The sequence below is a fragment of the Burkholderiales bacterium genome (genome assembly GCA_035543335.1).
Classification (GTDB): Bacteria; Pseudomonadota; Gammaproteobacteria; order Burkholderiales; family JAHFRG01; genus JAHFRG01.
In genome coordinates, this window is record DASZZH010000036.1 from 1 (window position 1) to 56,384 (window position 56,384).

A 56,384-nucleotide genomic window follows, 5' to 3' on the forward strand; every position below is an offset into this window, starting at 1 on the left:
CAAACCCGGATGGGGCGTGGCTTTCCGGGCGGTCTGCTTTGTCGCTCGCCTTGCGAATATGCAACGGCTATTCGACGCGGCTCGCTTCGCGCATCCCATCCCGGAAAGCCGACGCCGCAGCCCCGTGGAGTTCTTCAACACTCTGTTAATTAATATATGGAATATATGGACTAGAAATGCGTTTTGACAAATTTACCACCAAGTTCCAGCAGGCACTGTCCGACGCGCAGAGCAACGCCGTCGGGCATGATAACCCGTCTATCGAGCCGCAGCATCTGCTGCTGGCGCTGCTCGACCAGGAGGACGGCGGGACCGGTTCGCTCCTCGGGCGGGCCGGAGTCAATGTGCCGCCGCTGCGGACCGCGCTCAAGAAAAGCATAGAAAGCCTGACCAAGGTCGAAGGCAATGCCGGCGAAATCAGCGTCTCGCGTGATCTGGCGAATCTCCTTAACCTTACCGACAAGGAAGCGCAGAAGCACGGCGACCAGTTCATCGCCTCCGAGCTATTTCTGCTGGCGCTGCTCTCGGACAAGGGCGAAACCGGCCGGCTGTTCAAGCAGCATGGCGCGGACCGCAAGCATCTGGAACAGGCGATTAGTGCAGTGCGCGGCGGGGAGAACGTGGCCAGTTCCGAAGCGGAAGGGAGCCGCGAAGCGCTCAAAAAGTACACGCTCGATCTTACCGAGCGGGCGCGCATGGGCAAGCTCGATCCCGTCATCGGGCGCGACGACGAAATCCGCCGCACCATCCAGGTCTTGCAGCGGCGCACCAAGAACAATCCGGTATTAATCGGCGAGCCGGGAGTGGGCAAGACCGCGATTGTCGAAGGCCTGGCGCAGCGCATCGTCAACGGCGAAGTGCCGGAGACGCTCAAGAACAAGCGCGTGCTCTTGCTCGACATGGCGGCGCTGCTTGCCGGCGCGAAATACCGCGGCGAATTCGAAGAGCGGCTGAAAACTGTGCTGAAGGAACTCGCCAAAGACGAGGGCCAGACCATTGTATTTATCGACGAGTTGCACACCATGGTCGGCGCGGGCAAGGCGGAAGGCGCGATAGACGCCGGCAACATGCTGAAACCGGCGCTAGCGCGCGGCGAGCTGCATTGCGTGGGCGCGACCACGCTCGACGAATACCGCAAGCACATAGAAAAGGACGCGGCGCTGGAGCGGCGCTTCCAGAAAGTGCTGGTGGATGAGCCGACGGTGGAAGACACCATTGCTATCCTGCGCGGCCTGCAGGAAAAATACGAATTGCATCACGGCGTGGAAATCACCGACCCGGCCATCGTCGCCGCGGCGGAGCTTTCGCACCGCTACATCACCGACCGTTTTCTTCCCGACAAGGCGATTGATCTGATGGACGAAGCGGCGGCGCGCATCAAGATGGAGATCGACTCCAAGCCGGAGGCGTTGGACAAGCTAGAGCGGCGCTTGATTCAACTGAAAATCGAGCGCGAGGCGATGAAGAAGGAAAAAGACGAAGCCTCGCGGAAGCGCCTTGCGCTGTTGGAAGGCGAAATCAAGAAGCTCGAACGCGAATACGCCGACCTTGAAGATGTCTGGAAAGCGGAAAAAGCGCAGGTTCAGGGCGCACAGCACATCAAGGAAGAACTCGACAAGGTCAAAATCGAAATGGAAGCCGCCAAGCGCAAGGGCGACTGGCAGAAAGTTTCAGAATTGCAATATGGGCGCATGCCTCAGCTCGAAGCGCAGTCGAAGCAGGCCGACAAGGTGGGCACGCAGCAAGTGAAGCACAAACTGCTGCGCACCCAGGTCGGCGCGGAGGAAATCGCCGAAGTGGTCTCGCGCGCAACCGGAATTCCTGTCTCGAAAATGATGCAGGGCGAGCGCGAAAAACTGCTGCACATGGAGCAAAAGCTGCATAGCCGCGTGGTGGGGCAGGATGAAGCGGTGCGCCTGGTGTCGGACGCGATACGCCGCTCGCGCGCCGGGCTGGCCGATCCGAAGCGGCCTTACGGTTCATTCCTGTTCCTGGGCCCGACCGGCGTGGGCAAGACCGAGCTTTGCAAGGCGCTCGCCGAATTCCTGTTTGATTCGGAAGACCATCTGATTCGCATCGATATGTCTGAATTCATGGAGAAGCATTCGGTGGCGCGGCTGATCGGCGCGCCGCCCGGCTATGTCGGCTATGAAGAGGGCGGCTATCTCACCGAGGCGGTGCGGCGCAAGCCTTATTCGGTGATTCTGCTCGACGAAGTGGAAAAAGCGCATCAGGATGTGTTCAATGTGCTGCTGCAGGTGCTCGACGACGGGCGTATGACCGACGGCCAGGGGCGCACCGTGGATTTCAAGAATACGGTCATCGTCATGACCTCCAACCTCGGCTCGCAGATGATTCAGCAGATGGCGGGCGACGACTACCAGGTCATCAAGCTCGCGGTGCTGGGCGAGGTGAAGGCCTATTTCCGTCCGGAATTCATCAACCGCATTGATGAAATGGTGGTGTTCCACGCACTGGATGAAAAGAACATTAGGGCGATTGCGAAGATTCAGTTAGGCTATCTGGAGAAGCGGCTGGCGCAAGTGGATATCCGGCTCCAGGTCGGCGATGCGGCGCTGGATGAGCTCGCCAAAGCCGGATTTGATCCGGTGTACGGCGCGCGCCCCTTGAAGCGCGCGATCCAGGCGCAAATCGAAAACCCGCTGGCATCGGCGCTCCTCGAAGGCCGGTTTGCCGCCAAGGACACCGTCAAAGTGGATTGCAAGGGTGGCAAGTTCGTCTTCAGCAAAGGCTGAACGGCAACCCGCGACCTATAATAAAGTAACTCTAGCGGGGACGACATGCTGTTTCGCGAACTTAATCAAGGCAAATGCAAAACCTATTTGCTGGCCTGTGAAAAAACCCGCAAAGCACTGTTGATTGATCCCATCCGGGAGAAGACCGACCGCTACCTGGCGGCGCTGGCGTATTACGGCTGTTCCCTTGAGCTGGTGGTAGATACGCACACGCATGCCGACCACCGTACCGCGGTGTTTGAGCTGAAAGAACTCACCGGCGCAAAAGTCGTCATGCACCGCAACGCACCTGCACCGCATGTCGATATGCATGTCAAAGATGGCCAGGCCATTTCTGTGGGAGAAATCAGGCTGCAAGTATTGGCAACGCCGGGCCATACTCCCGATGGCATGAGTCTTTATCTGGACCTGGACGGCAAGGTTTTTACCGGCGATACGCTGCTGATTCGCGGTACTGGGCGCGCTGATTTCACCGGCGGCGATGCCGGGACGCAGTACGATAGCATTACCCAAAAGCTGTTTACTTTGCCGGAGGACACCCTGGTGTTTCCCGCGCATGACTACCGCGGCAACACTCGATCCACCATCGGCGAAGAGAAGCGCTTGAATCCCCGCATTGCCAACCGCTCCAGAACCGAGTATGTGGAACTAATGGCAAAACTCGGGCTGCCTTTGCCAACCAAAATCCAGGAAGTGCTGCAGCCCAACCAAACCGCGCTCGATGACGATCGCGTTGCCTTTCCCAGCATGGCAGAACTCAATCAGGTGCGGCAGCTTGCGCCAGCAGAAGTGCAGGCGCTGGTTAACAGCGATTCACCGCCGCTGGTTCTCGATGTGCGCGAGCCGAATGAATACTCCGGCGAGTTGGGGCACATCCCGGGGAGCATGCTGCTACCGCTGAAAGACCTTGCGAATCGCTCAACGGAGTTGGACGCCTACAAAAACAAACATATCATCGCCATTTGCCGCGCCGGGGTGCGCAGTAGCACCGCGGCGGCGATACTCACCAGCCTGGGTTTTGAGCAGGTTTCCAACATGCGAGGCGGGATGCTGGCCTGGAATGATCAGAAATTGCCGATCGAGCACTAATCACATTTCGCAATCGCATCCAGAACATCTTCGAGCATCGCGGCGAGCAGGCGCTCACCTTTTTCGCGCGTGGCGAGCATTGGGTCGCCATAGACGCCGTCCGGCGAATAATTAGGGTGGGATGGATCGTTTTTAACCAGTTTGCCGGGCTGCATTTCCCGTTTGGCCCAAGGCGCGGCTTTGCTCATGTCGACTTTCTCCGGCGCGATGGCGAGCATAACGGAGGTTTCCAGCTCGTCGGCATGACTGCCATGAGGCTGCTGCTTGATTTTTTTTTCCGCTTTCAGGTAGCGCGGGCCTTGATAGGCGTTGGCGAGTTTTGCGCGTTTTTGTTTCATCACCGTGCGCTCGATCGGCTTAATGGTGCTGATCCCGGTATTGAGAATTAACACCTGCTTCGCGCCGGCATTGAGGATGCAAACCAAAGTTTCTTCCACAAGTTTTGCAAACGTTTGCGCGGACAGGCTACAGCTGCCGGGATAATCGGTGAAGGCTGGATAATGGCCGTAAGTCAGTGTCGGCCACACCAGCACGTTGGCCTTTTCGATGAGGCGCGTAGCCAGCCATTCCGCTTGCAGTTGATCGGTGTTGAGCGGCAAATGCCTGCCGTGCTCTTTCGCCGCTGCGCCCACCGGCAGAATCGCGATTGCGCCGGATTGAATCCGCGCCTCGACTTCCGGCCAGGCAAGGTCGGCCACCCATGCGCCAGGAAGTTTGCTTGTGGTATCTTTCATCATCTGAATTTTGGTGAAGAGTGAAGCCCAATGCAAGCGCAGCATGAATTGACAGCTCCGTCCGAATGGGTGTCCCGTTTTGCTTCGCTGATTCCGGCAGGCGGCAAGGTGCTGGATGTCGCGTGCGGCTCGGGCCGGCACGCGCGCCATCTTGCCGGCCTGGGTTTCCAGGTCGAGGCGGTGGATAACGATGCCGAGGCGATTGCAAGCCTCGCCGGAATTCAAGGCGTGCACGTGAAGCAAGCCGATTTGGAAAGCGGGCCTTGGCCTTACCACGATGTGAAGTTCGAGGGCATTATCGCCGCCAATTTCCTGCACCGACCGCTGTTTCCGCATTTGCTGCAAGCATTGAAAGAGGGCGGCGTATTGATTTATGAAACTTTCGCCGTGGGCAACGAGCGCTTTGGCAAGCCGAGCAATCCGGATTTTTTGTTAAAACCCGGGGAATTGCTGGAAGTGGTGCGCGGCCGATTACGCGTGATTGCCTATGAAGATGTTTATGTTGATCATCCCAAGCCAGCGATGGTGCAGCGCATCTGCGCCAAGCGTGGAAACGCCTGATGTGCCCGCTGTGATTTAAGGTAAAATACCGGTTTTATTTGGACAGAATAATGCTCAAAGGCAGTCTGGTGGCGATTGTCACCCCGATGCTGGAGGACGGTAAACTCGATTTTCCGCGGCTGCGCGCGCTGGTGGACTGGCAGGTGCGCGAAGGCACCGATGGCATCGTGGTGGTGGGCACCACCGGCGAATCACCGACGGTGGATGTCGAGGAGCATTGTGAGCTTATCCGTGTGGTGGTCGAGCAGGCCAAAAAACGCGTCCCGGTGATTGCCGGCACCGGCGCCAATTCCACTTCCGAAGCGATTGAACTCACTCAATACGCGAAAAAAGTCGGCGCGGATTACAGCCTGTCGGTGGTGCCGTATTACAACAAGCCGGCCCAGGAAGGGTTGTACCGGCATTTCAAGACCATCGCGGAAAGCGTGGACATTCCGCAAATCCTCTACAACGTCCCCGGCAGAACATCTTGTGATTTGCTCAATCCAACCGTATTGAGGTTGGCGCAGGTGCCGAATATCGTCGGTATCAAGGACGCGACGGGCAACATGGAGCGCGGCACGGACTTGCTGCGCGGCGTACCTTCGGATTTCGCCGTTTACAGCGGCGATGACGCGAGCGCCTTGCCGCTCATACTGCTTGGCGCGCACGGCACGATTTCGGTCACCGCCAATGTCGCGCCGAAATTCATGCATGAGATGTGCGTGGCGGCGTTCAAGGGCGATCTGGCGACGGCGCGCAGCATCAACAACAAGCTATTCGATTTGCACAAGAATTTATTTGTCGAGGCGAACCCCATTCCGGTGAAATGGGCGGTGGCGCAAATGGGCCTCATTGCGCCGGGCATCCGCCTGCCGCTCACCCCGTTAGCGGGCGTCTATCACGAGACGGTAAGAAACGCCATGCGCCAGGCCGGTATCAGGGTTTAGCAAGCAATGCAAAAAAGGAAAATGTGATGCGCATTTTGAGGCTGGTAGGCTTGCTGGTGGCGGTTGCGTTTGTCTTGAGCGGCTGCCAGATGCTGTTTGGCGGCAAGGACCGCTATAAATCCGCACAGGAAGTGAAGCCGCTGGAGATGCCGCCGGATCTCACCTCACCCGGCAAAGACGAGCGCAACGTTGCAACCAGTGCGCAGGGCAGTGCTACTTTTTCCGATTTCAGCAAGGGCAAGGCTACGCAGGTTGCTCCAGGTTCGGCGAACGTCCTGCCCACGTTTGAAGAGGTGCGCATCGAGCGCGCGGGCGGGCAGCGCTGGCTGGTGGTGCCCGCCAAACCGGAAACGATTTGGCCCGTGGTCAGGCAGTTCTGGCTGGACAACGGCTATGTGCTCAAAACGGAAATGCCTGAAGCCGGCGTAATGGAAACCGATTGGGCTGAGCACCGCGAGAGAGTGCCGGAAGGGGGGATACGCGGTTTGCTCAATAAGGTAATCAATACTATTAGATCAACATCGCTGCGCGACAAATTCCGCACCCGCCTTGAGCGCGGTGCCGAGCTCGACACCACCGAAATTTATATCAGCCATCGCGGCATGGTTGAAGTGTTCGACACCGAAGGCAAGGACCATACGGTATGGCAGCCCAAGGATGATCCTGAATTCGAAACGGAGATGCTCTCCAGGCTGATGGTGCGCTTCGGCAGCCAGGAAGCCCAAGCCAAAACTCAAATAGCGGAATCGGCGCCCGACCTTATTCGTGCGACGTTCACCAAAAAACCCGACGGCAGCGGCGCGCTTTCGCTCAACGACAGCTTTGACCGTGCTTGGCGGCGCATCGGCCTGGCGCTGGATCGCGTCGGTTTTACCGTGGAAGACCGCGACCGCTCGCAAGGGCTTTATTTCGTGCGCTACGCCGACCCGGAGGTCACCGACAAGCAGAAAAAGGGGTGGCTTGATAAACTGGTGTTCTGGAAGTCGGATGAGAAAAAAATTCCCAAGAACGAGCGCTACCGCATCGTGGTGCAGGAGGCCGGCGAGCAAAGCCAGGTCAATGTGCTGAACAAGGACGGTCAGCCGGAAAGGTCCGAAACCGCCACGCGGATTTTGACCTTACTGTATGAACAACTGAAGTAATTCGTGAGGGGTGAGGAGTAAGGGGTGAGGAGTGTAAATCCAATGCCGCTGGTGGCTAGAGTGAGGTTTTATACCCCTCACTCCTCACGCTTCACTCCTTACTAATAATGCGCTTCGCCTCCCTCGGCAGCGGCAGCCAGGGGAACGCCCTGGTGGTCGAAGTCAAGCGCACCAGGGTGATGCTGGATTGCGGTTTCGGCGTTAACGAAACCATCGTCCGGCTTTCCCGGTTGGGGCTCGCCCCCGAGCAGCTTGACGGTATCGTGGTTACCCATGAGCACGCGGATCATTGCGGCGGGGTGGCCAAATTCGCGCGCAAGTTCAATTTGCCGGTGTGGCTGACTTTCGGCACCGCCAGCGAGTTTCAGAGCGAATTTGCCGCCCTGGAGGCCAACTACATCGACAGCCACCAGTTCTTCAGCATCGGCGACGTTACGCTTCAGCCCTATCCGGTGCCGCATGACGCGCGCGAGCCGGCGCAGTTTGTGTTCGGCGACGGCGCCAGGCGGCTCGGCGTGCTCACCGACAGCGGCTCTTCCACCCCCCATATCGAAGCGGTATTAAGCGGCTGTGACGCTCTGGTGCTGGAATGCAATCACGACCTTGAGATGCTCATGAACGGAAGCTACCCGCCGCCGCTGAAGCAGCGGATTGCCGGGCGCTTTGGCCATTTATCCAACGACGCTTCGGCCAGACTCCTGGCGAGCCTTGATGGCAGTCGCCTGCAGCACCTCATTGCCGCGCATTTGAGTCGGAACAACAACACTCCCGAGCTGGCGCGAGCCGCGCTTTCGGGCGTGATGAACTGCAAGCCGGACTGGATTGGCGTGGCGGACCAGCAGGAGGGGTTCGCTTGGCGCGAGATTGTGTAAGGAACCTCTGATTAAATCCATCGCGTGCGCGACGGTGTGCAATCCGGACACAGGGTGAGGCGTGAGGAGTGCCATTGGTGGAGGCCAAACCAGCGACGAACAACAAAGCCATGGGGCCGGGCGCCCCGGACTCGGACTCGCGCAGCATGGAGCGGGAAGGGGCGCATGCTGCCGCAAGAGACCACGTTAAACGGGGCGCTCATGCTGCCGCTCCCGCACCCCAAGCTTCGCTCACCGTGTCGCGGCAGCCCCCGTCCCTTCGGGTTGCGGCGACTGGGCGGCCATCTGCGGCAAACCCTCACCCCATCCCTCTCCCGCAAGCGGGAGAGGGGGCGTTCGTTCCTTCTCCCCCCAACCCTCTCTCCATCTCTCCCCCAGAGGGGGAGAGGGCTTTTGTCTCCTCTCCCTCTGGGAGAGGATAGAGGTGAGGGTCGAGAAGGATAGGATGAAGGCGGCTCGGGCTTGTGTTATGGCCTGATAGCGCTGCGCCCTTGCGCCTAGCATCTGGCCGCCCCTCGCCTGCAACGCGCTACGCGCGGGACTTAATCAGAGGTTCCTAAGACTTGAGGCCAAAAAAAGCCGGCGCGAACGCCGGTTTTTTCATTGCCGTGAAAGAACTACTTCTTTTCTTCGTCTTTCTTCTTATCGGCTTTGGCTGCTTCGGCGGGTTTGGCCGCATCAGCAGCGGGAGCGGGCGCTGGAGCCGCAGCCGGGGCGGGAGCCGGAGCGGGTTTGGCGGCTTCTTCTTTCTTGCCGCAAGCGGTCAGGCCCAGTACCAGAAGGGCAACAACAAGGAGCGAATGTTTCATTTATAACTTTCCTTAAGCAAATGTTTAGGATCTAAAAGCAATTCAGCAATCGGCCGCCCAACAAACGTTGCAACGCCCGAGTCGTAATTTTAACAAATTTTCAACGTGCATGCGACGGTTTAGGGGAATCAGCGCAGACCCAAGGTGGTGGCGGAAACGGCCAGGAAAGACGCCTCCCAGATTTCGTCGAAACGGTCATTGAACTCATGCGCCCCGGCGGAATCGTTGAACGCCATCAAGCCACGCACATTTTCATGATGAAAGCGGTGCGCGTAATGGCTGTCGTCAATGACCGTAAACGGGTCGTAAACATGCTTGGCGTGCTGCTGGGTTTCATGGATGGCGATGCCGTGGCTGAAATGCCTGAGCAGCAGCAGCATTCGCGGGCAGTTCGCAGTCAGAAATCCCGCGTCGTGCAGCACGATGTACAAGCGGTTGTCGCGGCTTGCCAGCAGGAAATTTCGCAGCAACTCATAGCGTTTGACCGAATTGAAAGCAGGACTCGCCTGCTTGTCGAAAATGCGGATGCGCTTCTTCGCTTTGGCGATGACCGCGTCTACCGCGTCTTCGTAGCCCGCTTGGCTGTCGAATTTTTCCTGTTGCGGCGCAGCGGTGTTTTCCATGGCTCAAGTCCAGCAAATTCAAGGAGTACAGCCAATTTTAATATAGCCTGCGGCATACCATTGGTAAAGCAGGTTCCGCACTTTACCGTCGAGAACGGCACGCGTTGCAAGCTCACGCGCGTCGGCAAGCGCGGCAAGGCTACGGAAGCCGTTGCCTTTAAATTCATAAGTTTCCCCGTTCATAAAAACCCTGTTGCGGTGAACCAGCATCCGGCTTTTCAGATCAAGATGCGCCCCCCTGGATGTGATATGACGCACGAAATCCCCGAAAGCCAGCGGCCGTTTGGGAGGTTCGAAAATGACGTGCGGCTTGGGCTCGGTGAGGTATTGCCCAAAAAAAAGCTCGACTTCGCGCCCGCTCCATTTTATTTGCTTCAGCAGGTACGCTGCCTTGCGCAGCATAGCTTCGCTGATTTGCGCCGGCCGAAGCTGCGGCCGCAGGCCGGGATCGCAGTACATGCCGTCGAAATGCAGATGATCCTGCAGGTAAAGCAGAAACTGGACGGCAAGCTCCTGTGCGGAAGGCGCGCGAAAGCCGATGGAATAAGTCATGCAATCATCCAGCGCCGCGCCGTTGTGCGCGTATTGCGGCGGCAGATACAACATGTCGCCCGCTTCCACCAGCCATTCCTGTTCAGCGTTGAATTTTTTCAGGATTTTCAGCGGGGCGTTTTCTATCAGCTGCAGATCTTTTTGCGCGCTGATTTGCCAAAGCCTGCGGCCTCCGCCTTGCAGCAGAAACACATCGTAGGAATCGAAATGCGGGCCCACGCCGCCGCCCGGCGGCGCATAGCTCACCATCAAATCGTCCAACCGTGCGTAGGGAATAAAATTGAATTGCAGCAAGAGGCGTTGCGCTTGTGGCAGAAAATGATTGACTCCTTGCACCAGCAGGGTCCAGTTGCATTTGGGCAGCTTGCGGAAATCCTTTGCGGCAAACGGGCCGTGAAATACTTCCCAGGTGTTGCGTTTTTGCATCACCTGCCGCGCTTGCACGTCATCGCGGCAAGCCAATTCAAACAGCTGTTCCCGCGTGAGCAGATCCTTGAAACCCGGGAACGCATTTTTGATCAGCAGCGGTTGCTTTTGCCAATGCCGGCGCAGGAATTGTTGCGGCGACAGGCCGCCGAGAAAAGTTTTTTTCATGGTTACAGATTACCGTTCTGTCAAAACCATTTCAAGTTTCGTGAAATGCGCTAAGGTGGTGGTGGATGCTAACCACCCGCTTGCCGGGCAAACCCTCAATTTTTCCTGCACCGTCACCGAGGTGCGCGTCGTCACCCAGGAAGAAATCACTCACGGCCACGTGCACGGCGAGGGCGGGCATTATCATTAAGATATTACTCGTCCAGTTTCTTTCTGATCTTATAAACGAGTTCCAGCGCTTGTTTCGGACTGAGTTGATCGGGGTCAATTTCTCGCAGCAGCTGCCAGGCGGGATGTTCTGGCGCATGGGTTTCCGCTTGCGGTCGAGACGCGAATAAATCGCCTTGCGCATCTTTGCCCACACCTTGTTGTTCAAGCTGCAACAAGTATTTTTTCGCTGATTTGATTACAGTATTCGGCACGCCGGCAAGTTGCGCCACTTGCAGGCCGTAACTTTGGCTGGCCGGACCTTCCTCGACCGCGTGCAGAAAAACGATGTGGTCGCGGTGCTCGATGGCATCGAGATGCACATTGGCGACTTGCGGGTAATGCTGGGCAAGGCGAGTGAGCTCGAAATAGTGCGTGGCGAAAAGAGTAAAAGAGCGGTTTTTTTCCAGCAGATGCGCGGCAATGGCCCACGCCAGTGCAAGTCCATCAAAAGTCGAAGTGCCGCGGCCGATTTCATCCACCAGCACCAGGCTGTGCTCGGACGCATGATGCAGAATATTCGCCGCTTCGGTCATTTCCACCATGAAGGTGGAGCGCCCGCCGGCAAGATCGTCAGAGCTGCCTATGCGCGTGAAGATTTGATCGATCGGGGTGATGACCGCGCTTTTCGCCGGCACGAACGAGCCGCAGTGGGCGAGCAATACAATCAACGCGGCCTGGCGCATGTAAGTGGATTTGCCGCCCATGTTGGGGCCGGTAATCAGGAGCATTTGCCGGTTGCGCGAAAGCCCGGTGCTGTTGGCGATGAAGTGCTCGACCTGCTTTTCCACCACCGGATGGCGGCCGTCCTCGATGAGAATTCCGGGCTCTTCGCTGAATTCAGGCAGGGTGTAGTTGAGGCTTGCCGCGCGTTCGGCAAAGGCGGCCAGTACATCTAATTCAGCGACCGCGGCGGCCACGCTTTGCAAAGTGGAAATGGAGGGAGCCAGCGCGTCCAGCAATGCGTCGTAAAGCTGCTTTTCCCGCGCCAATGCCCGCTCGGCGGCGGAAAGCGCCTTGTCCTCGAAGCTCTTCAGTTCCGGAGTGATAAAGCGCTCGGCGTTTTTCATGGTCTGGCGGCGGCGGTAATCGTCGGGCACGCGCTCCGCCTGCACGCGCGAAACCTCGATGTAAAAGCCGTGCACCTTGTTGTATTCCACTTTCAGCGTGCTCAAGCCGGTGCGGCTCCGCTCGCGCGCTTCGAGCTGCATCAGGAACTCGCCGCAGTTGTTTGAAATGGCGCGCAGCTCATCGAGCTCTGTGTCATAGCCGTCGGCAATTACGCCGCCGTCCCGCAGCATTGCCGAGGGTTCGGCTTGCAGCGCGCGCTGCAAAAGACTCGCCAGCGCTTCAGGCACGTTAAGCGCCATCGAAAGCTCCGCAAGGCGCGGGCTGGAGAGAGAAGCAATACGCTCTTGCAGTTTCGGCAGCTGCTTCAGGCTGTCGCGCAGGCCGGAAAGGTCGCGCGGACGGGCGCTTTTGAGCGCGATGCGCGAAGTAATGCGCTCGATGTCGGCGCAATTCCTCAATATTTTGTGAGCGTTGCGGTAGATGGCGTCACCGAGTAGTGAGGACACGGCCTGCAAACGCAATTTGATGGTTTCAGGATTGCGCAGCGGATGGTGCAGCCAGTGGCGCAGCAGGCGGCTGCCCATCCCCGTGGCGCAGGTGTCAAGCAGCGAAAGCAGCGTCGGCGCAGATTCGCCGCGAATGGTCTCGGAAATTTCCAGATTGCGGCGGGTCGAGGCATCCATGCGCACGAAATCATCGCGGTGTTCGACTTGGATGGCGTTGACATGCGTAATGGCCGTGCCTTGGGCGGTTCTCGCGTATTCAAGCAGCGCGCCGGCGGAGGCAACGCTTGCGTGCAGTCCGTCGCAGCCGAAACCGCTCAAATCGCGAGTGCCGAATTGCTTGCAAAGATTGCGTGTAGCCGTGTCGAAATCGAATTGCCACGGCGCGAGTCGCTTTACAGCGAGGCCGCAGTTTTCAAGCAGCGGATGCGAAAAACCATCGGGCAGCAGAATCTCGGAAGGCTGCAGGCGTTCCAGTTCGGAGGCGAGCTGGCTCTCGGGAATTTCCAGTACGCGCAAGCGGCCCGCGGCGAGATTAAGCCACGCCAGTCCCAACATCTTTGGTTGTGGAGCAATGGCCAGCAAAAGATTGTCGCGCTTTTCGTCGAGCAGGCCCGAATCGGTGAGCGTTCCCGGTGTGATGATGCGCATGACTTTGCGTTCGACCGGTCCCTTGGCTTGCGCCGGGTCGCCGATCTGCTCGCAGATGGCCACCGATTCGCCCAGCTTGATGAGCCTGGCGAGATATTGCTCCAGCGAATGATAAGGGACGCCGGCCATCTTCACCGGGCTCCCCGCCGATTCGCCGCGGCTGGTGAGCGTGATGTCGAGAAGCCGCGCCGCTTTTTCCGCGTCGTCGTAAAACAATTCATAAAAATCCCCCATGCGGTAGAACACCAGCATGTGCGGATAGTCCGCCTTGATGCGCAGGTACTGCTGCATCATCGGCGTGTGCCCAGTGTGTTTTGCGTTCCGGGTTTCGAGTTCTGGTTTGTTCATTTCCGAACGGAGGTTCAAGCCAAAGGCAAATGCGGTGCGAGGATTTTGATGAGCTGCCCGAAGATTTTCGGATTGCCGGCGACCACGTTGCCGCTTTCGAGATAACCGTCGTTGCCCTCGAAATCGCCGATCAGCCCGCCGGATTCCTGAATGAGCAGGCTCCCCGCCGCGATGTCCCACGGGCTCAAGCCGATCTCCCAGAAGCCGTCCAATCGTCCCGCCGCGACATAGGCGAGATCCAGCGAGGCCGCGCCGGGGCGGCGCACGCCGGCGGTATTTTTCATCAGGTCGCGGAACATCGCGAGATAAGTCTCGAGATGTCTTAACTCGCGGAATGGAAAGCCGGTGCCGATCAGCGAATCGGCAAGCTTGATGCGCTTGCTCACGCGCAGCCGCCGGTCGTTGAGATACGCGCCGCGCCCGCGGCTGGCGGTGAACAGCTCGTTGCGCCCGGGGTCGTACACCACGGCTTGAGTCAGCACCTTTTTGTGCATGAAGGCGATGGACACCGCGTATTGTGGATAGCCGTGCAGGAAATTGGTGGTGCCGTCGAGCGGATCGATAATCCACAGGTTGTCGGAGTCGCCCTGAGGACCGCTTTCTTCTGCTAGAATCGCGTGCTCCGGATAAGAGTCTTTCAACACACCGATAATCGCCTGTTCCGCCGCGCGGTCCACTTCGCTCACGAGATCGTTGAAGGTTTTGTGCTTGACGGTCAGCAGGTCAAGGTTGAGCGATGCGCGATTGATGAGGTGGCCTGCGCGGCGCGCGGCCCTCACCGCGATAGTGAGCATGGGGTGCATGGCTAAACTTTAGGATTCAGGAATCAGGACTTGGGATTTTAGAGTTCAGGAAAGTGTGATTTTAATATGAACGGGTCAAACCCGCTTGATAACGTTCGCATAGTATTAAGCCACACCCGTCACCCCGGCAACATCGGCGCCGCCGCGCGTGCCATGAAGACCATGGGCCTGGGTTCGCTTTACCTCGTTAATCCCGGGCGCTTCCCCGACCGTGAAGCGGACGCCCTGGCTTCGGGCGCGCTGGATCTGCTGGGCGCAGCGCGCGTTTGCGCGTCTCTCGACGAGGCGCTTTCCGGCACAGTGCTTGCGGCCGCGCTTACCGCGCGGCCAAGAGAGCTTTCACACGCGGCACATAACCCAAGAGAAGCCGCGGGGATCCTGCTTGGAGAGGCCAGGCGCTCGCCGGTCGCAATGGTGTTCGGCAGCGAAATGTCGGGCTTGAGCAACGAGGAGATCATCAAATGCCGGATGGTAGTGCAGATTTCGGCGAATCCTCAATATTCGTCGCTCAATCTCGCCGCAGCGGTGCAGGTGATGTGTTATGAATTGCGCCTCGCGGCCGTGGAAAAAGAGCGTCCGCAGCAAACGGAATTCGAACCGGCAAGCTTTGAGGAAATCGAGATGTTTTATCATCATCTCGAGGAGGTCATGATAGCCACAGGATTCATGAATCCCGAACAGCCGAAGCGGCTGATGGAAAGGCTGCGCCGCCTGTTTGGCCGGGCGCACCTGGAAAAAGAAGAAGTCAACCTCCTCAGGGGGATTTTGAAGTCGTTGCAAAAATAGTTGACTGTTTTAGTAGGATATAGTAAACTGATGCTTCTTAAGGTAAATTGGGCTGAGTAAAATGTTCGAACAAATCAAGGAAGACCTCGCCTGCGTATTCGAGCGCGACCCCGCGGCGCGCACCACCTGGGAAGTCATCACCTGCTATCCCGGCTTTCATGCCCTGCTGTTTCACAAATTCGCGCACGGGTTGTGGAACGCCGATCTCAAATGGCTGGGGCGGCTGGTTTCGCATTTTTCGCGCTGGGTGACTGGCATCGAAATTCATCCGGGAGCGAAAATCGGCCGCCGAGTGTTCATCGACCACGGCATGGGCGTGGTGATCGGCGAGACTTCGGAAATCGGCGACGACTGCACGCTCTACCACGGCGTGACTCTGGGCGGCACCTCGTGGAACAAGGGCAAGCGCCATCCCACTCTTGGCAAGGGAGTGGTGGCGGGCGCGGGCGCGAAAATCCTCGGGCCGATTTTGATTGGAGACGGCGCGAGAATCGGCTCGAACGCGGTGGTGGTGAAAGAAGTTCCGCCCGGTGCGACCGTGGTCGGCATTCCCGGGCGCATTGTCGACGGCGAGCAGGAAAAGGCGCGTGCCGAGGTGGCGGAAAAAATGGGTTTCTCCGCTTATGGTTTAAGCCGGGACGAAAACGATCCGGTGGCGAAAGCCATCCATGGTTTGCTGGACCACACGGTCACCATCGACCAGCGCATCGAGTGCATCGTCAAGGAATTGGAAAAACTCGGCGCAAAAGTCGAGGACGAGCGCGCTACTGCCGACAAATTCGATCCGAATTACCTGAACAAAATAGTGGACTGAAACGTTCGGGTATTGTATAGTTGACAAATTTAATCAGGTATTTGGCATGCCACGGAAGGTGAGCCTATGCGATTGACAACCAAGGGACGTTTTGCGGTCACGGCGATGATCGATCTGGCGATGCGCCACGGCGGCGGGCCGGTGACGCTCTCCGAAATCAGCGAGCGCCAGAAAATTTCTCTCTCGTATCTTGAGCAGCTGTTCGGAAAACTACGCCGTCATGCGCTGGTGGACAGCGTGCGCGGCCCCGGCGGCGGCTATTGCCTCGCCAAAAAAATCGACGAAGTGTCGATCGCGGACATCATTCTGGCGGTGGATGAGCCGATCGACGCCACCCGATGCGGCGGCAAGGAAAACTGCCACGACGAGCACAAGTGCCTCACCCACGATTTATGGGCTTCGCTCAACGACCGCATCTTCGATTACCTGCAATCAGTGAAGCTCTCGCAGCTGGTGGTGAGCCAGAAAACTGGCAATGTTGCGGTGATGCGCGACCAGCACAAGCACAAGAAAAGCGAGCCTGTGGTCTCCGCGTAAAACGGCATGAATCTCCCGGTTTATTTTGATCACAACGCCACTACGCCGGTGGATACCCGCGTGCTGGAAGCGATGCGGCCGTACTTCACTACGTATTACGGCAACGCCTCCAGCCGCCATGAATACGGCACGCAGGCGCGTAAAGCCATCAATCGCGCCCGCGAGCAAGTGGCGGCTGCCGTCAAGGTGGAGCCTTCGCAAGTTTTTTTTGTAAGCGGCGGGACGGAAGCAAACAACACCTTCATCAAGGGTGCGGCGGCGCAGTTAAAGCCGACGCAAATTGCGGTGAGCAGCATCGAACATCCCTGTGTAGCCAAGCCGGCGCAGGAACTTGCCCGTCAAGGCTGGAAGCTGCACAAATTCGCCGTGGATGGCGAGGGAAGGGTTGATCTTGCCGATGTGGAAGCCGCGCTCGCGCAGCCGACCGGCATCGTGTCGGTGATGCTCGCCAACAACGAAACCGGCGTGATTCAGGAGGTGGCGGTGGTGGCGGAAAAGGCGAGAAAACAGAAAACCTGGATGCATACCGACGCGGTGCAGGCTTTCGGCAAGATCGCGGTGGATTTCAGCGCGCTTAACGTGCAGGCGATGACGATTTCGGCGCACAAGATTTACGGCCCCAAGGGCGCGGCGGCGCTGATTCTGGATAAACGCATTGAATTGAAACCGCTGCTGACGGGCGGCGGGCATGAAAAGGGTTTGCGCTCTGGCACCGAGAACGTGCCGGCGATAGTCGGTTTCGGCGCGGCCTGCGAGCTTGCGCAAAGCCGTTTGCAAAATCTCTCGGCGCAATCGGGCGCGCTGCGCGAGAAATTGGAACAGGGCCTGCGCGGAATGAACGCGCTGCTGTTTGGCGCCAATGCTGCGCGGCTTTCCAACACCAGCTATTTCGCTTTTCCCGGCATCGACGGCGAGACGCTGGTCATCGAGCTCGACAAGGCGGGCTTTGCGGCTTCCAGCGGCTCGGCATGCTCCAGCGTCGGCCATGAGCCCAGCCCGACGCTGATTGCAATGGGCGTGGCGCCCGAGCTGGCGAAGAGCGCGATGCGCGTAAGCCTGGGCAAGGACAACAGCATGGCGCAGGTTGAGGAATTTTTACACACGCTGCAGACGGTGCTCATGAAGCTGAAACGTCTGGTGGCGGTTGCGGTCTGACACTTGAATACGAATGAAGGAGTAATGGCAAAGATGGCAATCACTCTGACTGAGAATGCGGCAACCCATATTAAAAAAGTTCTCGCCAAGCACGGCAGCGGCATGGCGTTGCGCCTGGGCGTGAAAAAAGTCGGTTGTTCGGGCCTGGCTTACACCTTTGATTACGCCGACGCGGTGGGAGAGCGCGACCAGCTGTTCGAGTCGCACGACGCCAAGGTGGTGGTGGATGCGGAGAGCCTGCCTTATCTGGACGGTTCGGTGCTGGATTTCGTCAAGGACGGCTTCAAGGAAGTGTTCAAGTTCGACAATCCCAACATCAAAGACCAGTGCGGGTGCGGGGAAAGCTTCAGTGTTTAACGCATCCTTCGCTTGATGCGGTTCCGCAATTTACCAGCATAGGGGCAAATGAATAGTTGACTGAATTTGTCAGGTATAATAAACTGTAAATAGTTGAGTAAATAACTCGGGAATAAAGAGCTTTAAAATCATGGATTAATGCAAATGGGCGCTACTCTAGAAACACTGGTTAACCAGCCTTATAAACACGGCTTCGTCACCTCGATCGAGTCAGAGATTATCCCCAAGGGGTTGAGCGAAGACGTGATCCGGATGATTTCGAAGAAAAAGAATGAACCGGAGTGGATGCTGGAATTCAGGCTCAACGCCTATCGCCACTGGCTCACCATGCGCGAGCCACACTGGGCCACTGTGCGCTATCCGAAACTCGACTACCAGGACATTATTTATTACTCCGCGCCCAAGCCGAAGAAGCAGCTTGCGAGTATGGATGAAGTGGATCCAGAATTGCGGCGCACCTTTGAGAAACTGGGCGTGCCCTTGCACGAGCAGAAGGCGCTGGCGGGCGTCGCGGTGGACGTGGTATTCGACAGCGTTTCCGTCGCCACGACTTATAAAAAGAAGCTGGCCGAGATCGGCATCGTTTTCTGCTCCTTCTCCGAAGCGGTGCAGGAACATCCCGGGCTGGTGAGGAAATATCTGGGCAGCGTGGTGCCGCCCACCGACAATTTCTTCGCTTCGCTCAATTCCGCGGTGTTCACCGACGGCTCGTTCTGTTTCATCCCCAAGGGTACCAAGTGCCCGATGGATTTGAGCACTTATTTCCGCATCAACACCCAGGATTCAGGGCAGTTTGAGCGCACGCTGATTATCGCCGAAGAGGGCGCCTCGGTGTCCTATCTCGAAGGCTGTACCGCCCCGAAATTTGACACCAACCAGCTGCACGCCGCGGTGGTGGAATTAATCGCGCTCGACAACGCTGAAATCAAATACTCTACCGTGCAGAACTGGTATGCGGGAGATGAAAACGGCGTGGGCGGCGTTTACAACTTCGTGACCAAGCGGGGCCTGTGCAAGGGCGTGAATTCGAAAATTTCGTGGACGCAGGTGGAAACCGGCTCGGCGATCACCTGGAAATATCCGTCGTGCGTTTTACTGGGCGACCATTCCATCGGCGAGTTTTATTCGGTTGCGCTCACCAATCACCTGCAGCAGGCCGACACCGGGACCAAGATGACGCACATCGGCAAAAACACCCGCAGCCGCATCATCAGCAAGGGCATTTCCGCGGGGCGCTCCAGCAACAGCTACCGCGGGCAGGTGAAAGTCGGCCCCCGCGCGCATAACGCGCGCAATTATTCGCAGTGCGATTCGATGCTGATCGGTTCCACCTGCAGCGCCAACACATTTCCCTATATCGACGTGCAGAATAACAGCGGCAAGGTGGAGCACGAGGCGTCCACCTCCAAAATCGGCGAAGACCAGCTCTTCTATTTCGCCCAGCGCGGCATCGGCGCCGAAGAGGCGGTCTCCATGATCATCAACGGCTTCTGCAAGGACGTGTTCAATCAATTGCCGATGGAATTCGCGGTCGAGGCGACCAAGCTCCTCGGCCTGAAACTGGAAGGAAGCGTGGGGTGATCAACAAGAACAGCAAAGTCCTGCTTGAAGTCAAAAGTCTTTCCGCTCAGGTCGGCGGCCGGGACATACTCAAGGGCATCAACCTTATCGTGAAGGCGGGCGAAGTGCACACCATCATGGGGCCGAACGGCTCGGGCAAAAGCACTTTCGCCAAAACGCTGGCGGGCCATTCCGACTACAACGTGACTGGCGGCGAAGTGCGTTATGAAGGAAAAAATCTTCTGGAGATGGCGCCGGAAGAGCGTGCCCGCTCGGGACTCTTTCTCGCCTTCCAGTATCCGATAGAAATTCCCGGCGTGAGCAACAGTGCTTTTCTGCGGCTCGCCTACAACACGGTGCAGGCGGCGCGCGGCGGGGAAGAACTCGATCCGCTGGAATTCGATGATTTCGTGCGCGAGAAAATCAAGATCGTGGGAATGGATCCGAGCTTTCTCGACCGAAGCGTCAACGAAGGTTTTTCCGGCGGCGAGAAAAAACGCAACGAAATCGTGCAAATGGCGGTACTGCAACCGAAGCTGGCGGTGCTGGATGAGACCGACTCCGGACTCGACATCGACGCGCTGAAAATCGTGGCGAACGGCGTCAACCGCCTCGCCCATGCAGACAACGCGATTGTGCTGGTCACGCACTATCAGCGGCTCCTCAACTATATCGTGCCCGACTACGTGCATGTGATGGAAGGCGGGCAAATCATCAAAACCGGAGGCAAGCAGCTGGCGCTGGAGCTCGAAACCCGCGGCTACGACTGGGTGCGCGCCGAATCTGAACTCGCGGCGTAAGGCTGACATGGAACCCGTCAATGCTGACCGCTTTATCGACAGCCTGCTGCGCGGCAAGCCGCAGGCGAGCCCGTCAAGCTGGTTGAACCGGATACGCGCCGAAGCGCTGGAGCGCGCCAATTCGCTTACGCTCCCGACCACGCGCGACGAGGAATGGCGCTTCACCGATCCTTCACCGCTCATGAAATTCTCCTTCCAGCCGGCGGGCGGCAGCACCAAGCTTACCCAGTCTGCCATCCAGCAGCGCTTTGTCATTCCCGAGGCCTCTTCCGACCGGCTGGTGTTTATCGACGGCGTTTACGCGCCCGAGCTTTCCACTCATGCCGGGCATGGGCATGGAATCCTGATAAGCAATCTGGCACAAGGCGGATCGGCGCACGGCGCAGTGATGGAAGCGCATCTGGCGCGCCATGCGCGGTTCGAGAACGATGTCTTTTGCGCGCTCAACACCGCCTTTCTCCACGATGGCGCATGGGTCGTAATCAAAAATAACACGAACTATCCCACGCCAATTCATCTGCTGTTCATCGCCACGCAAAAGGAAACCGTCGCCTATCCGCGCTGCCTGGTGGTGGCGGAGCAGGGCAGCCGGTGCACCTTGGTTGAAGAATATGTAAGCCTCAATGAGGAAGTTCACTTCACCAATGCGGTGACGGAGATTGTGGTGGGTGAAAATGCGCGCATTACGCACACCCGGCTGCAAAACGAAAGCAGAAACAGCTTTCACATCGCACATTGCACGGCGACGCTGGCAAAAGACGCGCATTACGCTTGCGACACGGTGACTTTGGGTGCGCGGCTTTCGCGTTATAACCTGAACGTCGTGCAGGCGGCCGAAGGCGCGCGCTGCACGCTGGACGGCTTGGCGCTGATTTCCGGGCGGCAACTCGCCGATACGCACAGCTTTATCGATCACACCCAGCCGCACGGCGCGAGCCGGCAATTGCACAAATGCATCGTCGGCGGCGCGGCGCACGCGGTGTTCAACGGCAAAATCATGGTGCGGCCGGGCGCGCAATTAATTGACTCTGCGCAATCGAGCCGCAACCTGCTGCTCTCGGACAAGGCGCATGTGGACACCAAACCGCAGCTGGAAATCTTCGCCGACGACGTGAAATGCGCCCACGGCGCGACGGTGGGACAGCTTGATGCGGAAGAAGTCTTTTATCTGCGCAGCCGCGGACTGGACGAGGCGGAGGCGAGAAGTCTTTTGACCTACGCCTTTGCCGCCGAAATCATCGACAAGATTCCTGTTGCTTCCTTGGCGCGGAAGCTTAAGCAGAAAGTGATGGAACAAACCCAGGTGAGAGAACAGGCATGAATAAGGCAAGCATGGTACGCAACGAAAAACCGAAAGCGCCCGCGCTGGATGTCGCGCGTGTTCGCGCCGATTTTCCGATTCTGGCCCGCAGTATCAACGGCAAGCCGTTGGTATATTTGGACAATGCCGCAAGCAGCCAGATGCCGCAACCGGTGATCGACCGGCTGGTGCGTTATCAGACCCGGGAGCACGCCAACATCCACCGCGCCGTGCACACCTTGAGCGAGCACGCCACCGCCGAATACGAGGAAGCGCGGCGCAAGGCACAGCGCTTTATCAACGCCGGGGACGAGCACGAAATCATTTTCACCCGCGGCACCACCGAAGGCATCAATCTGGTGATGCACGGCTACGGCCGCGCCTTCATCAAGGCCGGCGATGAAATCATCATCTCCGGATTGGAGCACCATTCCAACATCGTGCCATGGCAGATGCTGTGCCAGGAAAAAGGCGCGAAATTGCGTGTGGCGCCCATCAACGACGCCGGCGAAATCCTGCTCGATGAATATGAAAAGCTTTTCAACGAGCGCACCAAATTCGTCGCGCTTTCGCATGTCTCGAATGCGCTGGGGACGGTGAATCCGGTGCACGAGATGATTGCGACCGCGCATAAATGGCGCGCGCCGGTGCTGCTCGACGGTGCGCAGGCGGCGCCGCATTTGCCGCTCGACGTGCAGGCGCTAGATTGCGATTTTTACGCCTTTTCCGGCCACAAGATTTGCGGGCCGACCGGCATCGGCGTGCTCTACGGCAAGCGCGCGCTCCTGGAAAAAATGCAGCCGTTCCAGGGCGGTGGCGACATGATTCTCAGTGTCACTTTCGAGAAGACGACGTACAACACCATTCCCTACAAATTCGAGGCGGGCACGCCGCCGATTGCGGCCGCCATCGGCCTGGGCACGGCGATCGATTATTTGATAGGTATCGGTTTTGAGCGCATCGCAGCGCATGAACACGAATTGTTGGATTACGCCACCGGGCAAGTCAGCGCCATTAAAGGCGTGAAAATTATCGGCACGGCCAGGCACAAAGCCGCGGTGCTGTCCTTCCTAATTGACGGCGTGCACCCGCACGACGCGGGTACGGTATTGAACGAGGACGGCATCGCGATTCGCACCGGCCATCACTGCGCGCAGCCGGTGATGCGGCGCTTTGGCGTGCCGGCCACCGCGCGCGCCTCGTTCGCCTTTTACAACACGCTTGAAGAAGTCGACGCGCTGGTGGAGGGCATCAAGAAAGTTCAGAGGATGTTCAGCTGATGAGCGATATGAAGCAGTTATACCAGGAAGTCATCCTGGACCATAACAAGAAACCGCGCAATTTCGGCGCGCTGGAAAACGCCAGCCACAAGGCGGAAGGCTTGAATCCGCTGTGTGGCGACCATATATTTCTTGCGCTGCGCGTGGAAAACCAACGCGTGGAGGCGATTGTCTTCAATGGCGAAGGCTGCGCGATCTGCAAGGCTTCGGCCTCAATGATGACAACCAACGTGAAAGGCAAGACGGTGCAGGAAGCGGAGACGCTGGCGCAGGAATTCCGCGACATGGCGACCGGTAAACTGGATACGCAGAGAGAGCCCAATCATCTGGGACGCTTGAGCGTCTTTGGCGGCGTGAAGGATCTGCCCTCGAGAGTAAAATGCGCCATCCTGCCGTGGCATACACTGCACGCGGCGTTCCATTCGCAGGCGATTGCCACCACGGAAAACGAGGAAGAGCCGATGAAAGCCGCCGGCGTGACAATATAGATGAATAGACAGGATTCACAGGATTATTCAGGATTCACAGGATTAAACCTAACGCTTTGTCCTGTTAATCTTTTGAAATCTTGTTAATCCTATCCATTTTTTTTAAAGAGATTCGCCATGGCCAAGATTGCAGACATCGAGAGCACGCCCAATCCCAATGCGATGAAATTCATCCTCAAGGAGCCGCTGACCTATGGCGTCACGCGCTCTTATGACAGCGCGGCGCATGCCAAGGATGATCCGCTGGCGTCCGATCTGTTCATGATCCCGCATGTGACCAACGTGTTTTATGTGGACCATTGGGTTACCGTAACCCAGGATGGCCAGGCCAACTGGCAGGAGTTGCTGAAGCAGCTGGCAGTGCCGATCCGCGCGGCGAACGCCGATACCCTGTTGCAGGCGCAGGCCGCGCCTGCTGAGAATGAAGCGGGCGTGGCCATGAGCATCGAGGACACGCTGCGGCTGGCGCAAATCAATGAAATTCTCGACGAGCAAATCCGCTCTTATCTGCAGGGCGACGGCGGCGATTTGAAAGTACTCAAGCTCGAAGGCAACACGCTTACCATCCACTACCAGGGCGCGTGCGGCAGCTGCCCAAGTTCAATTGCGGGCACGCTTTCGGCGGTGGAAAATTTGCTGCGCACGATTGAACCCGACATCCAGCTCGTGGCGGTCTGATGGCGGAATGGGTGACGGTGGCGCGGGTGGAGGCACTGCCGCCCGGGGAGTGGCGCGTGGTGGATGTGGAGGGCACGCGCATCGCGGTTTTCAACCTCAACGGCAAATATTTCGCGATTGAAGACGTGTGCACTCACGACGGCGGGGTATTGACCGGCGGCACGGTCGAGGGCGAGCAAATCATTTGCCCGCGCCACGGCGCGCGTTTTTCCATCAAAACCGGCGCAGCATTGAGCGCGCCCGCTTACGAGCCTACAGCGACCTTTCCAGTGAGAGTCGAAGCGGGCGAAGTGCAAGTCAAAGACGAGCGCTGGGATTGAGAAGTGATGCGGTGAATTAAGATGGGAAATGAATATCTGGACATCCTGACCCTGCGCAGGGAAAACGCCCGGCGCCTGGCGGAGACGCTGAGCAAAATGCAATCTGTGCTGGAGTTCCGCATTTCGCCCACCGGGAATTAAGGAACCTCTGATGAGATTCCCAAGTTCACGCAAATATATTGTTCAGATTAGTAAAGGCTGCCGCGCCGGGAGCCTGTCGAGCCGTTCCGCCTCGTGAATAAACGGCGGCGGCGGTTTGAGCAACCGCCGCCGCTGGTGAAACACTCGCTTTTGCGCCGCTTGGATTAATCATGCGGCGCAGGTCAATTGTCTTTTGTTCTTAAGTCCTAGTCGTCGTCATCACCGTCTTTGTTTTTCTTGTTTTTGTCACGGTTAATCCCGTCCTCAATGCCAGTGCCCCGTGTGATGAGCCTGCCGTTGATGTTGATGTTGTCCAGCACGGCGAGGCCGACGCCCTGCGTATCATTGCTCTCGATATCGGTGCCTTCGTCGAAGAGGATGTCGATGCTATTGATCGTGGCCCCGACGGGAATCGATCCGGCGACGTTGAGCGTGGTGTTGAAGCACTCAGAGCCGCAGGCCGTCAGCACCGATCGTGTACGCGTCCACTGGTCGGGATCTTGGGGAGCTGGGCTCTGGGGAGCGTTGGCACAGCCGACGAAAAAGGAGCCCATATCGGTGTCGATATTGAACCGCGGTGCACCGGCGCCGCAGTGGCCTCCGTTGCGATAGTCGAAGCCCACGTGAAATCCGGCAATCACTGTCATTCCCTTAACGCCCTTGATGATTGCTCCAGACGAGGAGCAGTCCGGCGTCGGACCGTTCTTCGAGAGCAACAAGCCGAGATGGGGATCCTGTTGGTTTGCTGGGACCAGTACTGTGGTGAAGGTTGTATTCGCACCGCCGTTGTCTGGCAAGCCCATGCCGCCCAGCCACGCCGACGTCACGATCCGGCTTCCAGCCGGACTTGGTGCGCATTGTGCGGCCGTCCCGACGAATGCAAACGGCACTGCTTTGAGGCGGTGGTCATCGTCGGCCAATGCGGTAGCTGGTCCCACGACGCCGAGCGCAACCGTAGCGGCGACCAAGAAGCTACCGACAACAGTTCTTTGTCCGCTTGATTTCAAACGAAATATCAGATATTCACTCATTTTCTCCTCCCCATTATCATTTTGCGGCTAAGCGAGCCGCACGCGCTTCAACCAGCCAATTTGTCGGTGCAGAATTATTGACAGGGGGCCCTTCTCCGGGGCGCCAGCCCTGCTGACCCTGCGTGCTCCGATGCGTACAAGGTTCTGCCTAAAGAGGGTCCAAGTCAAGCAAGTGGCTTTAGGCAAGCTGGCGGATGAGGTATCGGGCATGTCGGATGAGGCCGCTGCTGGAGGCTCTTCAGCGACCAGCTGCGTAGGAAGCTGTAACATTTTGCTTGATAGCGCCGCTGCTGCACGCTATAGTGGCGTCAAGGAGATGGCATTCCTCCTTATAACCGCCGCAAGGCTGATGATGCCTACACCAACACCGAATAAAGGTGGGCGTGTAGGCATTTTCATGTCTGGTTTTCCCCAATGCCTCCAGTTTCTCCCGTTGCCCGGAATTAAGTAAACGTAGAGTAAATTTCCCGTTGGCACAGGGAAAGGAGATTGAAATGACTGAAACCTGGGCGCTTGCGGCGCTGTGGTTGGGGTTGGCCTTGATTGCCGTGCTGATGTCGATCTGGTTGCGCATCGCCACCGCATTGTCGGAAATTGTGGTCGGCATCGTTGCCCAGCTTGCTCTCGGCGCGTTTATCGGCGCCGCGGCTCTCGGAGCAGACTAGTCGTGGATCAAGTTTCTTTCAGGCACCGGCGCCATTGTTTTGACTTTTCTCGCCGGCGCCGAGCTCGATCCCGTAGTATTCAAGCGCAAATTGAAGGAAGCGTCCGCAGTCGGGCTGGTAAGCTTTCTCGTGCCTTTTCTCGGTTGTGCCGCAGCGGCCTATTATCTGCTGCACTGGGATGTTCAGGCGAGCTGGCTTGCCGGAGTGGCGCTCTCCACCACCTCAGTCGCGGTAGTGTACGCGGTGATGCTGGAATTCGGCTTTAATAAAACCGATTACGGCAAGACCGTGCTCGCGGCGTGCTTTGTCACCGATCTGGGAACGGTACTGGCGCTGGGCTTCATCTTTGCTCCTTTCACCTTTAAAACCCTCATCTTTTTCGGTGTAACTGTCGTTGTTATGGCGATACTGCCTCGGCTTACTCCTCGTCTTTTCAAACGCTACGGCGAAAGACCGTCGGAGCTGGAAGCAAAATTCCTGCTGCTTTGTCTTTTCGGCCTGGGCGCGCTCGCCGCCTGGGCGGACAGCGAGGCGGTGCTGCCGGCCTATGTAATCGGCATGGTGCTGGCGGGGACGGTGGGCAAGGACCACGCTTTGATCCGGCGGTTGCGTACCTTGACTTTCGGCTTGTTTACGCCGTTTTATTTCATCCGTGCCGGCTCTTTCGTCTCAGTGCCCGCATTGCTTGCCGCGCCGGCTGCGTTTATCATTTTGCTGTTGGCAAAGATGGCGACCAAATTTGCCGGCGTCTATCCCGTCACCAAATTTTACGGCTCACCGAGGACCGAGGCCATGTACACGACGCTGTTAATGTCCACCGGGCTTACTTTCGGCAGCATTTCGGCTTTGTTCGGGCTTTCTCACCACATCATCGATCAGGCCCAGTACTCCCTGCTGGTGGTCACCGTCATCGGCAGCGCGGTAGTGCCCACGCTCATCGCCAACGCTTTCTTCCTGCCGCGCCACTTGCTGAAAAAAGCGCCCGAGGAAGAGAGGCGGGCAGCCGGACAGGAAATCCCGCAGCTCGCCGACCCGAAATAGAGGGAGGACAATCATGATCAAGCGCATCCTGATGGCTTATGACGGCTCGGCGCCCGCAGACAAGGCATATGCTTTTGCCATGGATCTCGCCAAGAAGTACGGAGCCGAACTCATCGTGTTGGCGGTTTCCCGCCCACCGGATTTTGCCGATGACGTGGAAATGGAAGCGGTTCTGGAGAATTCCACCAAGCATTACGAGAACTTGCTGTCAAATCTGAAACCGCAGGCTGCAGCGCAGGGCATCAATGCAAGATTCGAAATAGTGGTGGGGCACCCTGCGGAGCAAATTTTGTACTATGCCGAACAAAACGAAGCCGATCACATTGTCATGGGACATCGCGGCAAGACGTTTTTCCAGCGTTGGCGGCTGGGCTCGGTGTCAAAGCAGGTAATTCATTACGCGCTTTGCGCCGTAACTGTCATTCGCTGAATCGGCCGAAAAGCCGCAAGAATGATTAAAATCGTTTCCGGCGGCCAGACTGGCGTGGACCGCGCCGCGCTGGATGCGGCACTTGAGCTCGGTATCCCCTGCGGCGGCTGGTGCCCCGAGGGCCGGCTGGCCGAAGACGGCCGCATCCCCGAGCGTTACCCGCTTAAAGAGCTTGCGGGTGGAGGTTATGCCGAGCGCACGCTGCAGAACGTGATTGACAGCGACGGCACGGTGATCATTAACTTCGGTGAATTGCAGGGAGGAACCGAGCAGACTTTGTTGTTCTGTGTCGAACGGGCGAAGCCGCACGAACTGATAAACGCGGAAAAGGTTTCCGCGTCAAAGGCGGCACGGTTGATCCGCGCGTTCGTTACAAAACACCGCGTCAAAACCCTCAACATCGCTGGGCCGCGGCACAGCAAGGAAGCGCGCGCCTACGGCTACGCTTATAGTGCGCTACAGCTTTTTCTGCGGGATGGGGTCGCCGGCGTCACGCGAACAGATTAGTCACGCCGTCAAGACCAACGTGGTTGATGGCATAAGTCGTTTGCCGGCGGACGATGGGCTGGGCGTGGTAAGCGATGCTGACACCGGCCTGCGCCATCATCTTGAGATCGTTGGCGCCGTCGCCGAGGGCGACGACCTGCTCCCTCTTCAATCCCAGCTGCATCCGGATCTCTTCCACTTTGACTGCCTTGGTTTCGGCGTCAATAATTTCCCCCGCCACCTTGCCGCTCAGTTTGCCGTTGACGATTTCCAGCGCGTTGGCGCAGGTGTAATCGAGGTTCAGACGGTTTTTCAACCGGTCGGTGAAAAAAGTGAAGCCGCTGGAGATTAACAGCGTTTTGACGCCGGCCGCTTTCAATCCGGCGAGCATTTTTTCCGCGCCGGGGGAAAGCTGCAGGCGCTCGTCGTAAACCTGTTGCAGGGCGGATTCATCGAGCCCGGCGAGCAGGGTGACGCGGCGGCGCATGCTTTCCGTGAACTCAATTTCGCCGCGCACCGAGCTCGCAGTGATTTGCGAGACTTCCGCCTTGATGCCCCGCATGTCGGCGAGTTCGTCAACGCATTCGATGGCAATCAGCGTCGAGTCCATGTCCATCGCCAGCAGTCCGAAGCCGGAGAGCTTGAGGTTTTCAGGTACGAAAGCAAAATCAAGCTTCGCCTTCTCGCAGTATTCGGCCACTCTGTCGTGCACCTGCGCTTCACGCAAACGAAACGCTTCATGGGTTATTTGCTCGATGCGCGATGCGCCGGCAAGCTTTGCCAATTGCCTGAGATCACGGTTTTCGATCTCGCTGCCCTGAATGATGAGATTCATGAGGTGAGCCGCAAAGCAAAGGCGCGATTATTGCGGAAGGCGGCTGACATCCGCGACTCAAGCGCCCCCGGTTACGCACCAGCTGCCGGGACTGATTAGGCCACCGTGATGATTATGATGTCCAACGTTCCGGTTCAGCGTTCGACGCAGTCGGTGGACTCCTACCGGTTAGTAGGTTCGTAACCTTTACAAGAGCCTTATCCTCTCTTGTACGTAATCTTTTTGGTTCCGCCATCGCAACTACCGACTACTTTTTCGTCCTTCACATCTTCATTCGGAACGATTCCCAGAGAATAAGTCTCAACACCCTTAGCTTGAAGCTTCGCATCAATCTCAGACTTCAGCTCTTCGCAAGGCTTCCGAGTCATGACCGGTGCATTAGCTTTGGTCTCCTCTTGGGCTGATGCAACATTGCTCAATGAGAAACAAACCAATAAAGAAGTAAGTAGTAGTGGAATTTTGTGTTGGTGTGACATAAAATCTCCTTTTTAGGTTGAAGTAAAAATAATGCTCACTAACAGAGGACCTGATAAACGCAATCGGTATCCTCTAAGCTGCCAAGTCACACCCGGAAATGGGCGCGACGGCTTTTAACACAGCACCCGCAAATTACAATTATCATACCCCGCTTTTCCTAGTCTTGTCGTCAATCCCTTCTGTGATCATTAGCTCAATTCGCTGAATACTTCCCTTATTGCCGCAACGCGTGCCTTGACGTCCGGCAACTCGGCTTCGATGCGCAACCGGTCCGGGCCGCTCAGGCGGTAATTGCGTTTCTGCTGCATGAGCCTGATAATTTTGACGGCATCTACCGGAGGCTTGGGAACGAACTGCAATTGAATGACTGAGTCAGTGGCGTCAATGCGCGAAATGCCGAGCGGTTTTCCGAGGATGCGCAGGCGGTGAGTGTCGAGCAAGACTTTCGCCGGTTGCGGCGGTGAGCCGAAGCGGTCCACCAGTTCCTCGTGCATCAATTCCAGTTCTTCCAGCGTTTCGCAGTTGGCGAGCCGCTTGTAAAGCACCAGACGCTCGTGGATGTCGTTGCAATAGTGCTCAGGCAGCAGCGCCGGCGCATGCAGATTGATTTCAGTGGTCACACCCAAGGGTTGCGAAAGATCAGGCTCTTTTCCGTTCTTGAGTGATTTCACTGCGGCGCCCAGCATCTGGTTGTAGAGATTGAAACCCACTTCCTGCATTTCTCCACTTTGCGCTTCGCCCAAAATCTCACCCGCGCCGCGTATCTCCAAATCGTGCATCGCGAGGTAAAAGCCCGAGCCCAGCTCCTCCATCATCTGGATAGCTTCCAGCCGCTTTCTCGCCTGTGTGCCTATCGCTTCTTCATCCGGCGTCAGAAGATAGGCATACGCCTGGTGGTGCGAACGGCCGACGCGCCCGCGCAATTGATGCAGCTGCGCCAGACCAAGTTTATCGGGGCGGTTGATAATCATGGTATTGGCGGTGGGAATATCAATCCCGGTCTCGATGATAGTCGTGCAAAGCAGCACGTTGAAACGCTGCTGATAAAAATCGCGCATCACGTGCTCGAGATCGCGCTCGCGCATCTGCCCGTGGGCGAAATGGATGCGCGCCTCGGGCAGGAGCTTCACCAGTTTCTCGTGCATGGTTTCAATCGTGTCGATATCGTTATGCAGGAAATACACTTGGCCGCCGCGCTTGAGCTCGCGCAGCGCCGCTTCGCGGATGATACCCTGGCTGTAAGGCGTGACAAAAGTTTTAATCGCCAGCCGCCGTTCGGGCGCGGTGGTAATCACCGAAAAATCACGCAGGCCTTCGAGCGACAAAGCCAGCGTGCGCGGGATCGGTGTCGCGGTTAAAGTCAGCACGTCCACTTCAGCGCGAAGTGCTTTCAACCTTTCTTTCTGCCGCACGCCGAAGCGGTGCTCTTCGTCAATGATGACGAGACCCAGGCGCTTGAACTTCACGCCTTTCTGGATCAGCTTGTGGGTGCCTATCACGATATCTATTTTGCCCTCGGCCAATCCCTGCAGTGTTAGCGTTTGTTCCTTTCCCGAGCGGAAGCGCGACAGCTCGGCGATTTTCACCGGCCAGTCGGCAAAGCGGTCGGAGAAATTCTGGAAATGCTGCTCGACAAGCAGCGTGGTGGGCACCAGCACCGCCACCTGCTTGCCGTCCATCATGGCGATGAATGCCGCGCGCAGCGCGACTTCGGTCTTGCCGAATCCGACGTCGCCGCAAATCAACCTGTCCATCGGCTTGCCTTTGGTCAAATCCTCGATCACGGACTGGATGGCTGCCGCCTGGTCTCGCGTTTCCTCGAAGCCGAAGCCGTCAACGAACGCTTCATAGTCATGCGGCTGGAAGCCGAAAGCATGACCCTGGCGCGAAGCGCGCTGCGCGTAAAGATTCAAAAGCTCGGCTGCGGTGTCGCGCACCTGGCGCATGGCTTTTTTCTTAGCTTTGTCCCACTGCCCGCTGCCCAGCTTGTGCAAAGGCGCGGCTTCCGGCGCTGCGCCGCTGTAGCGGCTGATGAGCGAGAGTTGCGACACCGGCACATAGAGCTTGTCTTTTTCCGCGTATTCCAGCGCCAGGAATTCAGTCGTGCCTTCGCCCATATCCAGATTCATCAATCCCAGATAGCGGCCGATGCCGTGGCTTTCGTGCACTACCGGATCGCCAATGCGGATTTCGCTCAGGTCGCGCAGCATTCCTTCAGCGGAGGTTTTGCGCGCGGCTTCGCGCCGGTCACGCCGGCGCACTTGCGCCGCGTAGAGCTCGCTTTCGGTAATGATGGCAACGCGTTCATCCTCAAGAATGAAGCCGTTTTGCAGCGGCGAAGCGCACAGCATCACGCGCTCTGAGCTTTGCCTGAACGCATTAAAGCTTTCGCACAGGGCGGGTTTGAGTCCGTATTCGTTAAAATATTCATGCACGATTTCGCGGCGCCCCAGGCTTTCTGCCAGCAGCAGGACGCGGCCATCGAAATCCTGGAGAAACCCGAAAAGCTTGTTCAGTGGATTTTCCGCGCGGCGGTCAATGGCAACCGCCGGCAGGGAAGCAACCGCGCATTGAACGGCGCCGGTATTTTCCTCGATTGCAATTTCAATCCGCGGGTGCGCCTTGCAGCCGGAGAAGAACCGGTCAACGCTCAAAAACAAGTCCTGCGGCGGCAACAGCGGGCGGTTGCGGTCGCCGCGCAAAAGCTGGTAGCGCGACTGCGTGTCGTGCCAGAAGTTTTCCATGGCGCGCAGGACGTCGCGGTGCAGGCAAAGCGCGGCCGATTCGGGAAGGAAATCAAAAAGCGTCGCGGTTTCCTTGAAAAACAGCGGCAGGTAATACTCGATACCCGCGGGCGCCAGGCCCTGGCTGACATCTTTATATAGCCGGCTTTTCGAGGGATCGCCTTCGAAGCGCTCACGGAAATTCACGCGGAAGCGCTCCTGGCCTTTTTCATCCAGCGGAAATTCGCGCGCCGGCAGCAGACGGATTTCCTTCACCGGATAAACGCTGCGCTGGGTATCCGCGTCAAAGGTGCGGATGCTCTCGACTTCGTCATCGAGCAGGTCGATACGGTAGGGCAGGGGACTGCCCATCGGAAACAGATCGATCAGCCCGCCGCGCACGCAGTATTCACCGGGCGCCAGTACCTGGCTGACATGCGTGTAACCGGCGAGCGTGAGCTGGCTGCGCAGAGTCTCGGCTTTCAGTCTTTCACCTTGCTTGATGAAAAAAGTGTAGGCGGCGAGATAAGAAGGCGGCGGCAGGCGGTAAAGCGCGGTGGTCACCGGAATGATGGCGACATCGCAGTCGTTGTGCGTGATGTGATACAGCGTGGCGAGGCGCTCGGAAACCAGGTCCTGGTGCGGCGAGAAGCTGTCGTAGGGCAGCGTTTCCCAGTCGGGCAGCAGATTAACCTTCAGCTTGGGCGCAAAATAGGGAATTTCCTCGAGCAGCCGCTGCGCGTCTTGCGCGGTTTCGGTGATGATGATGAGAGGCTTATGCTTTTCGGCAAATTGAGACAAAGCGAGGGCATCGCTTGAGCCGTGCAATCCGGCGTAGCGTACTTTTTGCCCTGGAAGCGGCGGGGCTTGGTCGAACAGCATAAAAAGCGAGCTATTATAAGGTAAAACCGTTCCCAGCCTCATACTTGCGGATTGGGGGAGTAATAGGTCAGTTTGTTTGGAAAAGCCGTTCGCCCTGAGCTGTGAGCTTGTCGAACAGTCGAAGGGGAACGGCCGTTCATGGTTCGATGCTTCGACAAGCTCAGCATCACCACGAACGGCTCACTATTAACCAAGGAGATATTTTGTTTCACGACCGTCTCAATGCCGCCGCCAGGCTTGTGGAAAAGCTTTCCGCCTACCGCGGCAAGAACCCGCTGGTGCTGGCGATTCCGCGCGGCGCGGTGCTGATGGCCAAGCGCATCGCCGACGAGCTCGGGGGTGAAGTGGACGTGGTGCTGGTGCGCAAAATCGGTGCGCCCTACAACCCGGAGTTCGCCATCGGCGCGGTGGACGAGAGCGGCAATTTTTTTGTCACCCAAGACGCGGTTTTGATCGGCGCGAACGAAGATTACATCGAGCAGGAAAAGCAAAAGCAGCTTGAGATTATGCGGCAACGCCGCGCGCAATATACGCCGCTGCGCGAACCGATTGATCCTACCGGACGCATCGTCATCGTGGTGGACGATGGGCTTGCCACCGGCTCCACCATGATTGCCGCGCTACGCGCTTTAAAGCAGAGCAATCCGGCAAAACTCATCTGTGCAGTGCCGGTCGCGCCGCCCGACACGCTGGGAAAAGTGGGACTTTATGCCGATGAAGTGGTGTGCGTGCACGCCACGCACGATTTTTTCGCCGTGGGGCAGTTCTATGCAAATTTTCCCCAAGTCAGCGACGAAGAAGTGGTGGCGATTTTGCTGGAAAGTGCCGGTACAAACAAACCGGCGTGAGCTTACGCAACGAACCTGCAATACGCACGGGCATGCGCTTTCTCACGAACTAGTCGGTTTTCATTAACCAACTTGAAATGTGTATCGTTATGCTATACACTATAGTCAGTGATCCGATCATTCCGGCATAAAGGTCTTGAAACCTTCTTCAGGTCGGGGAGTAAAGCGGGTATTCAGCCGACTCACGCCAAGCGATTGCGGCTGCAACTTTCTGCGTTAGACGCAGCCGTCGGTCCGCGGAGCATGAATCTGCCGGGCTGGAAGCTGCATCGGCTCTCAGGTGATCTGGCAGGCCACTGGTCAGTGTGGGTGAGCGGGAACTGGCGGCTTATGTTCCGATTCGAGGGCCAAGATGCAGTTTTGGTGGACTATCAGGATTATCACTAGGAGTTAAGCCATGACGAGAATGCACAAGCCGGCCCATCCTGGGGAAGTATTGAAGGACGGTGTTTTCGAAAACGCAAAGGTGTCGGTAACGGACGCCGCGAGGGCCTTGGGTGTCACGCGGGTGTCGTTGTCACGGGTGTTGAATGGCAAAGCGGGTGTCAGCGCACAAATGGCGGTGCGGCTGGGGAAGTGGCTTGGCACCGGTTCCGAAGTGTGGATCAACATGCAGGCACAGTATGACCTGTGGCGAGCCGAGCAGGCGCTGAAGCGCCAAGTGGTGAAAATTACGCCACTCAAGAAGGCGGCGTAGTGGCTACATTGCGTTCAGGCGGACGAACCTGCGATTCGCACCGGTATGCGCTTTCTTCCGAACTGGCCGGTGAATTTTTCAAAGCGCCCGTTGATTGACGTGCCGCAATCAGGACAGCGGCCCTGCGGCGTCACGCGGTATTTGAGAATGTTGTGCCAGTCGCGCACGATGAGTGTAGCTCGGCACGATGGACAGTAAGTGGTTCCGCCCTCGGTGTCGAACACGTTTCCCGTATAAACATATTGCAGGCCTTCGTTGAGCGCAATGTCGCGCGCGCGGGTGAGCGTCGCAGGCGGCGTCGGCGGCACGTCGAGCATCTTGAAGTCGGGATGAAATGCCGTGAAATGCAGCGGCACATCGGTGCCGACTTCTTTCGCCAGCCATTTGCATTCGGCGGTGATTTCCTTATCCGAATCATTCTTGCCGGGAATGAGCAGCGTGGTGATTTCAAACCACACATCCGTTTCGTGCTTCAAATAAACGAGGGTGTCGAGCACCGGCTGCAAGTCAGCGCTGCAAAGCTTGGCGTAGAATTCCTGCGTAAATCCCTTGAGGTCCACGTTGGCTGCGTCCATGTGCGCGTAAAATTCGCGCCGCGGCTGATCGTGCATGTAACCGGCGGTGACCGCCACCGCCTGGATGCCTTGCTCGCGGCAGGCATCGGCAATGTCCATCGCGTACTCGGCGAAAATCACCGGATCGTTGTAGGTGAACGCTACGCCCTTGCAGCCGAGGCGCACGGCGGAATCGGCAATCTGCTCCGGCGAGGCGGCATCGGCGAGGCGATCCATGTCGCGCGACTTGCTGATGTCCCAGTTCTGGCAGAAGCGGCAGTGCAGATTGCAGCCCGCGGTGCCGAAAGAGAGGAGGCTCGAGCCGGGATAAAAATGATTGAGCGGCTTTTTCTCCACCGGATCGATGCAGAAGCCCGAAGAGCGCCCATAAGTGGTGAGCACCATCTGGTCGCCTTCGCGTTGCCGCACGAAACAGGCGCCGCGCTGGCCTTCATGCAGCCTGCAATCGCGCGGGCAGAGATCGCACTGGATGCGTCCATCCTCGATAAAATGCCAGTAACGGCCCGGATAGTTGGAACTCATGACAGCGCTTCCTGCAAATCCCACTCCCGCCATTTTTCTACCGTGTAGCGGTAGAGCCGGATGCCTTCGTCCCAGAAGTTGTCTTTCAAACCGGCTTTGAGCTTGAGTTCATTCATGAACGTGGCGGGCTCGGCGAGTTTGTCCCAAACCTGCGGCAGGAAAGTTGCCCGATGATTCGCATATTGCAGAATCACGCCGTCTACGCCCGGGCATAAGTGCTTGAGCGCATCATCTTCACCGGCAAAGTAAATAGGTGTGGCTGCGGATAAAAGTGAGATTTCAATGCGGGTCTCGTCCAGCTCGTCGAGTGTGAGCGGCGGAAAGCGCGGCTCGCGAAATGCTGCGTAGATAGCGTTCTCTTTCACGTCTTCGAGGAGCGGCCGATAGGCTTCGAGCGTGCCGATGCAGCCGCGCAATTGCCGATTGAGCATGAGCGTGACAAAACAGGCCTGTTTTTCTTTCAGCCAGGGCACGTCCTCGGGCGCGCTGGCGTTGCGCCCCAGCTCGCGGGAGATGGCGGCGCGGGCAATAAACAGCAAGACTTCGCCACGGGTCATGACGGCGCTCCCTCGGTGAAAGCTAACGAAGCATAGCCCACCACGCGGTTTTTGTCGCCGGCGGTGTCGCCGGAATTGCGCGCATCGAGCAGACGGGGGGTGAGCGCACGGCGGCGCGCGGCGCACAGAAAACCGTTCACCGGCATGCAACCGCAGGCCTGCTCCGGCGTGAGCGCGCCGCGCAGGGCGAGAATCGCGCTCACGGTATCCTGGTCCGCTTGTTGCGCGGCGCCGTAAGGCAAGTAATGTGAAAGGTCGGAGCTGATAACGACCAACGTTTCCTTCCCGCCCCAGAGCATTTCCAGCACTTGCGCCACGTCCTCGGACGCCGCATCGCCGACGACCAGCGGAACCAGGCTGAAATCACCCAGCAGTTTTTGCAGGAAAGGCAGATGCACTTCGAGCGAATGCTCCAGGCGGTGCGCCTCATCGCCCTCCACGACTTGCGGCAGCGCGCGGATTTGCCGCATCGCCTCGGCGTCGAGCGGCACCGTCCCGAGAGGCGTGGCAAAGCGTACCGCCGACGGTAACGCCAGCCCTTCGACATAAACGCGGTGGGCGGGGCCCAGCAGCACGACTCGCCGGATGCCGCCGCATAAGCCTTTGAGCCGTGCGTAAGCGCTGGCGGCGACGGGTCCGGAATAAATGTAGCCGGCGTGCGGCGCAATCAGCGCTTTGGGCAGCTCGGCTTGCCCGTCAAGCTCGACGCTCTCCAGCAACGCGGCAACGGTTGCGGAAAGCTCGGAAGCTTGCCGGGGGTAAAAGCTACCGGCGACGGCAGGGGAGCGGACGCGGTTCATATCCGGTTAGACCACTCAAACACAATATAAATCTAGCACATGGCTTGCGCAATTTCTTGCTCTAGGTGCGTGTAAAACGCGATAATTCAACTTTATGAAGCATTATGCACTAATACCGGCGGCCGGCGGTGGAGCGCGCCTCGGTGGCGGCACGCCCAAACAGTATCTGTCCTTAAACGGCAGACCGATGCTTTACTACTCGGTGAAGCGGCTTTGCGCGAATCCGCGGATCGCGCGCGTATATGTGGTTTTGGCGCCAAGCGACAATTGGTTTGCGCAATATGACTGGCGTGAGTTTTCAGGGAAGCTTAAACCCCTGCACTGCGGCGGCGAGACGCGCGCCGCCAGCGTGCTGAACGGCCTGACCGCCATGCAAAGCAATGTCGGTGCCGAAGATTGGGTGCTGGTGCACGACGCGGCGCGGCCCTGCTTGAGCGATATGCTGCTCAACAAGCTACTGGACGAAGTGGCTGAGGATGGTGTGGGCGGCTTGCTGGCGCTGCCGGTTGCCGATACGCTGAAACGTGCCGACGGCGCCTCCCGCGTGCTGCGCACCGAGCCGCGCGACGGCTTGTGGCAGGCGCAAACGCCACAGATGTTCCGCCACGCGACGCTCACCCGCGCGTTGCAGGCGATGCAAAACATGGAGGTCACCGATGAAGCGCGCGCCATGGAAGGCCTGGGTCTGCAGCCCAAGCTGGTGGTGAGCGATGCGCGCAACCTGAAGGTGACTTATCCGCAGGACGTAGAACTGGCGCAAATCATATTAAGGAACCTCTGATTAAGTCGCACGAGGATTGCGTTGCTGGCAAAATGCGGATGGATGCTAGGCGCGCGACGAAGGTCGTAGTTGAGCCTACGAAGCCGAGGAGCGCAACAACGCAGACGCTGCAGTTTGCCGCAACCCGGAGGGACGGGGCTTTCCGGGCGGTCTGCTTTGTCGCTCGGCTTGTGAAGGGGGGTCAACCATTCACTGCGCCTCGCTTCGCGCATCCCATCCCGGAAAGCCGCCGTCGCAACCGCGTGGGATTTAATCAGAGGTTCCAACAACGGAGAGCACATGAGAGTCGGACAGGGATATGACATTCACGCATTGATCGAAGGCCGCAAGCTGATTATCGGCGGCGTTGAGATTCCTTATAAGAAAGGTCTCGCCGGGCACTCCGATGCGGATGTGCTGCTGCACGCGATCTGCGACGCGTTAATCGGCGCAGCGGCCCTGGGCGACATCGGCACCCATTTCCCCGACACCGATCCGCGCTACAAAGACATCGACAGCCGCAGGCTCCTGCGCGAAGTGGGAAAGCTTGTCACGCAACACGGCTGGCGCATCATCAACATCGACGCCACCCTCATCGCCGAGGCGCCGAAGATGGCGCCGCATATTCCAGCGATGGTGAAGAACATTGCGCAGGATCTCGCCCTTGACCTCAAGGATGTGAATGTCAAGGCCAAGACCAACGAGAAGATGGGCTACATCGGGCGCGGCGAAGGCATTGTGGCTGAGGCGGTGGCATGTATTAAATGTCTCAAATCGGAAAGCAAGGGACCGAAGACGTAACCACCGCACGCGTCTTTTTCGGGCTGTGGCCGGATGATGCAGTGCGCGGGGCGTTCAGTGAGTGGGCGAGACTCCTCGGCAAAAGCAGTCGCGGGCGCCTCACCCGGCCCGGCTATCTGCACCTGACTTTGGTGTTTCTCGGCAATATCCCCTTATCCCGCCTCGATGAATTGAAGTCGCTCGCTGCAAATGTTTCAGGGAAGTCTTTTCAGCTTGATTTTACCTCTCCTGGTTATTGGCGCCACAACCGCATCGTCTGGGCCGCACCGATTGAAATCCCGCGGCCGCTAAGCGAGCTGGCCAAAGCGCTGGAAACGGCAAGCAAAGCAGCGGGTTTTGGTTTCGACGCACGGCCTTATATTCCGCATGTGACCTTGTTGCGTGACGTGCGCCGCGAACCCGATGTAAGTTTGCTGAAAGAAATAAACTGGCAGGTCAACGCGTTTGTTCTGGTTCGCTCAAAACCGGGTGAGGCGGGAACGGGATATGAAGTCATCGGCCGCTGGCCGTTTGCCTGATGGTTTCCGTGTCAACGGCAGGTGTGCGACGGCGTTAATTCCTGGGGCCTTTACGCCACTGCCGTAGAGAACTGGTGGGAAGTAGACGCGAAACCCGCCCCGGCGGCAGATTTGGCGCGCTGAACGTGTTGTGGGAGTAAGGCGCGCTGGAAACGGCGCTGTAACAATTATGAAAACTTGGGTCTGGGCGAGGAATAGGCGGCTCAAAAAAATTGAAAATTTTTTCAAAAAGTGTTGACAATCGAAATGAATTGGAAAATACTTCGCGCCATCTCATTGCATGGAGATTAATTCATGGGTAGTTGCCCTAGTCCAACCAAGAAAAGTAGGCGAGGCTGACCCGCAGGTACTATCCAGCTCCATTTCCCCTGCCACTGTCTCGCCCACCTGACGAGGCAGTGTGCTCATAGTGAAGTTCATGCCGTGCTCCGCACGGCGCCCAACTTAAGCGCGCTTTTTATCGAACTTAGTAGTCGCCTGGTTAGCGGCTACACGGCCCAACGCAGACGTTCGTTCCGTCGCGTTAGACTGCGCATGATCATGGAAAGGTAAAAAAAGATGAGAAAAACCGCCGAGCAATACCTTTACGTCGCGCTTTCGGCAGCAATCACCCTCACCATGGTCGAGGTGGCCAATGCGCATGCGGAAGGCCCAGAGCTCCCGCAGTTCCTCGGCGCACAATACACGCTGATTGCCCAGCATCTCTTCCCCTTTGAGGGAGGCGGATTCTCAGGACCCAACAGTTTGCGTGATGATGGCGACACACAAAAAACCCAGACCTTTGGTCTGTATTCCGGCATGAAGGTCTGGGACCAGCTGCAGGCCTATTTCGATCTCGAGCTCTTCAAGGGTGCGGGGGTCAGTAATTCGACAGGGCTGGGTGGGTTAACTAACGGTGACGTCGTTCGCCAAGGCTCATTCAATATCGGCAAAAGACCGTACATTGCCCGGGCTTACTTGCGTTACTTTTGGTCTATGGATGATGAAACCATTGACGTTGTTCGAGGCGTAGACCAATTGCCCGGCACCGAGCCGTCGAACAGGATCGAGATTAAGCTTGGCAAGTTCGCAGCTAATGATGACTTCGACCGCAACCGCTATGCTAATTCAACTCGTACCCAGTTCCAGAACTGGAGCCTGTGGAACAACACCGCCTGGGATTTTGCCGCCGACACGCGAGGCTACACCAATGGAATTATGGCGGGATATGTTTCACCCAAGTGGGCGCTGAAGCTCGGCATTTTTCAGATGCCCACCATCGCGAACGGGCCGGATCTTGATCTGCCATTAACCAAGTCTCGTGGCGAGAATCTGGAACTCACCTTGCAGCCCAATCACTACGGAACCGTGGTGCGGCTCCTTGTTTACCGCAACGTTGCCAATATGGGGATTTACCGCGACGCCATCGCGATTGGCCTCGCGCAAAGCACCGTACCTGACATCGCCGCGGACGACCAGCCTGGGCGCAAGAAATACGGATTGGGCTTAAACCTAGAACAGCCGTTAGCCGACGGTGGGGAAACCGGCTTGTTCGCCCGATTGGGCTGGAACGACGGTAAGACCGAAACCTTTGCCTTCACCGAGGTGGATCGTACGGTGACGTTCGGGGCACAGGTGGCGGGCAATCACTGGGGGCGCACCGAGGATCGATTGGGTATCGCGTTGGTGGTGAATGGGCTGTCCGCCGATCATCGAGACTACCTCGCCGCTGGCGGCAGTGGCTTTGTGCTTGGGGATGGTCGTCTAAACTATGGCTATGAGCAAATTATGGAAGCGTACTATCTCCTGCAGCTTGGCCGTTTTGTGCAATTTAGCCCGGATTTTCAATATATCCAGAATCCGGGATACAACCGCGACCGCGGGCCGGCAAAAGTCATTGCCTTGCGGCTGCGGCTCAGTTATTAGCGCTGCCTGGGCTGCAAATAATTGGCCGTCAGGAAAAATAAGCTTTAAAATTGCACCCGCCATGCCCGGTCCGCAAAAATTTTTTGCCAGCTCGTCTTTATGAAAGCAGCGTAACCTTACTGTCATGGAAGTCTAAATTACAGCCGGTAACCTGACCCTTTGCCCGGGAAGAACATGAACAATAACGAAACGGCGCTGCAGCCACAGAAGAAACCGCTTTTACAGAGACTCGGTCCCGGGCTCATCACCGGCGCGGCGGACGACGATCCCAGCGGCATCGCCACCTATTCACAGGTCGGTGCCCAATTCGGCCACAGCATGCTGTGGAGCGTGTTTTTCACGCTACCGCTGATGGTGGGCATTCAAATAGTCAGCGCCCGCATCGGGCGCGTTACCGGGCACGGCCTCGCTGCCAACATCCGCCAGCATTTCCCGCCATGGCTGCTTTACGGCCTGGTAGGCCTGCTCCTAGTCGCCAACACCATCAATATCGCGGCCGATATGGGCGCGATGGGCGCCGCGCTCAAGCTTTTGATAGGCGGGCATGAGCATTTGTACATCGTGCTGTTTGCGCTGATTTCGCTGGCACTGCAGATTTTCATTCCGTTCCCGCGCTATGCTCCGATATTAAAAGGCCTGACGCTGGTCTTGTTCGCTTATGTGGGCACCGTGTTTGTGGTTCATATCTCCTGGGGCGAAGTTTTTTATCGTACCTTCGTGCCCTCGGTTTCTCTGAGTGCGAACTACATCACCGGCGTTCTGGCGGTGTTCGGCACCACCATCAGCCCTTACCTGTTTTTCTGGCAGGCTTCGCAAGAAGTGGAGGAGCAGCGCGCTGCGCCGGGCGAGGAGCCGTTGAGAGAGGCGCCGGAACAGGCGGTCGAGCATCTGCAACGGATCAAATTCGACACTTACGTCGGCATGACTTATTCGAACCTGATCGCTTTCTTCATTATCCTTACCACCGCCGTAACCTTGCACCTCCACGGCGTTACCGATATCCAGACTTCCGCGCAGGCGGCGGGGGCGTTGCGCCCGATTGCCGGCGAATTTGCTTTCTTGCTCTTCAGCCTTGGAATTATCGGCACCGGGTTGCTAGCGGTCCCGGTACTGGCGGGATCGGCGGCTTACGCCGTCGCGGAAGCCTTCAAATGGCCTATTGGCTTGGGGCTCAGGCTGCTGGAGGCGAGGGGTTTTTATGGAATCCTTACGGTGGCGACGCTTCTGGGCGTGGGATTTAATTTCACCTCCATCGACCCGATCAAGGCCCTGATCTGGAGCGCGGTAATCAACGGCTTGATTGCGGTACCCATCATGGTGGTGATGATGCTGATGGCAATGCAGCCGAGAATCATGGGGCAATTCGTCATTACCCGTTGGCTTAAAATTCTCGGCTGGCTCGCTACCCTGGTGATGATCGTTACGGCATTAGCGTTCTTTGTCACGCTCGCTAAATAAGCCGCGCGCTTGGGATTCCCTGACGTCCGGGGTGTGAGGACATGGCGAATTTGCGTGTAAAATGACGTAACAAAGCGTCATGAATATTCTTGCGCTCGACACCTCCGGCGATTATTGCTCGCTTGCCCTGTGGCTGAATGGCGAAGTGGTGTCGCGCGAGGAGCGGGCCGAGCAAAATCATTCCGAAGTATTGCTGCCGCTGCTGGATGCGTTCCTGCACGAGAATCGCGTTTCGCTGGACCAGCTTCACGGCATCGCTTTTGGCGCCGGGCCGGGATCTTTTACCGGCCTGCGCATCGCCTGCGGAGTAGCGCAGGGGCTGGCGTTTGCAAAGGACTTGCCGGTGGCGGGGATCTGCACACTGAAAGCGCTGGCTGAAGCCATGCCGGGTGAAAAAATCATTGCCTGTCTGGACGCGCGCATGGGCGAAATCTACCACGCCGCGTACGAAAAGAGTGGCAATTCCTGGCGGGCGGCGAGCGAACCGGGCCTGTGCAGGCCGGAACAGGCACCACTGGTCTCGGGCGATGGCTGGATTGGTTGCGGCAGCGGTTTCGCGGTTTATGGAGAAAAGCTGCGGCAGCGCTATCACGGGCGTTTAACTCAAGTTGTGGCGGATGCCGTGCCGCGCGCAAGGGAAATGGCGCGGCTCGCGGTTTCAGTGCTTGAACGGGGCGAGGGCTGCAAGGCGGAAGAAGCCGCGCCTCTTTATTTGCGCAACAAAGTGGCGTTGAAGACTTTCGAGCGATGAGCGCGCAACTGAAAGAGGTGCCGCAGCTGCGGCCGATGCGGAGCGCCGACCTCGACGCGGTGATGCGCATCGAGGGGAAAATCTATTCCCACCCCTGGACCCGCGGCAATTTTCAGGATTCGCTGAGCGCCGGCTACAGCTGCTGGATTTGCGAGCTGGCGGAACACATCATCGGCTATGCGGTGATGATGGTGGCGGCGGAAGAAGCGCATCTCCTCAACTTGAGTGTTGCCGCGGAGTGGCAGCGCCTGGGTTGGGGCAAAAAATTCATGAAACACCTCGTCGGCGTCGCGCGCTATTATCATGCCAAAGCGCTGTTATTGGAAGTCCGCCCCTCCAATGCCGCAGGGCTCAAGCTTTACCAAAGTTACGGCTTCAGGCAAATCGCGCTGCGTTGCGGTTATTATCCCGCTTCTAATGGACGCGAGGACGCGGTGCTGCTGGAGTTCAAGCTGTGAGCGGGCGGCGCGAGGAAATCCTGAAAGAGCTGGGCCTGTGGCCGCAGTGGCGGCTCCGCGACGCGAATGAAACCAACTGCGCAGCGGGTGCCACGGATGACCGCCGCGCGCGGATTTTGCAAATGGATTGGCAGGAACTTAAAGCTTGTGTTGCCGTTTGCAAAGATTGCCCCTTGCATGAAAAGCGCACGCAGACTGTCTTCGGCGTCGGCGATGAAAATGCCGACTGGCTGTTCATAGGCGAAGGGCCGGGAGCGGAAGAAGACGCCAAAGGCGAGCCGTTTGTCGGCCAGGCGGGGAAACTACTCGACAGTATGCTGGCGGCGATCGGCCTGAGACGCGGCGACAATGTGTACATCGCCAACGTCGTGAAATGCCGCCCGCCGGGAAACCGCAATCCGGAGCCGCATGAAGCGCAACAATGCGAGCCTTATCTCGAGCGGCAGATCGCCTTGATCGAGCCCAAGCTGATTGTGGCTCTGGGCAAAGTCGCGGTACAAAATCTGCTGAAAACGGACGCCACCATTTCCAGCTTGCGCGGGCGTTTGCACAGTTGCCGTGACATCCCGCTCATCGTGACCTATCATCCTGCGTATCTGCTGCGCAATCTGCCCGACAAGGCCAAGGCCTGGGCCGATTTGTGCTTTGCCCGCAAGACCATGCGGGAGTTGTAATCGCCGATTTTGCCCCCATTTAGGGAGCAGAGCTTTATCCCAAACAGGAGATCTCCATGCGCAAATTACTGGTTTACCTGTTCTTGGTCTTTGCTGCCCTGGCTTTAAGCGGCTGCGGCTACAATACCTTACAGTCCACCGACGAGCAGATCAAGGCAAGCTGGGCGGAAGTGCTCAACCAGTATCAACGGCGCGCCGATCTTGTGCCCAATCTGGTGAATACGGTGAAGGGTTACGCGCAGCAGGAAAAAGACGTGCTGCTCGGCGTGACCGCAGCGCGTTCCAAAGTGGGTGCGATTCAGGCGACGCCCGAACTCATCAACGATCCCCAGGCATTCGCCAAATTCCAGCAGGCGCAGGGCGAACTCACTTCTGCGCTGTCGCGGCTTTTGGTGGTGGCGGAAAATTATCCTCAGCTCAAGTCCGACGCCAATTTCCGCGATCTTCAAGCACAGCTTGAAGGCACGGAAAACCGCACCACCGTCGCGCGCAACCGCTACATCAAGGCAGTGCAGGAATACAACGTCACGGTGCGATCGTTTCCCAGCAATCTGACCGCGATGCTGTTCGGCTTCCAGCTCAAGCCCACGTTTACCGTCGAAAACGAAAAGGAAATCGCCAAGCCGCCCAAGGTTGATTTTACTTCCCCCCCGCCAGCCGCTAAATGATCCAGGCGCGGCTGGTATTGTTATTGATGCTGTGCCTCGGCGCGGGGCTCGCCCGCGCCGAGGTGGCGATTCCGCCGCTCCAGGCGCGCGTCACCGACCTCACCCACACTCTCTCGGGCGGGGAAATCCGGCAGCTGGAAGAGAAGCTCGCCGCCTTTGAAGCCAAAAAAGGCAGCCAGATTGCGGTTCTCGTCGTTCCCACCACGCAGCCTGAAGCCATAGAGCAATACGCTATCCGCGTGGCGGAGGCATGGAAGCTGGGACGCAAAGGAATAGATGACGGCGCGCTGCTGCTCGTGGCAAAACAAGACCGCACCTTGCGCATCGAGGTGGGTTACGGCCTCGAAGGCGCGCTTAACGATGCCACCGCCAAGCGCATTGTCAGTGAAATCATCGTGCCCTATTTCAAGCGCGGCGATTTCTACGGCGGCATCAACGCCGGAATTTCACGGATGGTGGCGGTGATTGAAGGCGAGCCGCTGCCTCAACCCAAACGTTCTTCATCTTCATCCGGTTTCGGCAATATCGAATCGCTGTTGTTTATCGGCTTTGTGCTGGTGATTGCGGTGGGAGGGATGCTGCGCGCGTTGTTCGGGCGTTTTGCCGCCGCGACCAGCATTGGAACGGTTGTGGGATTTCTCGCCTGGCTGATAATCGCGCCATTGGTCGTTGCCATTATCATCGGCATTATTGGTTTTGTGTTTACATTATTGGGTGGTAGCCGCGGTTGGTACGGCGGACCGGGTGGTTACAGCGGCGGCGGTTTCGGAGGCGGCGGTTTCAGCGGTGGCGGGGGTGGCTTTGGCGGCGGCGGCGCTTCCGGCAGTTGGTGACCATGAATTTAAAACGTATCTTCAAACATCTTGTCATCGGGCACTTCGCGGTCAGGCGGGCGTTTCCACCGCGCGCGCTGCGGGCCATCGAGCAGGCGATTCGCGATTGTGAAGCCGCTCATCGAGGACAAATCCGCTTCACGGTCGAATCCGCGCTGGATATTGCGGAGCTGCTGCGCGGGGTGAGCGCCAGAGAGCGCGCCATCGAAGTATTTTCGCAGCTTCGGGTGTGGGACACCGAGCACAACAACGGCGTGTTGATTTATCTGCTGCTTGCCGACCGCGATGTGGAAATTGTCGCCGATCGCGGCGTTCATGCCAAGCTGGGAAATTCAGGCTGGGAAGAAATTTGCCGTACAATGGAGCAAGCCTTTCGGCAGCGGCGCTTTGAACAAGGAGTGATAGCCGGTATTAAAGCGGTGGGCGGCCACTTGCAACGGCATTACCCCTCGCAGCCGCCGCAACCCAATGAGCTGCCGGATAAACCGGTTATATTCTAGTTATATTCTAGGCTTCAATCCTGACCTGCGCGTGCCTGTGGTAAAGATAGGCCATCGCCACGCTGATGAAGGTGCCGAACAAAATCATGACCGTAAACACCGAGAATCCCAGCCTGATCATCACCGCGTAAACGCCGAGCATGGCAAGAATGCTCAAGTTTTCGTTGAAATTCTGCACTGCAATCGAGTGACCGGCGCCCATCAGCAAATGCCCGCGGTGCTGCAGCAGGGCGTTCATCGGCACGATAAAGAAACCTGTAAACGCGCCGATGACGAGCAGCATGACGATGGCAATATACAGGTTGCTGACAACAATCATCAGCATCAGGCTCAAGCCCATGGCGATGCCGACAGGAAGGATGCGCACCGATTTTTCCAGCCTTACATATTTTGCGGCGATGACCGAGCCGATAGCGATGCCGAGCGCCACCACAGCGGTGAGCTGCGTGGCTTTGTCCAGCCCGAATTTGAGCACTACCGCCGCCCAGGCGAGAATGATAAGCCGCAAGGTCGCGCCCACGCCCCAGAACAAGGTGGTGACCGCCAGCGATACCTGTCCGAGCGGGTCGCGCCACAACAGCTTAAAGCAGTGCCAGAAGTCGTGCAGGAGATACAGCGGATCTTTCCTCGGCAGCTTGTGGTCAAGCGCGACCCTGGGAATGTAAAGGTTGATGATGGCGGCGGTAAAATAAAAGCCGAGAATTACCGCAATGGCGAATTCGGGCGGCGTGTTAATACCGGTCTCGATGCCCGGGATATCGAACATTTCAAGATATTTATTGGCGAGTTCTGGTTTGACCAGAACACCACCGAAAATGGCGCCGAGAATAATGGCGGCGACGGTGAGACCCTCCATCCAGCCGTTCGCCAGCACCAGTTTTTGCGCCGGCAGGTATTCGGTGAGAATGCCGTATTTTGCCGGTGAGTACATCGCCGCGCCGATGCCGACAACCCCGTAGGCGTAAAGCGGGTGCGTGCCGACCAGCATGAACAGACAGCCCGCGAACTTTACCGCATTGCTGACGAACATCACCTGGCCTTTGGGAAGCGCGTCGGCAAACGGGCCGACAAACGGCGCCAGCACAATGTAGGAAAACACGAAGAACTGCTGCAGTACCGGGATTTGCCACTCCGGCGACTGGAGCCCCATCAGCAGGGCAATCGCGGCAAACAACAATGCGTTATCGGCGAGCGCGGAAAAAAACTGCGCCGCCAGAATGGTGTAGAAACCGCGACTCATCCTTTGGGGGGATTGATAAATGTAATTGTTATATGAACAAACATTTTATCGTTTGGCTCTGGAAGCTTTATACCATGAAACTGCCCGCCATGCATTCAGATCCGTTCTGACACTACCCTCACCAGGCGTTTTGTGTTTGAATAACACGCTGCCCCCATTTGGTCGCCGTCGCCTAAAAACAGACATGACTCGCCCGATTCAGGCCCACATCAGCCTTTCCGCTTTGCAAAGCAACCTCGCCGTGGCAAGGCAACGCGCGCCGGATTCACGCATCATGGCGGTGATCAAGGCCAACGGCTACGGCCATGGCCTGCTGCGCGCGGCCGGGGGGCTGACGGGCGCCGAGGGTTTTGCGGTGATCGACCTTAACGATGCGGTGGTCTTGCGCGAGGCCGGCTTTCGCCAGCGCATACTTTTACTTAACGGTTTCTACAGCGTCGATGAGCTGCCGGCGGTTGCTGAAAACGGCCTTGCAGTGGTGATCCATCATAAAGAGCAGTTGGAGATGCTGGAAGCCATCGCGCTGCCGGTCAGGCTCGAGGTGTTCCTGAAGCTCAATACCGGCATGAACCGTCTCGGGTTTAAGGTTGAAGCATTCGGCGGCATCCTTCAGCGGCTCAAGCAGAACCGGCAGGTGGGAAGTATTACACTGATGACGCATTTTGCTTGTGCCGACGACGAGCAGGGCATAGACGCGCAGCTTAAGCAATTCAACAAAATTGCGGCTGGCCAGAATTTGCCGAAAAGCCTCGCTAATTCCGCGGCGGTGTTGCGTTACCCCGAAGCTCACGCCGATTGGGTGCGTCCCGGCATCATGTTGTACGGTTCCTCGCCGTTTGCCGAAAAGAGCGCAAAGGAATTGGGCTTGCAGCCGGTGATGACGCTCACCAGCCGGATAATCGCCACGCAGGATTTGCAGCCGGGCGATCGTGTCGGTTACACGGGGCTTTTCACCGCGGAGAAGCCGATGAAAGTGGGCATCGTTGCGTGCGGTTATGCCGACGGTTATCCGCGCCACGCGCGCACCGGCACGCCGGTGAACGTGAACGGCAAAATCACGCGCACGCTCGGGCGCATTTCCATGGACACGCTTGGCGTGGATTTGAGCGAAATCCCTGAAGCCGGTGTCGACGCGCCGGTCACGCTGTGGGGTGAAGGATTGCCGGCAGATGACGTGGCCAAAGCGGCGGGAACAGTGAGTTACGAACTTTTCACCAAGCTCAATTCGCGCGTGCCGGTAATCGAAACCCATGGCTAGACCCCATCTCAATAATACCCGCGTGATGCGTTGCGGTCTAAAATGCGATGGATGCAAGGCGCGAGGAGGCCGCATAGTTACTCATATGCAACGACGAGCAACGCCGCAGGCGCGCATTTTAACCGCAACCCTGCGGGACGTGGGCCGTCGCGACTCGGTGGCGAAGCGGGGTGCGGGAGCGACGAGCTGTGTGCCCAGGAAGCGCCGTCCATCGACAGCCTTTGCGCCCCTGCCCGCTCCACGCTGCGCGAGTCCGAGTCCGGGGGCTGCCGCGACACGGCGAGCGAAGCTTGGGGTGCGGGAGTGGCAGCATGAGCGCCCCGTTTTACGCTGTCTCTTGCGGCAGCTTGCGCCCCTGCCCGCTCCATGCTGCGCGAGTCCGAGTTCGGGGCGCACTTTGGGCCATTTCGGCGTTGCTCGCCGCTTATTTGGAGTGACCAAACTGCGCGGCTCGCGCCTAGAACTGACTCAAAATCGCCTCCGTCGCACACGTGAGTATTGTTGAGATGGGGTCTAAACCCAAATCCGTCTATATCTGCACCGAGTGCGGCGGGCAAGCACCGAAATGGCAGGGGCAGTGCCCGCATTGCTCGGCATGGAATACCCTGATCGAAACGGTGGTTGAAGCTGTTTCTAAAAACCGCTTCAGTACCACCGCAGCGAGCAAGCTGCAATCCTTGGGTGAGGTTGAAGCGCAGGAACTCCCGTACCAGCCCACCGGAATATCCGAGTTTGACCGCGTGCTGGGCGGCGGGCTGGTACAGGGCGCAGTGGTGTTGTTGGGCGGCGACCCGGGTATCGGCAAATCCACGCTGCTGCTGCAGGCGCTGTGCCACATGGGCGCGCAGCAGAGCGTGCTTTACGTGAGCGGCGAGGAATCGGCGCAGCAAATCGCGATGCGCGCGCGGCGGCTTGTGCTCGATTCCAAGCCGGTGCAATTGCTCTCCGAAATTCAGTTGGAAAAAATTCTTTCCATCTTAAGCTCGCAAAAACCGGAAGTCGCGGTCATCGACTCGATTCAAACCTTATATTCCGAAGCATTGCTATCGGCACCCGGCTCGGTGGCGCAGGTGCGCGAATGCGCGGCGCAGCTTACGCGTTACGCCAAGCAAAGCGGCACCACGATTATTTTCGTCGGCCATGTCACCAAGGAAGGCACACTCGCTGGCCCGCGCGTGCTCGAGCATATCGTGGACACCGTGTTGTATTTCGAGGGCGATACGCATTCCAGCTTCCGTTTGATTCGCGCGGTGAAAAACCGCTACGGCGCGGTGAACGAGTTGGGCGTGTTCGCCATGACTGAAAAAGGTTTGAAAGGAGTGAACAACCCTTCCGCGCTGTTCCTTTCGCATCACGGGAGCCAGGTGGCGGGCTCTTGCGTCATGGTGACGCAGGAAGGCACGCGCCCGCTGTTGGTGGAAATCCAGGCGCTGGTGGATGATGCCCATGCGCCCAATCCGCGGCGGCTCAGCGTGGGGCTGGAGCAGAATCGGCTGGCGATGCTGCTCGCAGTGCTGCACCGTCATGCGGGAATCATGTGTTTCGACCAAGATGTGTTCGTCAACGCGGTGGGCGGAGTCAAAATCGCCGAGCCCGGCGCGGATCTGGCGGTGCTGCTGGCGATTGTTTCCTCACTCAAGAACAAGCCGCTATCGCAAAAGCTGGTGGTATTCGGCGAAGTCGGACTCGCCGGTGAAATAAGGCCGGTGCAGCGCGGGCAGGAGCGCCTCAAGGAAGCCGCCAAGCTCGGCTTCACCCAGGCGATGATTCCCAAAGCCAACAAGCCCAAGCAGACAATGAACGGAATGGAAGTCATCGCAGTGGAGCGCGTGGAAGAAGCCGTGGCCAGAATCCGCTAGCAGCGGGTTGCCATGGCCGGGGCGAGCGGGTAAATTCATTTCTTGACAGCAGACGGATTGCTTGTGCAGCGAGAAGAGGATGCCATGGCTAAACCCAATCCCTACAGTACCGACCTGGGCAAAAATCCCGCAAACTATGCGCCGCTTTCGCCGTTGAGTTTCATCGACTGGGCGGCTTACGTTTACCCGAAGCATGTGGCGGTTATTCACGGCGACCGGAAAATCACCTGGGGTGAAATGTATACCCGCTGCCGGCGCCTTGCTTCCGCTTTGCAAAAACGCGGCATTGGCGTGGGAGACACGGTGGCGGCGATGCTGCCGAACATTCCTGCGATGTGCGAAGTTCATTTCGGCGTGCCGATGGCCGGCGCGGTGCTGAACACCTTGAATACCCGGCTGGATGCGGAAGCGATTGCTTTCATGCTCAAGCACGGCGAAGCAAGGGTATTGATCACCGACCGCGAATTTTCCGGGACGATTGCCGGGGCGCTCACCCTGCTGGACCGGAAGCCGCTGGTAATAGACGTGGACGATCCGGAATTCAAAGGCGGCAATTTGCTCGGTGAGATCGAATTCGAAGCGTTTCTCAAGACCGGCGATCCAGATTTCAAATGGCCGCTGCCTACCGACGAATGGGAGGCGATTTCGCTCAATTACACCTCCGGCACGACCGGCAATCCCAAGGGCGTGGTCTACCATCATCGCGGCGCGTATCTCAATGCGGTGAGCAACATCATCGACTGGGGCATGCCGCGCCATTCGGTTTATCTGTGGACGCTGCCGATGTTCCACTGCAACGGCTGGTGTTTTCCCTGGACCATGGCGGCGAACGTGGGCACCAATGTCTGCCTGCGGCGGGTGGATGCCAGGCTGATATTCGATGCCATCAAGAAACACAAGGTGACGCATTACTGCGGTGCGCCCATTGTGCACAGCATGCTGATTAGCGCGCCCGCGGAAATGAAAGCGGGCATCACGCACCAGATTAGCGGCCTGGTGGCTGCCGCTGCGCCGCCCGCGGCGATGATAGAAGGCATGGAGCGCCTGGGCTTCAACATCACCCACGTTTATGGCCTCACCGAAACCTATGGACCGGCTTCAGTGTGCGCCAAGCATCCGGAATGGGACAAGCTCGATATCGGCGCGCGCACCGAAAGAAACGGCCGGCAAGGCGTGCGCTATACCATGCAGGAAGGCATGACGGTGATGGATCCGGAAACCATGCGGCCGGTGCCGTGGAATGGGGAGACGATGGGCGAAATCATGTTCCGCGGCAACATCACCATGAAAGGTTATCTGAGAAATCCGAAGGCCAACGAGGCTGCGTTTGCCGGCGGCTGGTTTCATTCCGGCGACCTGGCGGTGATGCAGCCCGACGGCTATGTGAAAATCAAGGACCGCTCGAAAGACATTATCATCTCCGGCGGCGAAAACATTTCCTCGCTGGAAGTCGAGGACGTGCTGTACCGCCATCCGGCGGTGATAGCGGCGGCGGTGGTGGCGCAGCCCGACCCGAAATGGGGCGAGACGCCGTGCGCGTTCGTGGAATTGAAGGAGGGCGCCAAAGCCACCGAGAAGGAAATCATCGAGCATTGCCGGGAAAGCTTGGCGCGCTTCAAGGTGCCGAGAAAGGTGATATTCGGCGTGCTGCCCAAGACCTCGACCGGCAAGATACAGAAGTTCGTTTTACGCGAGCGCGCCAAGTCCGCATCGGCAATAGAATAAGTCTATCTTTGCACTGTTGGCGCTTGCGTCTACTACACTGGCTTTAGCCGGTATACTTCTCTATCGCCCCGATGAGGCCGGGCGCCCGCTGATTTACCCTGGTTTGCCCCGGGGTTTTGAAAGGATTAACTCATCATGACAAGCTTGTTCTGGATACTCGCAACCGTGGCGGCGGCCTGGGCGCTGGCTTACCATCGCGCTGCCGGCTGGGCGTGGAGCGCAGGTGCTCTGGTTCTCGCCGTGGCGACCCTCGGCGCGGCGCCCGGGTTGAGTGTGCTGCTATGGATTGCGTTTGCAATTTCCATCGCGCTTAACATTCCTTCGATACGCATGGAATACATCAGCGCGCCGCTCCTGCAATGGTTCAAAAAGGTTCTGCCCCAGGTTTCGCAGACCGAGCAGGAAGCGCTCGATGCCGGCACGGTGTGGTGGGACGGCGATTTGTTCAGCGGCAACCCGGACTGGAAAAAATTGCTGGCCGTACCCAGGCCGCAGTTGACTCCTGAAGAGCAGGCGTTTCTTGACGGGCCGGTGGAGCAGCTGTGCGCCATGCTCGACGAGTGGCGCATCTCCCATGAACTCTACGACATGCCGCAGGAAGTCTGGCAGTTCATCAAGGACCAGGGTTTCCTCGGCATGATCATCCCCGAGCAATACGACGGCAAGGGTTTTTCCGCGCTGGCGCATTCGGCGGTGATTACCAAACTCGCTTCCCGCAGCAGCACCGCCACCGTTTCGGTGATGGTGCCCAACTCCCTGGGGCCGGCGGAATTGCTGCTGCATTACGGGACTGAGGCGCAAAAAAATTACTATCTCCCGCGTCTCGCCAAAGGCCTCGAAATTCCGTGCTTCGCGTTGACCGGGCCGGAAGCGGGCTCGGATGCCGGCTCGATCCCCGATTACGGCATCGTCTGCCGCGGAGAATTCCAGGGCCAGGAAGTTCTAGGCATGCGCGTGACCTGGGAAAAGCGTTATATCACGCTGGGGCCGGTGGCGACGCTGTTGGGTCTGGCGTTCAAGCTCTACGACCCCGATCATCTGCTGGGGCAAGAGGCAAACATCGGCATCACGCTGGCGTTGATACCCACCAGCACCCCGGGCGTCAACATCGGGCGCCGCCATTTCCCGCTCAACGCCATGTTCCAGAACGGGCCCAACTCCGGCAATGACGTTTTCATTCCGATGGATTACATCATCGGCGGGCAGGAGCGCGTCGGCCACGGCTGGCGCATGCTGATGAACTGCCTCGCCGCCGGGCGCTCGATTTCACTCCCCGCCAGCAGCACCGGCATGGCCAAGCTGGCTGCCCGCGCCACCGGTGCGTATTCCCGGGTGCGCGTGCAATTCAAAACGCCCATCGGCAAATTCGAAGGCATTGAAGAAGCGCTGGCGCGCATCGGCGGCAATACTTATTTGATGGACGCGGCGCGCGTGATGACAGCGGGCGCGGTGGATTTGGGAGAGAAGCCATCTGTCATTTCCGCCATAGTCAAATACCATATCACCGAGCGCGGCCGGCAGGTGATTAACGATGCGATGGATGTGCACGGCGGCAAAGGCATATGCATGGGGCCCAACAACTATCTGGGCCGCGCTTATCAGCAGATTCCCGTCGGCATCACGGTGGAAGGCGCGAACATTCTCACGCGCTCGATGATTATTTTCGGGCAGGGCGCGATCCGCGGCCATCCTTATGTGCTTAAGGAAATCGCCGCGACCAATGAGCCTGATGCCGATAAAGCGCTGATCGATTTCGACAGCGTGTTGTTCGGACACATCGGCTTTACCATGAGCAATGCGGCGCGCGCGTCGTTCCATGGCCTGACCGGAGCGCGTTTCGCCGCCGCTCCGGGCGCCCCGGAAATCGCGCGCTATTACCAGCATTTGACCCGCTTGAGCGCGGCTTTCGCACTGCTGGCGGACGTGGCGATGCTGGTAATGGGCGGTTCGTTAAAACGCAAGGAAAAACTTTCGGCGCGGCTCGGCGATGTATTGAGTCAGCTTTATCTCTGTTCCAGCGTATTGAAGCGTTATGAAGACGAAGGCAAGCAAACGGCGGACTTGCCGCTGGTGCACTGGTCTTTGCAGGACGCGCTGTGGCGCACGCAACTGGCGCTGGAGGGCATACTCCAGAACTTTCCGCGGATGACATGGATATTGTGGCGGCTGGTGTTTCCGCTGGGCAGAAGTTTTATCCCGCCGAGCGATGATTTGGGGCACGCAGTGGCCAGCCTCCTGCTCGCGCCTTCCAAAGTCCGGGACCGGCTGACTGCCGGTATTTATGTGCCGGCCGATGAAACGGATCCGGTCGGCCGTCTGGATATTGCCCTCCAGGCTGCGATTGCGGCGGAAGCGGTTGAAGCGAAGATCCGCGCCGGAGCAAAAGCCGGGCGCATCAAAGGCAAAACACCGGAAGAGCTCGCCGCACAAGCGGCGCAGCAGGGCATCATCAGCGCGGAAGAGGCGGACCTGCTCGCCAGGGCCAAACAACTCCGCCGCGCGGTGATCATGGTGGACGATTTTCCCCAGGACTTCGGCAAAAGCGAATGGGCGGGAAGCAGCTTGGCGCAACAGGAAATACCCTCTACGTCAAGGAGAACCGCGTGACGCAAAGCATCCTGCTCTCGGTCGCCGGCCCTGTTGCGACCATCACTTTCAACCGCCCCAGGGTGATGAACGCGCTCGACTGGGACATGATCATGCGTTTTCGCGAGGTGTGCGAGGAAGTGCGGCGCACGGAGGCGGTGCGCGCGGTGCTCATGCGCGGCGAGGGGCCGGCGTTCCTCGCCGGCGGCGATGTCGCCATGTTTCGCGCCAACCTCAAGCAATTGCCGGAACTGATTGTGAAAGGCGCGCGCGAGCTGCACAACGCGATGCTGGCGCTGCGGCGCATGAACAAGCCGGTGGTGGCCAGCGTGCACGGCGCGGTGGCGGGCGGCGGCATAAGTGTCATGCTTTCCGCGGATCTGGTGATCGCGGCGGATGACACCCAATTCACCCTGGCCTACAGCCGCATCGCCGCCAGCCCCGACGGCGGCAGCACTTATTTCCTGCCGCGCATGGTGGGCTATCACAAGGCGATGGAACTGGCGCTGCTCTCCGATACGATAGACGCTGAAACCGCGAAAAGTCTCGGCATCGTGAATTTCGTAGTGCCGGCCGCCGAGTTGCAAGCCCAAACGGCCAGACTCATGCAACGCCTGACCCAGGGCGCAACCTATGCTTATGGCGAAACCAAGGCGCTGATGAACCAATCGATTAACTCGAGCATGGAAGAGCAATTGGAAGCGGAAGTACAGGCGTTCTCCCGCTGCGCCCGCACCGCCGATCTGGCCGAGGGCGTCACGGCGTTTGTTGAAAAGCGCAAGCCGGCGTTCACTGGCAAATAGGCAGTCTCATGTCGCTCAAAGGCAAAACCCTGTTCATCACCGGCGCCTCGCGCGGCATCGGCCGTGAAATCGCGCTGCGCTGCGCGCGCGACGGGGCGAACATCGTGATTACCGCCAAGACTGCCGCGCCGCATCCGAAGCTTTCCGGCACCATTTACAGCGTCGCCGAGGAAGTGAAGGCGGCGGGGGGCCAAGCGCTGCCGATACAGCTCGACGTGCGCGAGGAAGCGCAAGTCATGGCGGCGGCGGCGAAAGCGGCTGAAACCTTCGGCAGCATCGACATCTTGGTCAACAATGCCAGCGCCATCAGTCTCACCGATACGCTGCACACGCCAATGAAGCGCTTTGATTTGATGATGTCGGTCAACGTGCGCGGCACGTTCTTAAGCTCGCAGGCGTGCATTCCCCATCTCAGGCGCGCCGCCAATCCGCATATTCTTAATCTCGCCCCGCCGCTGGATATGCGCGCCAAGTGGTTCAAGGACCATATCGCTTACACCATGTCGAAGTACGGCATGAGCCTGTGCACGCTGGGAATGTCGGCGGAACTGGCGCAGG

The 56,384-nt window shown here is 58.1% G+C and carries 55 protein-coding genes, 2 pseudogenes and 1 riboswitch (1 of these 58 running past the window's edge); of the genes and pseudogenes, 43 read left to right on the plus strand and 14 right to left on the minus strand.

All coding sequences use genetic code 11. The annotated features are described in order from the left end of the window. Window positions 1-176 precede the first annotated feature (176 nt). Together clpB and VHE58_09605 are read left to right on the plus strand one after the other, a co-directional pair. On the plus strand, window positions 177-2,756 hold the full coding sequence (clpB, locus tag VHE58_09600; GenBank protein ID HVS27529.1) for an ATP-dependent chaperone ClpB: 2,580 nt from the start codon (window positions 177-179) through the stop codon (window positions 2,754-2,756). 45 nt (window positions 2,757-2,801) lie between these two features. Then, on the plus strand, window positions 2,802-3,845 hold the full coding sequence (locus tag VHE58_09605) for an MBL fold metallo-hydrolase (GenBank protein ID HVS27530.1): 1,044 nt from the start codon (window positions 2,802-2,804) through the stop codon (window positions 3,843-3,845). On the opposite strand, the gene VHE58_09610 is transcribed toward VHE58_09605, so the two are convergent. Further along, entirely contained in the window at window positions 3,842-4,624 is a 783-nt protein-coding gene (locus VHE58_09610) for a creatininase family protein (protein ID HVS27531.1), read from the minus strand. The genes VHE58_09605 and VHE58_09610 overlap by 4 nt on opposite strands. Here VHE58_09610 and VHE58_09615 point away from each other — a divergent pair. The 4 genes from VHE58_09615 to VHE58_09630 all read left to right on the plus strand — a co-directional run bounded on the left by VHE58_09615 (window position 4,610) and on the right by VHE58_09630 (window position 8,083). Beyond that, window positions 4,610-5,140 carry a class I SAM-dependent methyltransferase gene (locus tag VHE58_09615; protein HVS27532.1) on the plus strand — a complete coding sequence of 177 codons (531 nt, stop codon included), beginning with the start codon at window positions 4,610-4,612 and terminating at the stop codon, window positions 5,138-5,140. The genes VHE58_09610 and VHE58_09615 overlap by 15 nt on opposite strands. 50 nt (window positions 5,141-5,190) lie before the next feature. After that, window positions 5,191-6,069: a 4-hydroxy-tetrahydrodipicolinate synthase gene (dapA, locus tag VHE58_09620; GenBank protein HVS27533.1), complete on the plus strand. Its 879-nt coding sequence runs from the start codon at window positions 5,191-5,193 to the stop codon at window positions 6,067-6,069. Between the two features lie 26 nt (window positions 6,070-6,095). Further along, the gene (bamC, locus tag VHE58_09625; GenBank protein ID HVS27534.1) at window positions 6,096-7,211 is read left to right on the plus strand and encodes an outer membrane protein assembly factor BamC; all 1,116 of its coding nucleotides are present in this window, start codon (window positions 6,096-6,098) and stop codon (window positions 7,209-7,211) included. A 107-nt stretch (window positions 7,212-7,318) separates the two neighbouring features. Then, a complete protein-coding gene (locus VHE58_09630; GenBank protein ID HVS27535.1) occupies window positions 7,319-8,083 on the plus strand; it encodes an MBL fold metallo-hydrolase in 765 nt (254 codons plus the stop codon). A 617-nt stretch (window positions 8,084-8,700) separates the two neighbouring features. On the opposite strand, the gene VHE58_09635 is transcribed toward VHE58_09630, so the two are convergent. From VHE58_09635 to VHE58_09645, 3 genes are all read right to left on the minus strand, one after another. After that, on the minus strand, window positions 8,701-8,892 hold the full coding sequence (locus tag VHE58_09635) for a hypothetical protein (GenBank protein HVS27536.1): 192 nt from the start codon (window positions 8,890-8,892) through the stop codon (window positions 8,701-8,703). 128 nt (window positions 8,893-9,020) lie between these two features. Next, entirely contained in the window at window positions 9,021-9,515 is a 495-nt protein-coding gene (locus VHE58_09640) for a hypothetical protein (protein ID HVS27537.1), read from the minus strand. Between the two features lie 18 nt (window positions 9,516-9,533). Beyond that, window positions 9,534-10,661, minus strand: coding sequence for a cupin domain-containing protein (locus VHE58_09645; GenBank protein ID HVS27538.1), 1,128 nt, complete (start codon window positions 10,659-10,661; stop codon window positions 9,534-9,536). Window positions 10,662-10,713: 52 nt separating this feature from the next. Here VHE58_09645 and VHE58_09650 point away from each other — a divergent pair. Then, window positions 10,714-10,851, plus strand: a pseudogene (locus VHE58_09650) (peptidylprolyl isomerase). A gap of 4 nt (window positions 10,852-10,855) precedes the next feature. Here VHE58_09650 and mutS read toward each other — a convergent pair. Both mutS and VHE58_09660 read right to left on the minus strand, forming a co-directional pair. Next, window positions 10,856-13,441, minus strand: coding sequence for a DNA mismatch repair protein MutS (gene mutS, locus VHE58_09655; protein HVS27539.1), 2,586 nt, complete (start codon window positions 13,439-13,441; stop codon window positions 10,856-10,858). 14 nt (window positions 13,442-13,455) lie between these two features. After that, window positions 13,456-14,244 (minus strand): inositol monophosphatase family protein, encoded by a 789-nt coding sequence (locus tag VHE58_09660; protein ID HVS27540.1) that lies wholly within the window; start codon window positions 14,242-14,244, stop codon window positions 13,456-13,458. A 66-nt stretch (window positions 14,245-14,310) separates the two neighbouring features. Between VHE58_09660 and VHE58_09665 the strand changes: the two genes are divergently transcribed. The 12 genes from VHE58_09665 to VHE58_09720 all read left to right on the plus strand — a co-directional run bounded on the left by VHE58_09665 (window position 14,311) and on the right by VHE58_09720 (window position 24,319). Continuing rightward, on the plus strand, window positions 14,311-15,030 hold the full coding sequence (locus tag VHE58_09665) for an RNA methyltransferase (protein HVS27541.1): 720 nt from the start codon (window positions 14,311-14,313) through the stop codon (window positions 15,028-15,030). A 61-nt stretch (window positions 15,031-15,091) separates the two neighbouring features. Next, window positions 15,092-15,844 (plus strand): serine O-acetyltransferase, encoded by a 753-nt coding sequence (gene cysE / locus VHE58_09670; protein HVS27542.1) that lies wholly within the window; start codon window positions 15,092-15,094, stop codon window positions 15,842-15,844. A 66-nt stretch (window positions 15,845-15,910) separates the two neighbouring features. After that, window positions 15,911-16,381, plus strand: coding sequence for a Fe-S cluster assembly transcriptional regulator IscR (gene iscR / locus VHE58_09675; GenBank protein HVS27543.1), 471 nt, complete (start codon window positions 15,911-15,913; stop codon window positions 16,379-16,381). A gap of 6 nt (window positions 16,382-16,387) precedes the next feature. Next, window positions 16,388-17,536 (plus strand): cysteine desulfurase family protein, encoded by a 1,149-nt coding sequence (locus VHE58_09680; GenBank protein HVS27544.1) that lies wholly within the window; start codon window positions 16,388-16,390, stop codon window positions 17,534-17,536. A gap of 33 nt (window positions 17,537-17,569) precedes the next feature. Then, window positions 17,570-17,893 (plus strand): iron-sulfur cluster assembly accessory protein, encoded by a 324-nt coding sequence (locus VHE58_09685; GenBank protein HVS27545.1) that lies wholly within the window; start codon window positions 17,570-17,572, stop codon window positions 17,891-17,893. 144 nt (window positions 17,894-18,037) lie between these two features. Continuing rightward, entirely contained in the window at window positions 18,038-19,474 is a 1,437-nt protein-coding gene (gene sufB / locus VHE58_09690; protein HVS27546.1) for a Fe-S cluster assembly protein SufB, read from the plus strand. Window positions 19,475-19,494: 20 nt separating this feature from the next. Beyond that, window positions 19,495-20,253 carry a Fe-S cluster assembly ATPase SufC gene (gene sufC / locus VHE58_09695; protein HVS27547.1) on the plus strand — a complete coding sequence of 253 codons (759 nt, stop codon included), beginning with the start codon at window positions 19,495-19,497 and terminating at the stop codon, window positions 20,251-20,253. 7 nt (window positions 20,254-20,260) lie between these two features. Next, window positions 20,261-21,574 (plus strand): Fe-S cluster assembly protein SufD, encoded by a 1,314-nt coding sequence (gene sufD / locus VHE58_09700; GenBank protein HVS27548.1) that lies wholly within the window; start codon window positions 20,261-20,263, stop codon window positions 21,572-21,574. Then, window positions 21,571-22,833, plus strand: a complete 1,263-nt coding sequence (locus VHE58_09705) for a cysteine desulfurase (protein HVS27549.1) — start codon at window positions 21,571-21,573, stop codon at window positions 22,831-22,833. Before sufD ends, VHE58_09705 begins: the two co-directional genes overlap by 4 nt. After that, complete coding sequence (locus VHE58_09710; protein HVS27550.1) at window positions 22,833-23,321, plus strand: SUF system NifU family Fe-S cluster assembly protein; 489 nt, start codon at window positions 22,833-22,835, stop codon at window positions 23,319-23,321. The genes VHE58_09705 and VHE58_09710 overlap by 1 nt, the downstream gene beginning before the upstream one ends. Window positions 23,322-23,438: 117 nt before the next feature. Further along, window positions 23,439-23,999: a NifU family protein gene (locus VHE58_09715; protein HVS27551.1), complete on the plus strand. Its 561-nt coding sequence runs from the start codon at window positions 23,439-23,441 to the stop codon at window positions 23,997-23,999. Beyond that, window positions 23,999-24,319: a non-heme iron oxygenase ferredoxin subunit gene (locus VHE58_09720; GenBank protein ID HVS27552.1), complete on the plus strand. Its 321-nt coding sequence runs from the start codon at window positions 23,999-24,001 to the stop codon at window positions 24,317-24,319. The genes VHE58_09715 and VHE58_09720 overlap by 1 nt, the downstream gene beginning before the upstream one ends. A gap of 347 nt (window positions 24,320-24,666) precedes the next feature. On the opposite strand, the gene VHE58_09725 is transcribed toward VHE58_09720, so the two are convergent. Beyond that, window positions 24,667-25,491 (minus strand): hypothetical protein, encoded by an 825-nt coding sequence (locus VHE58_09725; GenBank protein ID HVS27553.1) that lies wholly within the window; start codon window positions 25,489-25,491, stop codon window positions 24,667-24,669. Window positions 25,492-25,794: 303 nt separating this feature from the next. After that, window positions 25,795-25,857, plus strand: a riboswitch (Fluoride riboswitch). Between the two features lie 128 nt (window positions 25,858-25,985). Between VHE58_09725 and VHE58_09730 the strand changes: the two genes are divergently transcribed. From VHE58_09730 to VHE58_09745, 4 genes are read left to right on the plus strand one after another with little or no spacing between them, the layout of a single operon-like run. Continuing rightward, entirely contained in the window at window positions 25,986-26,156 is a 171-nt protein-coding gene (locus tag VHE58_09730; protein ID HVS27554.1) for a hypothetical protein, read from the plus strand. A 6-nt stretch (window positions 26,157-26,162) separates the two neighbouring features. After that, entirely contained in the window at window positions 26,163-27,197 is a 1,035-nt protein-coding gene (locus tag VHE58_09735) for a cation:proton antiporter (protein ID HVS27555.1), read from the plus strand. A gap of 13 nt (window positions 27,198-27,210) precedes the next feature. After that, window positions 27,211-27,627 carry a universal stress protein gene (locus VHE58_09740; protein HVS27556.1) on the plus strand — a complete coding sequence of 139 codons (417 nt, stop codon included), beginning with the start codon at window positions 27,211-27,213 and terminating at the stop codon, window positions 27,625-27,627. 21 nt (window positions 27,628-27,648) lie between these two features. Then, a complete protein-coding gene (locus VHE58_09745) occupies window positions 27,649-28,134 on the plus strand; it encodes a putative molybdenum carrier protein (protein HVS27557.1) in 486 nt (161 codons plus the stop codon). On the opposite strand, the gene serB is transcribed toward VHE58_09745, so the two are convergent. The 3 genes from serB to mfd form a co-directional block, all read right to left on the minus strand. After that, a complete protein-coding gene (gene serB, locus VHE58_09750) occupies window positions 28,118-28,948 on the minus strand; it encodes a phosphoserine phosphatase SerB (GenBank protein ID HVS27558.1) in 831 nt (276 codons plus the stop codon). The genes VHE58_09745 and serB overlap by 17 nt on opposite strands. A gap of 197 nt (window positions 28,949-29,145) precedes the next feature. Further along, on the minus strand, window positions 29,146-29,424 hold the full coding sequence (locus tag VHE58_09755) for a DUF1161 domain-containing protein (GenBank protein HVS27559.1): 279 nt from the start codon (window positions 29,422-29,424) through the stop codon (window positions 29,146-29,148). A gap of 189 nt (window positions 29,425-29,613) precedes the next feature. Continuing rightward, on the minus strand, window positions 29,614-33,030 hold the full coding sequence (gene mfd, locus VHE58_09760; protein HVS27560.1) for a transcription-repair coupling factor: 3,417 nt from the start codon (window positions 33,028-33,030) through the stop codon (window positions 29,614-29,616). Between the two features lie 200 nt (window positions 33,031-33,230). Here mfd and VHE58_09765 point away from each other — a divergent pair, with 200 nt between their 5' ends. The 3 genes from VHE58_09765 to VHE58_09775 all read left to right on the plus strand — a co-directional run bounded on the left by VHE58_09765 (window position 33,231) and on the right by VHE58_09775 (window position 34,575). Beyond that, window positions 33,231-33,878, plus strand: a complete 648-nt coding sequence (locus VHE58_09765) for a phosphoribosyltransferase family protein (GenBank protein ID HVS27561.1) — start codon at window positions 33,231-33,233, stop codon at window positions 33,876-33,878. A 108-nt stretch (window positions 33,879-33,986) separates the two neighbouring features. Then, entirely contained in the window at window positions 33,987-34,265 is a 279-nt protein-coding gene (locus tag VHE58_09770; GenBank protein HVS27562.1) for a type II toxin-antitoxin system RelE/ParE family toxin, read from the plus strand. A gap of 10 nt (window positions 34,266-34,275) precedes the next feature. Next, the gene (locus tag VHE58_09775) at window positions 34,276-34,575 is read left to right on the plus strand and encodes a HigA family addiction module antitoxin (GenBank protein ID HVS27563.1); all 300 of its coding nucleotides are present in this window, start codon (window positions 34,276-34,278) and stop codon (window positions 34,573-34,575) included. 14 nt (window positions 34,576-34,589) lie between these two features. Here VHE58_09775 and amrS read toward each other — a convergent pair whose 3' ends face one another. The 3 genes from amrS to amrB are packed head-to-tail and all read right to left on the minus strand — an operon-like array spanning window position 34,590 to window position 37,029. Further along, a complete protein-coding gene (gene amrS, locus VHE58_09780; protein HVS27564.1) occupies window positions 34,590-35,672 on the minus strand; it encodes an AmmeMemoRadiSam system radical SAM enzyme in 1,083 nt (360 codons plus the stop codon). Continuing rightward, the gene (gene amrA, locus VHE58_09785) at window positions 35,669-36,229 is read right to left on the minus strand and encodes an AmmeMemoRadiSam system protein A (protein HVS27565.1); all 561 of its coding nucleotides are present in this window, start codon (window positions 36,227-36,229) and stop codon (window positions 35,669-35,671) included. Before amrA ends, amrS begins: the two co-directional genes overlap by 4 nt. Beyond that, window positions 36,226-37,029, minus strand: coding sequence for an AmmeMemoRadiSam system protein B (amrB, locus tag VHE58_09790; protein ID HVS27566.1), 804 nt, complete (start codon window positions 37,027-37,029; stop codon window positions 36,226-36,228). Before amrB ends, amrA begins: the two co-directional genes overlap by 4 nt. Before the next feature lie 94 nt (window positions 37,030-37,123). Here amrB and ispD point away from each other — a divergent pair, with 94 nt between their 5' ends. The 11 genes and pseudogenes from ispD (at window position 37,124) to VHE58_09845 (ending at window position 46,355) form a co-directional block, all read left to right on the plus strand. Then, a complete protein-coding gene (ispD, locus tag VHE58_09795) occupies window positions 37,124-37,810 on the plus strand; it encodes a 2-C-methyl-D-erythritol 4-phosphate cytidylyltransferase (protein HVS27567.1) in 687 nt (228 codons plus the stop codon). A 279-nt stretch (window positions 37,811-38,089) separates the two neighbouring features. Then, complete coding sequence (gene ispF / locus VHE58_09800) at window positions 38,090-38,590, plus strand: 2-C-methyl-D-erythritol 2,4-cyclodiphosphate synthase (protein ID HVS27568.1); 501 nt, start codon at window positions 38,090-38,092, stop codon at window positions 38,588-38,590. Continuing rightward, complete coding sequence (gene thpR / locus VHE58_09805) at window positions 38,554-39,108, plus strand: RNA 2',3'-cyclic phosphodiesterase (protein ID HVS27569.1); 555 nt, start codon at window positions 38,554-38,556, stop codon at window positions 39,106-39,108. Before ispF ends, thpR begins: the two co-directional genes overlap by 37 nt. Before the next feature lie 558 nt (window positions 39,109-39,666). Then, entirely contained in the window at window positions 39,667-41,013 is a 1,347-nt protein-coding gene (locus tag VHE58_09810; GenBank protein HVS27570.1) for a carbohydrate porin, read from the plus strand. A gap of 174 nt (window positions 41,014-41,187) precedes the next feature. Continuing rightward, complete coding sequence (locus VHE58_09815) at window positions 41,188-42,471, plus strand: divalent metal cation transporter (protein ID HVS27571.1); 1,284 nt, start codon at window positions 41,188-41,190, stop codon at window positions 42,469-42,471. A 79-nt stretch (window positions 42,472-42,550) separates the two neighbouring features. Further along, a complete protein-coding gene (gene tsaB / locus VHE58_09820) occupies window positions 42,551-43,222 on the plus strand; it encodes a tRNA (adenosine(37)-N6)-threonylcarbamoyltransferase complex dimerization subunit type 1 TsaB (protein ID HVS27572.1) in 672 nt (223 codons plus the stop codon). After that, on the plus strand, window positions 43,219-43,680 hold the full coding sequence (rimI, locus tag VHE58_09825; protein HVS27573.1) for a ribosomal protein S18-alanine N-acetyltransferase: 462 nt from the start codon (window positions 43,219-43,221) through the stop codon (window positions 43,678-43,680). The genes tsaB and rimI overlap by 4 nt, the downstream gene beginning before the upstream one ends. A gap of 122 nt (window positions 43,681-43,802) precedes the next feature. Beyond that, window positions 43,803-44,354, plus strand: a pseudogene (locus VHE58_09830) (uracil-DNA glycosylase). Window positions 44,355-44,410: 56 nt separating this feature from the next. Continuing rightward, window positions 44,411-45,022, plus strand: a complete 612-nt coding sequence (locus VHE58_09835) for a LemA family protein (protein ID HVS27574.1) — start codon at window positions 44,411-44,413, stop codon at window positions 45,020-45,022. Further along, window positions 45,019-45,855: a YgcG family protein gene (locus VHE58_09840; protein HVS27575.1), complete on the plus strand. Its 837-nt coding sequence runs from the start codon at window positions 45,019-45,021 to the stop codon at window positions 45,853-45,855. Before VHE58_09835 ends, VHE58_09840 begins: the two co-directional genes overlap by 4 nt. 2 nt (window positions 45,856-45,857) lie before the next feature. Beyond that, the gene (locus VHE58_09845; GenBank protein ID HVS27576.1) at window positions 45,858-46,355 is read left to right on the plus strand and encodes a TPM domain-containing protein; all 498 of its coding nucleotides are present in this window, start codon (window positions 45,858-45,860) and stop codon (window positions 46,353-46,355) included. 7 nt (window positions 46,356-46,362) lie between these two features. Here VHE58_09845 and lplT read toward each other — a convergent pair whose 3' ends face one another. After that, a complete protein-coding gene (gene lplT / locus VHE58_09850) occupies window positions 46,363-47,595 on the minus strand; it encodes a lysophospholipid transporter LplT (GenBank protein HVS27577.1) in 1,233 nt (410 codons plus the stop codon). A gap of 184 nt (window positions 47,596-47,779) precedes the next feature. Between lplT and alr the strand changes: the two genes are divergently transcribed. The 6 genes from alr to VHE58_09880 form a co-directional block, all read left to right on the plus strand. Then, window positions 47,780-48,853, plus strand: a complete 1,074-nt coding sequence (alr, locus tag VHE58_09855; protein ID HVS27578.1) for an alanine racemase — start codon at window positions 47,780-47,782, stop codon at window positions 48,851-48,853. Window positions 48,854-49,359: 506 nt separating this feature from the next. After that, window positions 49,360-50,712 (plus strand): DNA repair protein RadA, encoded by a 1,353-nt coding sequence (gene radA / locus VHE58_09860; protein ID HVS27579.1) that lies wholly within the window; start codon window positions 49,360-49,362, stop codon window positions 50,710-50,712. An 84-nt stretch (window positions 50,713-50,796) separates the two neighbouring features. Beyond that, window positions 50,797-52,437 carry an acyl-CoA synthetase gene (locus VHE58_09865; protein ID HVS27580.1) on the plus strand — a complete coding sequence of 547 codons (1,641 nt, stop codon included), beginning with the start codon at window positions 50,797-50,799 and terminating at the stop codon, window positions 52,435-52,437. 135 nt (window positions 52,438-52,572) lie between these two features. Continuing rightward, window positions 52,573-55,044 (plus strand): acyl-CoA dehydrogenase, encoded by a 2,472-nt coding sequence (locus tag VHE58_09870; protein HVS27581.1) that lies wholly within the window; start codon window positions 52,573-52,575, stop codon window positions 55,042-55,044. Beyond that, window positions 55,041-55,826 (plus strand): enoyl-CoA hydratase, encoded by a 786-nt coding sequence (locus tag VHE58_09875; GenBank protein HVS27582.1) that lies wholly within the window; start codon window positions 55,041-55,043, stop codon window positions 55,824-55,826. Before VHE58_09870 ends, VHE58_09875 begins: the two co-directional genes overlap by 4 nt. Before the next feature lie 8 nt (window positions 55,827-55,834). Beyond that, window positions 55,835-56,384, plus strand: partial view of an NAD(P)-dependent oxidoreductase gene (locus tag VHE58_09880; protein ID HVS27583.1) — the 5' portion only. 269 nt of this gene lie beyond the right edge of the window; only the first 550 of its 819 coding nucleotides appear in the window; the start codon lies at window positions 55,835-55,837; its stop codon lies beyond the right edge, outside the window.

Coding starts and splice junctions, on each gene's coding strand:
- clpB (HVS27529.1), top strand. CDS start 177: ATGCGTTTTGACAAATTTACCACCAAGTTCCAGCAGGCACTGTCCGAC.
- VHE58_09605 (HVS27530.1), top strand. CDS start 2,802: ATGCTGTTTCGCGAACTTAATCAAGGCAAATGCAAAACCTATTTGCTG.
- VHE58_09615 (HVS27532.1), top strand. CDS start 4,610: ATGCAAGCGCAGCATGAATTGACAGCTCCGTCCGAATGGGTGTCCCGT.
- VHE58_09610 (HVS27531.1), bottom strand. CDS start 4,624: ATGCTGCGCTTGCATTGGGCTTCACTCTTCACCAAAATTCAGATGATG.
- dapA (HVS27533.1), top strand. CDS start 5,191: ATGCTCAAAGGCAGTCTGGTGGCGATTGTCACCCCGATGCTGGAGGAC.
- bamC (HVS27534.1), top strand. CDS start 6,096: ATGCGCATTTTGAGGCTGGTAGGCTTGCTGGTGGCGGTTGCGTTTGTC.
- VHE58_09630 (HVS27535.1), top strand. CDS start 7,319: ATGCGCTTCGCCTCCCTCGGCAGCGGCAGCCAGGGGAACGCCCTGGTG.
- VHE58_09635 (HVS27536.1), bottom strand. CDS start 8,892: ATGAAACATTCGCTCCTTGTTGTTGCCCTTCTGGTACTGGGCCTGACC.
- VHE58_09640 (HVS27537.1), bottom strand. CDS start 9,515: ATGGAAAACACCGCTGCGCCGCAACAGGAAAAATTCGACAGCCAAGCG.
- VHE58_09645 (HVS27538.1), bottom strand. CDS start 10,661: ATGAAAAAAACTTTTCTCGGCGGCCTGTCGCCGCAACAATTCCTGCGC.
- mutS (HVS27539.1), bottom strand. CDS start 13,441: ATGAACAAACCAGAACTCGAAACCCGGAACGCAAAACACACTGGGCAC.
- VHE58_09660 (HVS27540.1), bottom strand. CDS start 14,244: ATGCACCCCATGCTCACTATCGCGGTGAGGGCCGCGCGCCGCGCAGGC.
- VHE58_09665 (HVS27541.1), top strand. CDS start 14,311: ATGAACGGGTCAAACCCGCTTGATAACGTTCGCATAGTATTAAGCCAC.
- cysE (HVS27542.1), top strand. CDS start 15,092: ATGTTCGAACAAATCAAGGAAGACCTCGCCTGCGTATTCGAGCGCGAC.
- iscR (HVS27543.1), top strand. CDS start 15,911: ATGCGATTGACAACCAAGGGACGTTTTGCGGTCACGGCGATGATCGAT.
- VHE58_09680 (HVS27544.1), top strand. CDS start 16,388: ATGAATCTCCCGGTTTATTTTGATCACAACGCCACTACGCCGGTGGAT.
- VHE58_09685 (HVS27545.1), top strand. CDS start 17,570: ATGGCAATCACTCTGACTGAGAATGCGGCAACCCATATTAAAAAAGTT.
- sufB (HVS27546.1), top strand. CDS start 18,038: ATGGGCGCTACTCTAGAAACACTGGTTAACCAGCCTTATAAACACGGC.
- sufD (HVS27548.1), top strand. CDS start 20,261: ATGGAACCCGTCAATGCTGACCGCTTTATCGACAGCCTGCTGCGCGGC.
- VHE58_09705 (HVS27549.1), top strand. CDS start 21,571: ATGAATAAGGCAAGCATGGTACGCAACGAAAAACCGAAAGCGCCCGCG.
- VHE58_09710 (HVS27550.1), top strand. CDS start 22,833: ATGAGCGATATGAAGCAGTTATACCAGGAAGTCATCCTGGACCATAAC.
- VHE58_09715 (HVS27551.1), top strand. CDS start 23,439: ATGGCCAAGATTGCAGACATCGAGAGCACGCCCAATCCCAATGCGATG.
- VHE58_09720 (HVS27552.1), top strand. CDS start 23,999: ATGGCGGAATGGGTGACGGTGGCGCGGGTGGAGGCACTGCCGCCCGGG.
- VHE58_09725 (HVS27553.1), bottom strand. CDS start 25,491: ATGAGTGAATATCTGATATTTCGTTTGAAATCAAGCGGACAAAGAACT.
- VHE58_09730 (HVS27554.1), top strand. CDS start 25,986: ATGACTGAAACCTGGGCGCTTGCGGCGCTGTGGTTGGGGTTGGCCTTG.
- VHE58_09740 (HVS27556.1), top strand. CDS start 27,211: ATGATCAAGCGCATCCTGATGGCTTATGACGGCTCGGCGCCCGCAGAC.
- VHE58_09745 (HVS27557.1), top strand. CDS start 27,649: ATGATTAAAATCGTTTCCGGCGGCCAGACTGGCGTGGACCGCGCCGCG.
- serB (HVS27558.1), bottom strand. CDS start 28,948: ATGAATCTCATCATTCAGGGCAGCGAGATCGAAAACCGTGATCTCAGG.
- VHE58_09755 (HVS27559.1), bottom strand. CDS start 29,424: ATGTCACACCAACACAAAATTCCACTACTACTTACTTCTTTATTGGTT.
- mfd (HVS27560.1), bottom strand. CDS start 33,030: ATGCTGTTCGACCAAGCCCCGCCGCTTCCAGGGCAAAAAGTACGCTAC.
- VHE58_09775 (HVS27563.1), top strand. CDS start 34,276: ATGACGAGAATGCACAAGCCGGCCCATCCTGGGGAAGTATTGAAGGAC.
- amrS (HVS27564.1), bottom strand. CDS start 35,672: ATGAGTTCCAACTATCCGGGCCGTTACTGGCATTTTATCGAGGATGGA.
- amrA (HVS27565.1), bottom strand. CDS start 36,229: ATGACCCGTGGCGAAGTCTTGCTGTTTATTGCCCGCGCCGCCATCTCC.
- amrB (HVS27566.1), bottom strand. CDS start 37,029: ATGAACCGCGTCCGCTCCCCTGCCGTCGCCGGTAGCTTTTACCCCCGG.
- ispD (HVS27567.1), top strand. CDS start 37,124: ATGAAGCATTATGCACTAATACCGGCGGCCGGCGGTGGAGCGCGCCTC.
- ispF (HVS27568.1), top strand. CDS start 38,090: ATGAGAGTCGGACAGGGATATGACATTCACGCATTGATCGAAGGCCGC.
- thpR (HVS27569.1), top strand. CDS start 38,554: ATGTCTCAAATCGGAAAGCAAGGGACCGAAGACGTAACCACCGCACGC.
- VHE58_09810 (HVS27570.1), top strand. CDS start 39,667: ATGAGAAAAACCGCCGAGCAATACCTTTACGTCGCGCTTTCGGCAGCA.
- VHE58_09815 (HVS27571.1), top strand. CDS start 41,188: ATGAACAATAACGAAACGGCGCTGCAGCCACAGAAGAAACCGCTTTTA.
- tsaB (HVS27572.1), top strand. CDS start 42,551: ATGAATATTCTTGCGCTCGACACCTCCGGCGATTATTGCTCGCTTGCC.
- rimI (HVS27573.1), top strand. CDS start 43,219: ATGAGCGCGCAACTGAAAGAGGTGCCGCAGCTGCGGCCGATGCGGAGC.
- VHE58_09835 (HVS27574.1), top strand. CDS start 44,411: ATGCGCAAATTACTGGTTTACCTGTTCTTGGTCTTTGCTGCCCTGGCT.
- VHE58_09840 (HVS27575.1), top strand. CDS start 45,019: ATGATCCAGGCGCGGCTGGTATTGTTATTGATGCTGTGCCTCGGCGCG.
- VHE58_09845 (HVS27576.1), top strand. CDS start 45,858: ATGAATTTAAAACGTATCTTCAAACATCTTGTCATCGGGCACTTCGCG.
- lplT (HVS27577.1), bottom strand. CDS start 47,595: ATGAGTCGCGGTTTCTACACCATTCTGGCGGCGCAGTTTTTTTCCGCG.
- alr (HVS27578.1), top strand. CDS start 47,780: ATGACTCGCCCGATTCAGGCCCACATCAGCCTTTCCGCTTTGCAAAGC.
- radA (HVS27579.1), top strand. CDS start 49,360: ATGGGGTCTAAACCCAAATCCGTCTATATCTGCACCGAGTGCGGCGGG.
- VHE58_09865 (HVS27580.1), top strand. CDS start 50,797: ATGGCTAAACCCAATCCCTACAGTACCGACCTGGGCAAAAATCCCGCA.
- VHE58_09870 (HVS27581.1), top strand. CDS start 52,573: ATGACAAGCTTGTTCTGGATACTCGCAACCGTGGCGGCGGCCTGGGCG.